Here is a 46,807-nt window from a genome sequence, read left to right as displayed (position 1 = left end):
CGAAATCGATCACGTAGCCGGTCTTCGCCAGCCGCCCCTCGACGTACACGCCGACCTGGTAGTTATGGCCATGCAGCGGTTCGCGAAACCCCGGGTAGGCGATAAAATGCGCGGCCGAAAATTTCAGGTTCTCTTTCGCCACATGAATTGAAAAAATCGCTTTCGATGCCATCGGCGGGTCCCCGTCACTCCACAATTCCGGCCAGCTCCAGGATTGCCGTCAAGCCCGGCGTGCGCCGCGACAAGGGCGAAAACCGCTCGCCGTAGCGCGCCGCGTCGATCGAGGTCGCCTCGATAAACCGGTCGCGCTCGCCGGCGGCGATCGGCCCGAGATGCTTTGCGAGCTCGCGCACCAGTTGCGCATCCGGATCGAATCGCGGCGCCAGGTCGCCTACGTCCAGCCCATGCAATCCGCCGAGCATACACTCCGCGTAGTATCCTATCTGTCCCGCGCGATCGAAACCGGGAAATTTGACTTGCACCGACTCCTCGAGCGACAGCAGCCGGTCCATCCCGAATTCCTGGCGTCGCGAGACAATCCTCGGGTCTCCGCTGCCTTCGAATCCCGAACCGATCGCAATTATCGCGACCCGGCCGTCGTCGATTTCGATCGGATGGAAAATATAGCCCCGCGACGTGTAGTCGAGTATCGAGCGCAGCGCCATCCGGTATGTGAGCGGGTCGAAATTCGTCCCGCTCGCGATCTTCATCAGGTACTCGCCGAGCGGTTTGCCCACCCGCTCCGCAAACCCGATCAACCGCTCGAACGCATAGGCATCGTAGTCCTCGCGCCGCGCGATCGTCGGCGCGGATTCACGATCGAAGGTCAGCAGCAGCCCGCCGATTCCGCCGCCGTGGAGGTCCGCCGCGGTCGATGCGCCAAGTGGCAGGCGGCGATCGACGGGCTCGATATCCATCGCCAGGTAGCTGCCATGGCTGGAAGGCTTGGCCAGTCCACGCCGCGCATTTCTGATCGAAACCGGAGCCGCGTCACGCGCCACCAGCCGGCTCGCGCCGCCGCGCCGCTCGGCCAGCAACCCATAGCCGCTAAGCAACGACCCGTATCCGACCACCAGTATTTCGCGATTGTGCAAAATCGTCCGATCCGCCTTGTGTCGTCCCGAGCGGAGTCTGCGCAGCCGGGGGAGCCCGGATCCGGGTTCCTTCGCTGCGCTCAGGATGACACAAAAAGCAGCCGCATTTCTTCCCCCTTACCCCCTTCTAACAGGGACGAAGTCCCGCATCTTTGTTTAACATTGGGTGCAGGGGTCACCCCTGCCGCCCGGCCGCCCATGTCATTCAGAGCGGAGTCTGCGGAGCGAAGAATCCCGGATCCTTCCTTTTCTGTCATTCCGAGCGAAGTCTGCGCAGCGAAGAATCCCGGATCCGGGTTCCTTCGCTGCGCTCAGGATGACTCAAAAAAGTGAGTCGACGGGTTTTTGTGATGCGCCGCAGCACCCTCACCTACCGCCCGCCAGGCGGTCGGCTGCCGCGTGCCCGTGGCACCTCCCGTAAAATAACGGGCGAGGTAAATTCCCCGCCGCTGCTCCCCACAGCCTGTTCTAACAGGGACGAAGTCCCGCATCTTTGTTTAACATTGGGTGCAGGACTCAGCCCTGCCATCGCGTAGTCGCGAAAAGATGCGCTGCGCAGATTTTCGCGTCTTCTCACTGCGGTGCAGGGCTCAGCCCTGCCCAAGGAGGTGCGGAACCCAAGGTGGGTTCCGCGTTCAATTAAGTGATTTGCCCTTCCCCTATATCCACAAGATCGCGCCGCTGGCAGGCCGCCCCGTGCTCTCCCTGACCGCCCGCACGTAGAACCTGATCTGCGCGCGATACTCGTCGAGCCGCGTCGCTACATCTACGTCAGTCTTGAAATCGACCACCGTCCAGACCGCGCCGCCGATTCCATTCTCGGCGAACGCGAGATCCGCGACCCCTTCGACTGCGGTGCCGTCTTCGAGCCGGATCATCAGCGGACATTCACGCATTACCGTATCCGCGGCTTTCGCGCGACGCATCAGTGGAGACTTGAGCGCGGCCTTTACGCAATTCACCGCGGCGGCGACCTCATCTGGCGGCGCGCCGATCATCTTGGCCGCGCTCGCCGCGATCTTGCCGATCTCGCGGGCGTCCGCGTCGAGCGGCGCACGCAGCATCGTAAGATGCACGAGGGTGCCGAATCGCTTGCCATGCGGCCGGCCGGGATCGCGACGCGTCTCTTCGATCGCGATCGCTTCCGCGTGCTGCGGTCCGGCGGCCGGCGATGCGAGCGCCAGCTCGGTCGCCGTTGCGACGTTCATCCTAGGCGCCATTCCCGCCGCGAGCATCGCCGCCCGGTTCGCGCTCCAATCCTCGCGCAGCTTGATCCCGCGATCTGATACGAGTTTATTTTCGTCGGCTTGCAGCAGCTTGTCCTGCCGAAGCCCCATCTTTTCTTCGACGTTCAGGATCAGCAGCCGCGGATCCCACCAGACTATCTGAATCCGATGTGCTCCCTGCTGAACCCGATGTAATCCCGGCGCCACCGATTTCATTTTGGCCGGCGCTTTGGCCGGGCGGGTCAGGATACTGTCGTCGCCGAATTCGGGGCATCCCGGCGGATGCGACGACGCGGGCACGCGCCGATCTGTCTGGGCCGGATAGACGACGGGATTCAGCCGCGAGAGCCAGCCGTCGGACTCTTCGTCGCCGACCGCCGGCACCACGATTAGATCGCGCGCGCGGGTGGCAGCCACGTAGAGCAGGCGGATTGCTTCCTCTTCGTCGCGGTCATGCTCTTTGGCCGCATGCTCCTGCAGTTCGCGCGGTGCGCAGCCCGCAAGCTCCATCGCGGCCAGCTTTGCCGCGGGCTCGATATATCGCGACGCGTCGGCGCGAGTTTCGTTGCAGGTGATATCGGCCAGGATGACGACCGGAAATTCGAGGCCCTTGGCGCGATGCACCGTCATGATCCGGACGCCCTCGGTGCCTTCCTCGACGATCGGCGTCTCGCTCGCCTCGTCGCGTTCGGCGCGCGCTTCGAGTTCATCGACGAAAGCCCGAAACGAGGTCATCCCGCCGCGAGCTTCGTAACGCCGCGCCTGGTCCATGATTCGCATGATATTCGCCAGCGCCTGCTCGCCGGTCGGCCAAATCGCGATTCCCGCATGCGCGCGAGTCATCGCCAGCAGCGTTGCGATCGTCTCGGCAATCGGCCTTCGATTACGCCCGCGATGCAATCCCATGAGCACATCGAGCGCGCCCTTCACTTCCCTGAGACTGTCGGGGATATCGTCGGGCAGCTTGCGAAACGGATGCAGGCTGCCTTGCGTCATGCGGAATTCGAGCAGCGCCGCATCCGTCAGCGCGAACACCGGGCCGCGCAGGGCCGCGAACACCGTCAACTCGTCGTCGGGCCGCTCGATTGCGCCGAGGATATTGCGGATCGCGATCACTTCTTCGCGCTCGTTGAAGGAGCCGCCCTTGACCAGGACGTGCGGGAGATGGCGCGCTTCGAGCGCGCGCAAGTACGGCCTGGTTACATCGCGCCCGAACGAATTCATGCGGCGAAACAGGATGCAGATATGGCGCGGACGAATCGGCACGCGCACTTCGGGCGCCTCGCGCTCGGTCACCGTCCATCCGCTTTCGTAAACCAGCCATCGCGCGTACGCGGCAATCGCCTCGGGAATCGACTCCTCGATTTTCCAATCGACCACCCGGCCGTAGTCGCCGTACGGTTCCGGCACCGGCAACACGACGATCGAAGGCTGAGTCTCCGGCTCGGCGCGATACGGCATCAACGGCGCATACGCCGGCTGCGTGCCCGATTCCTTGCTCATCAGCGGCGCGAACGCGGCATTGACCATGGTTTGAATCGACGGAGTCCCGCGAAAGCTCACCGTCAGATATTCGAGCTGCGCGCCGTGCATCAGCAGCAGTTGTTTGACGCCCTGGTAGAGCGAAACGTCGGCGCGGCGGAAACGGTAAATCGATTGTTTTGGATCGCCGACGATAAATAGCTTCCCGAGTATCGGCTTGACCTTGAGCCAGTTGGTCTCGGCAGGGTCGGCCGATGAGAGCAGCAGCAGGATTTCCGCCTGCAGCGGATCGGTATCCTGGAATTCATCGATGAAAATATGGGTGAAGCGATTTTGCAGCTCGGCGCGCACCGCCGGGTCGTCGCGGACCAGGTTGCGCGCGACCAGCAGCAGATCGAGGAAGTCCAGCCGCCCCGCGCGGCGCTTCAGGTCTTCGTAAATAGCGACGATCGGCCACAGCTCGTCGCGCAGGATAGGCGCGAGATTCGCGCCCGCATCGTCGCGAAACTTCTTGAGCCGCTCGCGCAGCTCGGCGCGCCGCCGGAAAACTTCGTCGCGCTTCGCCTCGCCAAAGTCACCGCCGTATCCCTTCCAGTCCCAGCGCCGCCCGCTGGATAGCGCGACCAACACCGACTCAAGCGCGTCGTAGTCGCGTCCGCGCACCGCCTCCAGCCGCGTCGCCTCGGCAACAGGCCGCGCGATCGCGTCGAGGCCCCTGGCCAGCCAGTCGTCGGGCTCGCCGAGTTCGGAAAGTTTGCCCAGCGCTTCGACCTCCGCGATGATCGCGTCGATCTCGGCGTCACGCTTCAGCGCCGAATGCTGCCAGGGGGAATCGAAGTCGCGCCAGTTCAGCAGCTCGAGCGCCGCGCGGCGCGCGATCGCGCGCGGCCCCGTGCGCTCCGACAGATCGCGCCGCCGCAGCAGGCGGCGCATCCCCTCGCCCGGATTGTCCAGCACCCGCTCGAACCATTGTTCGAACGCGGCGTCGAACATCTCGCCGGCAACGTCCTCGGGCGCGACTTCGAACATCGGATCGACTCGCGCTTCCACCGGCCGCTCCCGCAGCAGGTCGGCGCAAAACGAATGAATCGTTCCGATGCGTGCTTCTTCCAGTTGCTTGAGCGCCTCGTCGAAGCGCGCGCGCGCATCGCTCAAAAGTTCGGTGTTATGCCGCGCGCGTTCGATTTCGCCGCGCAGCCGCAGCTTCAGCTCGCCGGCGGCCTTCTCGGTGAACGTCACCGCGACGATCCGCGCCAGCTCGCCGCGCCCCGACCCGATCACCGACACGATTCGATTCACCAGCGCCGTGGTCTTGCCGGTGCCGGCGGCGGCCTCGATCAGGAGCGTGACGCCGAGGTCGTCGCGAATCCGATCGCGCACCGCCTGGTCGGCTATGATGATATCGGCCATGGGGTCAGCGCATCTCGCGCAGCCGGTGAAGCGGTTTAAGCCGCGCTTTCGGTTTGAGTCGTGAGCGCCGCTCCTCGTACGGGCCGCAGACGCGCTTGTAGTCGCACCATTCGCATTCGCGATCGTCCGGTGCGGCCGGCAGAAACCCCTCCTCCAGCGATTTTTTGATGATCGAGACGAATTCGCGCGCCGAGCGCCGCGCCTCGTCGTTGATTTCAACCACTCGCTCCTCGTAGCCGCCGGTCGCGGTACAGTAGTAAAGCCGCCCGGCGTAGATCGGCGCGCCCAGCATGCGTTCGGCCGCGAGCGCGTACAAAACCGGCTGCAGCGTCTTGCCGCCGCCGATTACGAAGTCCTTGGCGGCACGCACTTTCCCGGTCTTGTGATCGGTCACGCGAATTCGCCCGTCCGGGTGGCGCTCGAGCAGGTCGATCGACCCGCGCAGGCTCAGCCCGCCCTCGATTGCGACCGGCTCCGCCGAGCTATGCGGGTCCGCCTGCGCGCGATCGCTCAACCCGAAGCCGAGTTCGAACCATTCGGGCCGCCAGTGTTCCGGATCCTCGGCCGCGCGCCGCATCCATTCGCGCAAGTCGGCGCGGACTCCGTCGATTCCGTCGCGCCACACGCGCTCGATCGCCGGCGCAAGCTCGTCATGCCATCGCGCGGCGACCTCGTCGAGCCGCTCGTCGAGCAGCGCGGACGCGTCCTCGAGGTCTTCCGAGGTGACCGGCAGCACGTCGAGCTCTCTGAGCGCCGACAGGATTTCGTATTGGACCTCCGCAAACAAACTGCCGCGGGTGAGCGGATCGAGCGTCTCGATCGCCTCGGGTTCCTCGCGCGGCTCCAGCCGATGGACCGCTTGGAGAAAAAAACGATACGGGCATGCCGCGAAATTCTGCAGCGCGGTCGGCGAGTATGAACGCGCGGACAACTGATGCTTGCCGAGCGCCGCCAGCGCCGCCGCGTCCGGATCGACCAGCCCGTCCGCCGGCGTCCATCGCTTGAGCCAGCGCCGCGCCCGCGCGCGCAGCGCCCGCCCGAGATGCGGGTTGGCGCCGAGCAGGTAGTTCGCCGCACCGATCGTCGTATCCGGATCGGCGTCCACCAGTTTGTCCAGCACCGCCAGATCGAATTCCGCGTCATCGATCGCGTCGGCGGGATTTGCCGGCGCCGGCCATGAGAGCTGCGTCGGCAGCCACGCGGTGCGATTCGCCAGCTCATCGAAGCCGGGCAGGCGGCCCTCCGCAGCGCGCAGAATTTCAAGCGCATAAAACGACGGCACTCGCGGACGGCCCTGGTCAAGATCGACCCGCGGATAGGAAAACATCGCGCGCTCGCGCGCCGCGCCCGCCGCAATTCTCAATGCGAGCCGCTCCGCGTCGCGCCGCTGCTCATTGCGCGCGAGATGCGGACTCAGCCGCGCGCGCGCTGAATCGGAAAGGATCGGATCCTCGGTCAGCTTGCGCGGGAACATGCGCTCGGCAAGACCCGGAACGATGACGACGTCGAACTCCATGCCGCGCGCGCGACTCGGCGGCGCGACGAACACCGCGCCATAGCGGCGAACGCGCCGCGGAGCTTCCAGCCGTCCGAGCCGATCGTTCAGCACCAAACGCACCTCGTCTAGTCCGACCGGACCGACCGGCGCCATCGGTTCAAGCTCCGCCAGCGCGGCGAGAACCGGCTCGCGATCGCGAATCGCCAGGTCAACCAGCTCGCGAAGAAATTTGAGCCAGTCGCCCCAGGTCGCATCGCGCGGCGCCGCGTCGAGCATCGAAAGGATCGGCATCGCGACCTCGCCGAGATGCGCGAGGTCGAGAATTCGCCGCTCGAGGCCCGCCGCGCGCGCGTCGTCGTCGGCAATCTCCGCGCGCCGCGCCCTGAGCTCGTTACCCAAACCCGCCAGCCGCTTCTTCCATCTCTGCGCGCTGCCGATCACCGCCGCATCGACCAGCAGCCGTTCCCATCGCCACGGCGCCCGCGCCGTTCCATCGATGACCGGAACGGGATCGGCGGCGTCGATATTGTCAACTAAAGTGGTGGCGGCTTCGACTTCAAGATCCGACTCCAACGAGGCCGGCGCGAGTTCCGCGTCCGCGCCGATCGCCGGCTCATCGTCACGCGGGCTGCCGGGGTCGGGCACCTGGGCCAGCGAGAGATATTCCGCGAAACGGCGCGCCGAAAGATTTTCCGCGGCGCACGCGAGCAGCGCGAGCAGGGCGCGTCCTCCCGGCTCAGGCCGCCGCGTACCTCGCGCGAAGTAAGCCGGGATGCCCGCGCGGGCGAGCGCTTCCTGCAAGTACGGCGCATAGCGGACCGGGTCATGCAGCAGTACGGCGACTTGATCGAACGGCACGCCGCGGCGCGCCTCGGCGGCGATTCGCCGCGCGATCTCGACACACTCGTGCATCTCGCCCGGGGCCGAAACCACCGTCACGGTTTCGTCCACGGCGCGCTCGGGCGGTGCGGTGTCGGCGAACAAATGCGCCTGCAGACGCTCGAGCGAGGGCGCGACGCTTTCATTCGCGGGCGGCGGCAATACAGTTGCGCGCACGCCGAGCGCATCTTCAAGGAGCATTTGAACTGGCGCGTCGCCGGCGGGAATCGTGGCGAGAATTGACGGCGAACGTGCTGCAAGAGCCGCAATAAAGTCGCGGTCGAGCGCGCCGTCCACAGATGGATCGAGCAGCACAACCGGCAGTCCAACGAAGCGCGGCGGCGGACTGGCGAGCACGGCGCGAGTCGCGACTTTCAGCATCCCGGCGCGATCGATCAGTTTGGCATCGGCCAACTCCGCGTCGAATTGCGCCAACGTCGCGGCGATCGCCTCACCCGCGCCGCCGAGCGCACGCAACTCGTCAACGGCGATATCGTTCCATCGAAGCTCGATCAGCGTCCGCGCGAGCGCGCGTGAAAAACCGGGACGATTCAACACCGGTTCGAAATGCGCGAGCGCTCCCGACGGCAGCAGGCGGAAGACCGCGCGCGCTGCGACCGCCTCGGCCGCGAGTCCGTCCGCGGGTGCGAGATCGGCATGCGCCAGCTCCTCGGCGGCGAGCAGCCCGACCAGCCGGTTGAGCGTCAAGCGATGCACCCCGAGCATCGCGCCGCGCGAAACCGCGAACGCGCGCACCAGGTCGTCGGCGGCCTCCTTGACCGACGCGATCACGAGAACTTCGCGGGCAGATGGCTGCGACTCCAGCCACGCGCGGGCGGCGGCGATGCGGCCGGCGGCGCGCTCCGAGATTATGATTTCACGAAAAGCTGGCATCGACGCGGCGCGACTCGATGCCGCGCCACAACACTATCGTCTTCCCCGCGGATCGGATCCCGCAAGAGGGCACGCGGCGTTGTTTCCACAACGCGAGCAGGGGGTGACCCCTGCACCCAGTGAAAAGAGAAGACGCGAGAACTAAGCGGGCGAGGAAACAGAGTTTCGAGCAGGTTACGCAAAGCTCTCCCGTCAGGGGAATTATTGATCCAGGTACACCGGATCGCCGACGCGAACCCGGCCCGGCGCGCCGATCGACGCGAATACGCCGACGTTGGCCTGATGATGGAACGCGGCGGTGCGCAGGATCGTATAGTCGCGCGGGAGGTCTTGCTGCGGATGCGTCGTCATGACGCAGCGCAGCGCGGGCCGCATCGCGACAATCTTCAGGCTGTCGCCGACTTCGAGCGTACCGCCCAGCCACTCGTCCTCGATGAAAGCGTCGTCGCGCTCGCCGGTGTCGACGAAAATATTCGGACGGAAGCGGCGCGGATCGAAAACCGAGCCGGGCGCGGCGAGTTTTGCCATATGCCGCAGCGTGCCACTGGCGATCACGTGCATTACCGCGGAGTCGAAAAAACTGTCCTTCTCGAGTGGCATGCAATCGGGCAGCATCGCGGCGGTAAGGCCGGGAATGACCTTGTCGACCGGCACGTCGGCGAAAACGGTCGCGGGGTCGATTCCGGCGAGCTCGCCATGCGCGGTCGCGGCGCGCTCGAGGCTAACTTTGCGGCCGAGCGCCGCGGAAATCAGTTCGGACGCGTCTGCGTCCTCGGCGTGAATCATCCGCCCGCCGGGCAACTCGATTGTCACGGGCGGGACGCCTCCGGAGGCGGGCGCGCCCTCGCAGGACGCCCGAAATTCGAAGAGCCGCGCGAACTTCTTCGCGCTGGCGATGTGCCGCGTCGCCAGCTCTCTGAGCGCGTACGCGCGATCGCCGACCGCGCCACGCTCGGTGAAATGAAGCTCGTCGAGTTGCTCACCGAGCATCGACTTAACCGGGTAGCGCGCGAGCGCGCTGACCTTGCCAATCATTCGCCGCGTCATCTCGAACCTTCTGCTTGCTCCGATTTTATCACATCTTTACGCCGCCGCTCGACGCGGCCGAGGGTTGAGCGGTCGGGCTCAAGGCCGGCGTGTTGGCCGGCATTGGCGAATCCGTCGGTTTGGATTCTGACGCGGTGGGAATCGCCGGCGGCGCGGTCGACGTCGGCAGCGGCGCGGTCGATGTCGGCAGCGGGGTCGGCACGGACACCATCGGAATCGCTCCCGAGGAAGCGGGCGCGGGCGAAGGACTCGCGTTTTCCGACGGAACTGGAGCGGCCGCCATCAGAGCCGTGCCTGCGCCGTAATCGTACACGAGCACGCCGCCGAGATGCGCTTGATAACCCAATACAACGATCGCCACGAAGGCGACGATAAGATAGATCGCGCGCGATCCCGCCATGAAGCCGAATCCCTGAATCAGGATTCGCCACAGCGCGAGGATGCCGAAGGTAATCCCGAGGTACTCGCCCAGCTCACCGTGCCTATTCAAGATATCCTTGGCCGGCTGGCCCAGGGCGTTCCAGATGCGGTTGGCCTCCATACCGCCGGTGAAGTACGAAGCGCCGGCCGCGAGCGCGCCCAGGATGATCAGCAACAGGGCGGTGTACTGAAGCCAGATGCGAGTGGGAGCGGCGCTCGCGACGAGATCGATCAGCACGGCGACGATCAGCAGCGCGACCGTGAAATGATCGACGACCTGATGCAGTTGCCAGGGTTGGAGAAATTTCACCACAGAGTCCATCGGTGCTCCTTGAATTGGACGGGATCCGAGTACGCGCGTGCAACTAACACGGGAAGCTGCGTGGCGCGATGCGCGGTCTGTGCAGTTTATCGCAAAGCTTCGGGCCGCGCGCAAATCTGGGGTGTCCGCGCGCGGAAATCGACGGGGCGAAGAATTCGCGAAGTCAGCGCGACGGCGTGCGGTCGGGCTGCGGTATCGCGATCTCGAGGTCGCGTATCTCGACGTCGCTCCAGGTGCGTTGCGTGAGCAAATAACGGATCGCGCCGGTGATCGTCAGTGTGCCGAAATCCGGCGTCCACCACTCCTCGAATCCAAAATCCGGTGCGTCAGGGTTGCCGGCGAGCGCGCCGCTTTGCGTCTTGCCGATCGTCACGACGATGCTCGCATCCGCGGGCGAATCCGACAGCGCAAAATCGCGCAGATACCATCGCACCTGCGGCGTTTGGTCGTCGTCGGGGATCATCGCGCTCGCGCGGGGCGGTGAAACCGCATTGCTCGCCCGCCGACATTCCCTGACCGTCTGAATCGAGGTCGCCGGTTCGGACCAGAACAACAGCGCGTGCCGACGCCACGGCGCCTCGCTGGTGTCGGGGGCAGGATAAGCAAAATTGGCGGTGAGCTGAACGTAGAGCGTGAGCGCGACGCCCGCCGCAATCGCATAACGAATCGAGTACCATCGCTCCGACTGATGCATCCAATCCAATCCGTAGGCAGCGAGGATGGTCAACGGCAGAAGAATCGCGAGCACCGCGTCAGAGCGATTTGCGCCCACCGCCGCAAGCATCACCAGGCTGACGATCGCCCACATCACCGACCACACCGCAAAGCGGTCGGCGATACGCCGTGAGACGATCGCGAAGGCTCCAACAATCGCGAGAATCGTGAGAAAGAATTCGTAAGCCACCAAAATCGGGACCAATCTGCGAGCTGCGCGGCCGAAGGCAATCGAGGGCGGGACAAATGCGGCGCGCAGATCGTATTCAACCACTGTTGCGAGAGACCGGGTGAAAAAAGCGGTCGCGAGCATCCACCACAGGCCGGCGGCGACGATCGCGCAGACGATCACGAGCACGCGACGCCGATCCCACCATACGCGCAAGCGCAAGCGCCGATGATCGAGTCGCACGGCGTCGCCCGCGCCGACGAGAATCAGCGATACGATCATCGCCGCCGCGGTCAGGTAGCCAATCGGATCCGCGGAGAGCCACAGCGCGATCGCGACGCCCAATCCCGCCGCGCGGATCACGCCCGGCCGCCGGCGCATGCTCTGGGCGAATGCGATCGCGATCATCATGAACGCAATCGACGCGATGGCCGTCGAACCGCCGCGCGAAAAATAAGTCACGCTCGGCGAAATCGCGATCAAAGCGGCGAAGGCAAGCGCTCCCGCGCGCCCGATGAACGGGCGCATCGCAAATCCGCTGGCGACGATCAGCAGACCGGATAGCATCACGACAATTCGCGAGGTGGCGTCCGTCGCGCCGGCGGCCGCGAAGATCCAACCCTGGAGTATCGCGACCCACGAGGCGTGAAGACCGGCGCCCGACGCGAGCGTGGCGCTCCCGTGGGTCGCGATCGCGAGCGCCGCAAGCGCATCGCGCGCCTGCACGGCATCGAGCGGACGGGCGCCCAGAGCGATCGCGCGCGTGACGAGCGCATAGACGGCGACCAGGTACCATCCCAGGTGCTCGGCCGTGACGACGTAAACCGCTCGCGTCAACCGTTCGTGGCTCAGGTTGACGGCGGTCTCGGTCGTCAGCGGCACGAGCCGAGGCTCATGCTCGGCAAGCTCGATGGATTCATCGCCGAGGCGCCACTCGTCGTCTGGAATTCTATCCGTACCGGCCATTATTATTTTCCGCTCTTGCGATTTCGCTATTGCCTGGATTGCGCAATGTCAACGCCGGCGCGCCGAAAATTAATGCGTCCGAAATGCGGTTTGCGCTTGAGCGCAACGGCGGCGCGGCTATGCTGGGAGTTTCGGGTCACGCGAAAATGTTCAAGCTCGAAATAAATCCGCGACGGCTGGTTAACGGCTCGCTCTCCTTCCTTGCGCTTGCCGCAATTATCGCGCTGTTCTTCGCCTATCGCAGCCACGCCCAACATCTCATTGCGCACAACGTCCCCACCTCGATCGGGCATCTTCCATATTACGCGTTCTGCTCGTTTTACCGGATGCTCGCGGCGTACATAATCGCGCTGATTTTTTCGATCATCTATGGCATGGCGGCGGCGCGCGGAGGGCTGTACGAGCGCATCCTGATTCCCGCCATCGACATCGCGCAGTCGGTGCCGGTGGTCGGTTTTTTCCCCGCCGCGGTCTTTTTCTTCGTCGCGCTCACGCACGGCAGCCGGCTCGGCGTGGAGATGGCGGCGGTCTTTCTGATCTTCACCAGCCAGGCGTGGAACATGGCGCTGGGCGTTTACGAAGCGGTCAAAACGATTCCCGACGATTCGCGGGACGCACTCGAGTCGTTCGGCGCGCGCGGATGGCTCAAGTTCAAGCGTCTGCTGATGCCGGCGAGCGTGCCGAAGCTGGTGTACAACTCGATCCTGTCGTGGGTGGCGGGATGGTACTTCCTGATCGCGTGCGAAATCATCACGGCCGGTCCCGCCACCTACCGGCTGCCCGGGTTGGGCAGTTTTCTGTGGGAGGCCTCCGAGAAAGGACGCAACTTCGATCTCGCCGCGGGACTTCTCACCTTGCTCGCGATCATCGTGTTGATGGACATGATCGTCTGGCAGCCGCTCTCGACGTGGGCGGAGAAGTTTCGCTACGAATTTGCGGCGTCGTCGGGCACCGCGCAATCGCTGGGGATGTTCGACGCGCTGTCGGGCGTCGGCCCGGCAGTGACGCGCGTGCTGCGCTCGATCCTGGTGCCTCCGACGAGACTGATCGCGACCGCATTGAACGCGATCCCGCGCGGGCCGCAGCTATCGCCGGAACAAAGCAGGCGCGTTGGCCAAATCGTGCGAACGATTGTGATCGGCGCAATCGTGATCTTCACCGCATGGGCGTTGGCGCGGGGCTTTATCGCGTTGATCAGAACGCTCTCGCATCCGTGGCCGCCGGACGCAAAACAGATCCCGGAGGCGATCGTCGCCTCGACGATTCGCATGACGATCGCCTACGCGATCTCGCTGACGTGGACCGTGCCGTGCGCGCTGGCCGCCAGCGAGAGTCCGCGCTTCAACCGGGTGCTGTCGCCGATCGCGGAAATTGTCGGCTCGATGCCCGCGACGGCGCTGTTCCCAATCATCGTTGCCGCCTTCATCGAGTTTACCGGCGGGATGAATGTCGCGTCGATCGTGCTGATCCTGACGGGGATGCAATGGTACCTGCTCTTCAACCTGCTGGCGGGCGTAAACCAGGTGCCCGAGGACTTGAAGGAAGCCGCGCGCGCGTTCGGGCTCTCGCGCGTCGCGCGATGGCGCAAGCTGATTTTACCGGCAGTGACGCCGTCGCTGATCACCGGCAGCATCACCGCGTGGGGTGGGGGATGGAACGCGCTAATCCTGTCCGAATACTTCGTGTACAATAACCAGACCCATCAAGTACTGGGAATCGGCGCGCTGCTGGACGCTGCCACCTATAAGACCGGCAACGGTGTGATGATCCTGCTGAGCCTGCTATCGATGATACTGGTGGTGCTACTGTTGAACCGGCTGATGTGGCGGCCCTTGTACAACCTGGCCACGGAGCGATACAGGCTGGACTACTGACGCGTGCATGACTATGTGCGATTCGGACTCATCTGACCCATGGCCCTCCTCGAGCTCAAACACATCTCGAAGAATTTTGCGCACGCCAAGGGCACCTTGCAGGTGCTCGACGACATCAGCTTCAACGTGGATGAGGGCGAGTTCGTCGCGATCGTCGGCCCGTCGGGATGCGGCAAGTCAACGCTGCTGCGCATCATCAGCGGTATCGTGCCGATGACATCGGGACAGGTGCTGTACCGCGGGCGCCAGGTCGATGGGATCAATCTCGAATGCGCACTGGTGTTCCAATCGTTTGCACTGCTGCCGTGGCTGTCGGTCAAAGCCAACGTGGAACTCGGGCTGGAAGCGCAGGGATTGCCGCTGGCCGAGCGCGAGAAGCGCGCCGGAATCTATATCGACAAGGTGGGACTCGACGGCTTCGAGGAGGCCTACCCGCGCGAGCTTTCGGGCGGAATGAAGCAGCGCGTCGGTTTCGCGCGCGCGCTGGCGGTCGAGCCCAAGGTGCTGCTGATGGACGAGCCGTTTTCGGCGCTGGATGCGCTGACGGCGATCACGCTGCGCGAGGAAATGCTCGAAATCTGGCAGGCGCCCGACATGCCGGTAAAAAATATCGTGCTCGTCACCCACATTATCGAGGAGGCAATCGAGCTGGCCGATCGCGTCATCGTGATGGCGTCGGGGCCCGGACGGATCGTCAAGGATCTCAAAGTCGAATTGCCCAGACCGCGCGACCGCCGCGCTGAAGCATTCAACGCGCTGACCGACAAGGTCTTCTCGCTGATCGAGGAGCGCGGCTGATGACTGCTGCGTCAATATATCCGCTTCCCGATTGCGCGCTGACGCTGGTCTTCGGCTTGCTCGAATTGCTCGAGGATCGCGGCGGGCGCGAGGACGGTTACAAAATAGCGCGCGACCTGCATTTCAATTTCGGCGATTTGCTCAAGGTGATGAAGGCCGCGGAAATCCTCGGCTTCGTTTCAACTCCGGCCGGTGACGCGGTGCTCGAACCGCTTGGTAAGCAATTTCTCGACGCGAAGATCAACGAACGCAAGCTGCTGGTGCGCGAGCAATTGAAGAAACACAGCCTCTTCAGCTACTTCATCCGCCTCCTGCACGGCACCGAGGACAAGTCTCTTACCAAGGAAACCGTGCTCGGCCACCTCGCGATGCTGCTGCCGAGCGAAAAGCCCGAGCGCCAGTTTTCCACGATGGTGAACTGGGGGCGTTTCGCCGAGCTGTTCGGCTATAACAAGGACGAGGACCGCTTTTATCTCGACAACGAATAGGCGCGCGCGCCAGGGGAGAAATCGCGATGGCTACCGATGCTGAAAAAGTCGTGACCGAATTCTGCAACGCGTGGCCGCGCAAGAATATCGACGAACTGCTCGGCTTCTTCACCGACGACGCCGTCTATCACAACATCCCGTTCGAACCGGCCCGCGGCAAAGACGCCATCCGCGCCGCCATCAACACCTTTCTGCCGATGGCCAAGTCGCTTCATTTCAAAGTGCTGAACAGCGCCAGCGCCGGCAACGTCGTCTTCAACGAGCGCGTCGACGTCTTCGACCTGGGCGGCGGCAAGACGATTTCGCTGCCGGTCGCAGGCGTGTTCGAGGTCAGCGGCACCAAGATCAGCGCATGGCGCGACTACTTCGACATGGCGATGTACACCAAGCAGATGTAGCGCACGCTCGGCTGACATCGCCGCCGCGATGCGCGACAATAGGCGCGATGTCCAAACCGAAGGACCACAATCCCTCGCGGGGCGACCGCATTCGCCTGACTGCGCGGTGCAAGGCTGCGGATTGGGCCGGTGAGCACGGTCCGGCGGACCTCTGCGCAGTGCTGGCGCGGCTCGATTTGCCGAGCCACCCTGATTTGCTCTTCGGAATCTCCACGGGCGACGACGCCGGAGTGCTGCGTCTTTCCGGCGATCTCGCGATCGTGAATAGCGTCGATTTTTTCACACCGGTGGTTGACGATCCTTTCACCTATGGACAAATCTCCGCCGCCGGCGCGCTCTCGGACGTCTATGCGACAGGCGGATTACCGCGCACCGCGCTGAGCATCGTATGCTGGCCGCAGACCGGATTGCCCGGCGCCCTGCTCGCCGAAATTATCCGCGGCGCAGCCGAGAAGGCGCGCGAGGCCGGCGTCGTAATCGTTGGCGGTCACACCGTGGTCGGCGAAGAAGTGAAATTCGGGATGGCTATCACGGGAGTGATCGATCCGCACCGAATCGTGCGCAATGTCGGCGCGCAAGCCGGCGACGCGCTCGTGCTCACCAAGGCGCTCGGCACGGGAATCCTGATGACCGCCTTCAAGCGCGACAAGCTGGCCGAGGAACCATACCAGGCCGCGGTCCGCTCGATGACGCAGCTCAACGCCGCGGCCGCATCCGCGATGCTTAAGTACGACGTTCATGCCGCCACCGGCATCGCGGGATTCGGTCTCGCCGGTCATGCGCTGAAGATGGCCGAGGGCAGCGCCGCTACGATCGTTTTCGAGGAATCCGACTTGCCGCTCCTACCCGGAGTGCTCGATCAATGCCGCGCCGGAATGATTCCCGGCGGCGGCGAACGCAATCGCGAGTACTACGCGCCAGGCGTCCGCATCTCCGACGAAGTTTCCGACGAGATCGTGGCGGTTGCCTTCGATCCGCAGACCTCCGGCGGATTGCTGATCGCGATCCCCGACAAGCAGTCCCTTGCCCTGCTCGCGGAGCTTCAAAATTGCGGGCATCGCGACGCCGCGATTATCGGCCGCGTCACGCCTCGCCGCGAACACCCGATCGAATTAGTCTGACCAAGGGCCGACCAGCTTCATCAGCTGGATCGCCTCGGTCGCACGGCACCGCGACGGCTCGCACGCGTCGTGCGCCCGGTCATCGGCGGTCGAACCGTCCCCCCCTTTCCCCGGAAATCTCCCGGCGCGCCCCCCTATCCCTTGTTGACGTTTGAGGCCTGCAATCCTTTGGGCCCTTGCGCGACCTCGAACTCAACGCGCTCCCCCTGCTCAAGCGAGCGGAAACCTGCTCCATCGATGGCGCTGTAATGAACGAACACTTCCTGCCCGTCCTCCATCGTGATGAAGCCGTAGCCCTTCTTCGGGCTGAACCACTTAACCGTCCCGTTAGCCATTTTCCCCCATACCTCCTGAAGGGAACCGGCCGGAGCACCCCCCTCAGGGCCTCCTCCCGCCGGCGACGCGCTTCCCCAAGCAACGCGCGTAACGGCGCGCATATAGCACAAGATGAGGCGCATACCAAATAGGTAAAATACTCGAAACCGAGCCGTAATATGTTTGGGATCGAGAACCGGGCGGTGCGAGAGCTAATATTGCCAGCGGCGAATTGGGCGGGCATGCATGTGGCAGTGATCGGGAATCTGGCGCATCACGGCGTCGATGCCGAATTTATCGGCGCCGTACTTCGCGCGCGCGACCAGTGACAGCGCCTCGATCATGAATTCGCGCTCCTGGTCGGTGGGCACGGCGCGATGCTCTCCGAGGACGGCCATCGGAGTGTCGCACGAATCGCAGTCCAAGATCGTAAACTTGAAGGGGTAAACGAAGTCGGCGTAGCGCTGCGTATAATTACGCAGTTCGCACAGTTCGCATTTCGGCATCGACTAAGCCGTCGTCGATTCGCGCGCAGTCCGCAACCGACGCGTCGCGAGCCATGGCGGCCCGCGACGCGTCGAAGCGCAAATTCCTACTTCGTCGTTGCGGAAGCTGCCGCCGCGGGCGCAGGCGCCGCCGGTACCTCTCTGCCGCTCTTGGTGTGCGCCAACGACTTGGTAGCCGCCTTGGCCGCGAGCTTTGCCTTCTTCTTGCAGCGATAGACGCTCGTGGTCGAGATGTTGAGGTCGGCGGCGATATCCTTGTTATGCTTGCCGCTGTTGACCTCGTTCATCACAGCGTCGCAATCGACCTTGTTGGCGAATGCGGGCCGCGCATTCGTCGCAAACGCGACGGTCGTCGCGAGCATCGCCGAGGCCACCACCAGCGCAAATTTCTTCACCAGCATTTTCTCCCCCGCACAGGTTAGGGTTCTTTCAAACGAAGGACAGTATTTCAAAATGCACGCGTCATCAACCTAGCGTTTAGGCGTGGCCAATCCCGGAAAGGACGGTTGGCGTTTTTCCTGGATGGCGGCGACGCCCTCGGTCAAATCGGCGCCGAAAAATCCCATCATCTCGAGCGCCAGCGATGCGTCGAACGCCGGGCCGGCCACGCGCAGCCAATTGTTGAGCGAACGTTTGGTGAATCTCACCGCCTGTTGCGGGCCGCGCGCGAGCTTGCGCGCGACTTCCATCGCCCTGTCCATCAGCTTGTCGGCCGGAACGCACAGGCTCACCAGCCCGATGCGTTCGGCCTCCTTGCCGTCGATGAACTCCGCCGTCATCAGGTAGTACTTCGCCTTGGCCATGCCGCACAGCAGCGGCCAGATGATCACCGCATGATCTCCGGCCGCGACGCCAAGGCGCAGATGTCCGTCGGTGATGCGCATCGCCTCCGACGCGATGCTGATATCCGCCATGAACGCGACCGCCAATCCCGCGCCGACGGCGACGCCGTTGATCGCGGAGATGATTGGCTTGTCGAGGTTGATCATGTTGTAGACGATGTCGCCGGCTTCCTTCCACGCCTTGCCGACGTTGGCCGCGCTCGCCGACATCTGCGTAATCATGTCGAGGTCGCCGCCCGCCGAAAACGCGCGCCCGGCGCCGGTAATCACCACGACGTTGGTTTCGTCGTCGTCGGCAACGTCGAGCCACACGCGGCTCAACTCGAAGTGGAGGCGGCTGTTGGTGGCGTTGAGCACCTCGGGACGATTGATCGTGATGAGCAGGATGCCATCGTCGCGGCGCTCGAACAGGAGATGCTGGTACTCGCTGTATTTCATCTTTTCAATTGCACCGTCATGCGCATGGACGGATGCCTGATCAGCCTTTGTAAATGTCGATGACCTTGCCGAGCAGCGCGATCGCTTCGGGCTTCGGACGCTGAAAGCTGTTGCGGCCGATGATCGAGCCGTAACCGCCGCCGGCGTGAATCCCGCGGACGGTGTTCAGCAACGAGTCGTCGGTTTCCTTGGCGCCACCCGAGAAAATCACGATGCGCCGGCCGTCGAAGGCCGACTGTATGACATGCTTGATGCGCGCCGAGAACGGTTCGAGTGGAACCTCGCTGGCCTCGTACGCTTTTTTGGCCTCGGCCTGTTCGATAAAAGCGGTGGGCGGCTTGACCTTGATCATTTGCGCACCGAGTTGCGCCGCGATTTGCGCCGCATACGCAACAACGTCGAGCGCGGTCTCGCCCTGCTTGCTGACGCCGGAGCCGCGCGGGTACGACCATAGGACCAGCGGCAGTCCATTGGCCCTGGCCTCCTCGCCGATTTCGCGCGCCTCCTGGTACATCGACTTCTCCTGCGTCGAGCCCGGGTAGATCGTCAGTCCGATCGCCGCGCATCCCAGGCGCAGAGCGTCCTTGACGCTGGCGGTCACGGCCAGCGCGGGATCTTTTTCCTCGTTGAGAACGTCGTGATTGTTGGCCTTCAGGATGAGCGGAATCTCGCCGGCGTACTCGCACGCGCCCGCCGCGAGAAATCCGAGCGGCGCCGCGTATGCGTTGCATCCCGCGTCGATGGCGAGCTGAAAGTGATAGCGCGGGTCATAGGCGGGCGGATTGACCGCGAAGCTGCGCGCCGGGCCATGCTCGAAGCCCTGGTCCACCGGCAGGATTACGAATTTGCCGGTGCCCGCGAGCTTGCCATGGTTAAGCATCCGCGCCAGGTTGCTGCGCACACCGGCGTTTTCGGAATCGTAATAGCCAAGAATCTCTCGAACTCGCTTAGTCATATACCTCTGTCTCCGTCTGGAGTGTCATTGCAGTTTGCATTCCTATATCACAACATCGCGGCGGCGTAGTGGGCCGCGCCGAGCAGGCCGGCGGCTGGATTCAGCGAGACGCGGACTTCGATCCGTTTCAGGATCTCGTTCAGCCTTCCCTTCGACAAGAATCCCCGCGCGAACGTACCGTCGGTGAGCATCGGCAAAATTTTCGGCGCGATCCCTCCGCCCAGAAAGACACCGCCCAGTGCCAGGACTTTGAGCGCCAGGTTGGCGGCTTCGGAACCGTAAATATCGCAAAACATGGTGAGCGCGTGAACGCAAACCGGGTCGCGTCCCGCAAGCGCCGCCTCGCTCACCGCCGCCGAAGGATCGCCCGCGGCGATTTGCCCGCTCAGCCACGCGGCCTCTTCGGCCCGGCTCTCGCGCCTCAGGAAACGATAGATATTCCAGAGTCCCGGACCCGAAAGGACGCGCTCGTAGCTGGCGTGTCCGAATTCGCCCGCGACGAACCGCAGCAGCTCGATCTGTTCGTCGCCGTGCGGCGCGAAATCGCTGTGGCCGCCTTCGGATGCGACCGCATAGTATTTGCCGCCCTCCCAGACCAGCGCAGATTCGCCCAGACCGGTGCCCGCGGCGAGCACCGCGATGTTGCCGTATTCGGGAGGATTTTCCGCGCGATGCAGAACCGCAAACTCGGCAGGCTTCAGATGAACCATGCCGTAGGCCATCGCCGCCAGATCGTTAATCAAGCGGACCGGGACGCCGTTTAGCGCGCGCGACAGTGAGGCGCTGGAGAGTTGCCATGCAACGTTGGTGGCGTGGGTGCGGCCGTCGATTATCGGACCCGGCACGCCGATGCAGACGGCATTCACCGCCGCGTCTGCGCCGAGGAAATCCGCGCACGCCGCCTCGAGGCTGTCGAACTGCGAGGTCGGGTAGCGGTGCTCGCGCACCATTTCCAGGGTCCCTGCGGATTGGTTGAAGAGCCCGAGATGGGTTTTGGTTCCACCGACATCGCCGGCCAGGATGAGGCGCTCCATAGGAACCCCGATCCGGTTCTAGCCTTCGACTTTGAACGACTCGGCGAGCGCTACTTCCTCGGCGCTGCCGATATAAATCGGATGCCGCTCGTGGATCGCGGTGGCAGCTATGTCGAGAATCCGCCCTTTGCCAGTCGAACCGCGGCCGCCGGCCTGTTCCGCAAGCATCGAGAGCGGCGCGAGCTCGTACATCAGGCGCAGTTTTCCCTTGGGCTTGCCGCCTTCAGCAACCTCGGCGGGATACATAAATATTCCGCCTTCGAGCAGGCATCGATGGAAATCGGCGGCGAATGCGCCGCAATATCGAAGTGAGTAGCTAGTGCGTTTGTCTTTGCGGCTGGTGATATGCGCGACGAACTTGCGCGCTCCGTCGTGCCACTTACCCACGTTGCCCTGATTGACCGCATAGGTAGTCCCGTGCGGCGGCATCTTCACGTTCTCTTTCCATAGAATGAACTCGCCGAGAGTTCGATCGAGCGTGAAGATATCGACGCCGGCGCCGGCGCTATACACGAGCTGCGCGGCCGGCCCGTACAGGATATATCCCGCGATGAGTTGCTGACTTCCGGGGACGAGGATGTCGTCGATTCCGGCGCCGTGCCGGGGCGCGCGTTTCTTGACGGCGAAGATGGTGCCGAGCGAACCGTTTACGTCGGTGTTAGATGACCCATCGATAGGATCGTAGAGCACGCAGTAGTTATTCTCGCGGCAATTGGATGAGTAATGATGCGGCTCGTCCATTTCCTCGGATATGAGACTACATACCGGGTCTCCACGCTCGAATGCCTCGAGGAAAACCTTGTTGCCCCACTCGTCGAGCTTCTTGACCTTTTCGCCGTGCACGTTGGTTTCGCCGGTGTAGCCAAGCCCGTCGAGGCCCGCGAGCGATAGCTGCCGCGTGATGCGCGTGGCGATCAGCTCGATACGCTCCATTATGAGAGCCAGGTCCGCGACCGGCAGCGCAGTCGCGCTTTTGGTCTTGATATGACGCTTGAGAGTAATGCCGGCGCTCATCTGCAATCCCTTCTCGACAAATTGCACACGTTGATCGGGTTCTCCTGCTATAGCGTTCGCCAGGTGCGCCCATCAGCCGCGATCATCAGGGCGGCCTCAAGCGGTCCCCACGAGCCCGCAGCGTAGATCGGGGGATCCATGGGCGACTGATCCCAGGCATCCAGGATCGGCTGCACGAACGCCCACGCTTCGTTAACCGTATCCCGCCGCATGAACAGCGTCTGGTTGCCAACGATCACGTCGTTGAGCAGGGTCTCGTACGCTTCCGGCGTGGAAATCGCGTAGTGAAAATCCACTTTGACCTGCTCCAGGCGGATCTGCGAGCCGGGCACCTTCGACATGATATGGAGCGCGAGGCCTTCGTCGGGCTGAATCCTGATGGTCAGCATATTGGGCGCCAGTGGAGCGCGCGGATTTGAGTTATACAGGATTCGGGGCACGCTCTTGAAGTAGATCGCGATTTCGCTCGAGCGCTTGGGCATCCGTTTGCCGGTGCGCAGGTAAAACGGTACGCCGGCCCATCGCCAGTTATCGATCCAGCATCGCAGCGCGACAAAGGTCTCGACTTGCGAATCCGGCGCGACATGCTCCTCGGCGCGGTAGGCCTTGACCGGCGCACCGCTGATGAGGCCCTCGCCGTACTGGCCGCGCACGATCCATTTTTCGATGTCCTCGTCGCCGAGCGGCCGCAGCGCGCGCAGTACGTCGAGCTTTGCGTCGCGCATCGACTCGGCGCCGGTGGTGTTGGGCGGCTCGGTGGCGATCATGCAGAGCGTTTGCAGCAGATGGCTCTGCACCATGTCACGCAGCGCCCCGGCGCGATCGTAGTAGGCGGCGCGCGTGCCGACGCCCTCGGCCTCGGCGACGGTAATCTGGACATGGTCAACGAATCGCGCCGTCCATATGGGTTCCAAGATCGCGTTGGCAAAGCGCAACACCATCAGGTTCTCGACGGTTTCCTTGCCCAGATAGTGGTCGATTCTGAAAGTTTGGCTTTCGTCGAAATGGCGCGCGAGCTGGGCGTTGATCTCCTCCGCGCTGGCGAGATCGGAGCCGATCGGTTTTTCGACCACCACGCGCGTGAACGGATGTCCTTTCTCAAGCGGATGAATCAAGCCGGCGGCCGTCAATCCCGCCGAACAGGTGTCGATGAACGCCGGCGGAATCGCGAAGTAGAAGACCCGATTGCCTTGGGTACCGAACTCGGCGTCGAGCGCCTCGCATCGCTTGTGCAGGTTTTGATAATCGGCGGCCTCGGTGAACGAGCCACGATTGAAATGCAGCAAGGGGGCGAACTTCGCCCAGTGTTCGTCATCGATCGGGCGGCGCGAGAATTGTTCGATGCCGCTGCGCGCGAACGCGCGATACTTCTCGTCGTCGAGATCCTCCATCGAGAAACCGAGGATCGCGAACTTGTCGGGCAATTCTCCGTCGAGCGAGAGATTGTACAGCGCGGGAATCAGCTTGCGATGGCTCAAGTCGCCGGCGCCGCCGAAGATCACCACGACGCATGGATCGTAGTGATGGCGTTCCTTGACGGGGTGATTGAGATCGACGGTTCTATTTGCAGGCGCGGCCATAAACAGCTTAACCCTCTCGCTCTCTATTCCTTGACGACTGGGTGTCCGCCAAATTCCTCGCGCAGCGCGGCGAGCAATCTCTCGCCGAAGGTGCCTTCGCCCTTGTCAACGCGCGAGCGGAAGCGGGTGAACAGCGCCATCGTGATTATCGGCATCGAGATGTTTTTGTCGATTGCGTCCTGCACCGCCCAGCGGCCCTCGCCCGAATCCTCGACGTAGCCCCTGATTTGCTCGAGCCGCGGATCCTTTTCCAGCGCGTTGGCCGTAAGCTCCAGGAGCCATGATCGCACCACGCTGCCCTGTCGCCACAGGCTTGCGATCTTCGGCAAGTCGAGCTTGTACTCCGACTTGTGCATCGCCTCGAAACCCTCCGCGTACGCCTCCATCAGCCCGTACTCGATGCCGTTGTGGACCATCTTCACGTAATGGCCTGCGCCGTGGCCGCCAACGTGGCTGTAGCCGCCGGGAGGAGCCAGCGTTTTGAAAATCGGTTCGTAGCGCCTGAAGATGTCCACCTCGCCGCCGATCATCAGGCAGTAGCCAAGCTTGAGTCCCCAGATGCCGCCGCTGGTGCCGGCATCCACGAGATGCAGTTTCATGCCGGCGAGGGTGGCAGCGCGGCGGAGGTCGTCGTGAAAGTTGGTGTTGCCGCCGTCGATGATCGCGTCGCCGGGTTCGAGCAATTCGGCCAGTTGGTTAATCGTGCTGTCGGTGGGATCGCCCGCCGGCACCATCACCCACACGCCCCGCGGCGGCGCGAGCCTGGCGACCAGATCTTTGAGCGAATTGACGCCGTCGGCGCCGAACGTTGAAACTTCTTTGAGTTTCGCATCGTCGAGATCGAAGGCGACAATCTGGTGATTGTCGCGCCGCAACCGCTCGACCATGTTCATGCCCATTTTGCCGAGACCAACGAATCCGATTTCCATCGTGCTTCCTCTTGGCAGATGACGATGCGATCCGGATTTGCGGTCACGCGGCGGGAACCGGGAAAGGATTTCTCCGCGGATGCCTCGGCATTTGACTATCCGGCGCTCTGCCTAAGCTATTCCAACCCCGGCGATTGTTCAAAGACCGCGCCTCGAAGTGCGCGCCTAGCGGGATTTGATGTCGTCTTCGAGCATCAGGTTGCGCAAGTCCTGACGCTGGAAGATCGCCGCCACCGAGCGCGTCAGCGCGACCGACAATACCTGCCCCGGCTCGTCGTAGATGCCGGCTTCGTCCTCGGAACCGAGACCGAACGAGCCCACCGGCGGATCGTAGTAGGTTTCGTCAGCGCTCCCGGTCCAGAACGGGACGCTGAACGGCGGCTTGTAGATCGCAACGTCGAGAGCCAAATCGGCTGTGGTCCGCCAGACCGGGCCGTACTGGCCGTTGGCGCCGCGGTTCTTTTTTACCCAGCAGCGCCGAAGCTTGCTCTCGAGCACATATCCGGTGGTGTAATTGACGCCGGGCTTGTAGGCGACATCAGGCAACGCCGACGCGCTCAAACCCGCCTCATCGGCCGAGCGCCCAAGCGCTTGCTGCAGAATCGGGCCAAGCGGCGGGCTGTACAGGCGTTGCGTAATGTTGCCGGATTGATCGGTGACGACTCCTATCGCCGGATTGCCATTGAGCGGCGCGCTGTCGCCGGTCACATCGCGCGCGTCGGCCGGCATCAGGACCAGTATGGTCTTTCTGGGATAACTGTTTTGGTATCCCTTGACCTGGTACGGGTAGTACTCGAGCGTCTGGACCGAGGTCGTAACGGGTGCGGGCGCACCGCCGCCGACGGTCGCGCATCCCGAAAGGATCGAGGTGAAGCTCGAAACGATCGTGACGAGGAGCGCGATTCGGATTGCGAAGGTCGGCTGGCTCCCCACGATCAGGCTTCGCCTCTTATCGATTCGCCGCCTGCGCCCGCTCGCGGAAGAGAAACAGCGTGCCACCCACCTCGAGCCGATCGCCGCTCTTGAGCGCGTAGCGGCCCGCTACCGGATGCCGATTCACGAATATCTGGCCGCCGGTCGGACTGATGATAAAATTCTTGCCCTCGCGCCGGATGATCGCATGATTGCCGAGCACGGTCTGATCGCCGAACAGTCCGATGTCGCTTTCCTCGGCGCGGCCGATAATCGTCACGCCCTTGAGCAGGGGATATTCGCGGCCCTCGCGCGCGTTGCGGCTATTGCTGCGCACAACCATCAGCCAGCCGCGCTTTAGCAGCTCGGTCACCAGTCCGATGAAAAATCCGATCAGCGCGCCGAGGATGATGATCGCGATCGCTCGTCCCAACGCCTGCGGAAACGTGCTCGTCAGGCTCTGGTAAAAAAATCCGCCGAGCGCTCCGCCGAGCACACCGCCTATCGCGCCATTGCGGCGCCGCGCCGCGGATCCCGACGCCGATCCAACGCCGAGTCCGACCGCGATTCCGAGCACGCCCCATCCCAGGATTCGGCCGTTGAGACCACCCAGGATGTCGAACGCAATTTCGCCGACGATCAATCCCAGCGCTCCGCCCGCCGCGCCGATAGCTCCGCCGACCACGAATCTGCGCGCCGCCTGGCGCACCTGGCCCACGCTGAGCGTTTCGATCGAGGCGAGAAACGCGCTGATTAGTGCGCCGATCAGCGCACCGAACAGGATATCGCGGCCATAAACCCAGCGGATGCCGAGAATTGGCTCCGACAGCCCCCACGCCGCGAAGCCGCCAAGCGCGCCGGCGGCCGCGTAGAAGAGCAGTTTTTCGCGGGAAACATTACTCGCCATGATGCACTCCACAGCATTGCGCGTGATTGGGTCAGGTTCAAGCGCAAATCCGCCAATGCACTGTTTATCGTGATGCGCGACCAGAATTCATTCGGCGATCGCCGTCTCATCCGGCAAGTTGAGCGGCAACCCGCAGGTGCCGCATTGCGTCGAGAAGATTCCCCACGGCGCGCCGACTCCCGCGAAGTAAACCTCGCCGCACCGCGGGCACCTGAAAGAATGCAGTGTAGTAATGTTGAGCGCGGCCGCGATCAGCGCCAGACCCGTGCCCGAGAGGACCCATCGGACGACGGTGCGAACGATGTCGTCGTAGCCGATGAAGTACGCGATCGTCGCGCCGCCGACCACCCCCGCAAAGAACACGCTGACGAAGTAGAACTGGCGTTGCGCGAGCCCGATGCATGCCAGTGCTGCGCGATCCTCGTCGGTTAGAATCGGCGATCGCGGCGGCGGGATTCCCGCATCTTCGAGCAGGTCCATTTTTCAGTTCACCTCCCGACCGGATTGCGGCCGCCCGCCACTCCCCGCTACCGAGTTATGACAGAGCGAAGCCCGCATCCCGCAGCAGCGCCAGATTATCTTAATCACCGAGTGCAGGGGTCAACCAAGGCCGTGGCGACGGCAGCGCAGTATTAAGCCGTGGGCAGAGCCCGCGCCCGCCAACGGCGGGCGGCCTTAATACCGAGTGCAGGGGTCACCCCTGCTCAGTTCGCCTGGGCGGTCCAGGTGCCACGCTCTCCCGACGGCGTGGATTCGAAAGTGCCGCTGATCTGATCGACCCGGCGCTGGCCTTCGAAGTAATACGTCTCGGTGCCGTATGGGACCTGGAACTGCAGATGATTGCCGCGTACGAATCCTTCGATCGGCGTCATTCCATAGCCTGACTGATGAATTACCAGCTCGCCGTGCAGGAAGCCGTTGGGCTGCGGACGCAGTCTAAGCTCCATCTCGGGATTGCCGCCGCTGCGAAGACCGCTGATGGTGCCGGTGGCGACCGTCGGCCCGAGCATGCTGCCCGAGTTCATCGAGCTGCTGCCCATCGAGCTGCCGATCGCGCCGCTGCCGCCCGGATAGGTCGCGTATGGTCCGCCGGCGTCGGCGAGCACTTCGAATCTCTTCGCGTCGAAAAATTGGCCGTTCAAATAAAAATTAACCGTGTAGGTGCCCGGCAGAAACGCGCCGCCGTGCGAGTTGCCGACGCGTCCGCTGAACGTCACCGTCTTCATACTGGGCGAGACGGGCTGATAATCGTTGACCGCACCCAGCGTGCGGCCGTCCGGGCCGATATACGCCGCATCGACGCGGTACTGGCCGGGCTCGAGCTTGTAGAGCCGGTTCTCGAAGCTGACCTCCCAGCCGACGAACAACACCTTCGATACCTCGAAGGAGCTGGTCGCTCCCGAGAGCGCGGTTCCGGTCTTGGTGGTGTTGAGAAAGCTGATGCCGCGAAGCTGCAAGGGCTTGGCGCGGCGCTCATCGATCATCGCGAGCTTGCGCGCTTCTTCGTCGCGCTTGCGCTGCTCTTCCTTCGCCGCCGCCGCAGCCGCCGCCTCGCTGGCGGCCGCCGCGTTCCTTGCGCTCACGTCCCGGTTAACGAGGAAGCCTTCCTGCGCGACCAGCTTGTCGTCCGAGTAGAGCGCCACTTTGTAGGTGCCGGGCGGCTTCTCGGTCATCGTCGGCATCAACGCCACGCCGCTGAAGTCGGCGGTTGTCTGCGCAGGCCCGACAAAAATATTCGTGTCGCTGGAGGCAATCTGAAGTCCGCTGGGATCGTAAAAGCGCGCCTCGACTTTTTCGTCGCGCCCTTCCAGCCCTGCGAGCAGGTTCTTGAAGGTCGCGGTCCACTTCAGATAGCGCGCGTTGGTCAGCTCGCTGTCGTTGAAACTCGCCTGCGGCGAGCCCAGCGCGGTGCCCTCGCGCGTCGAGAGCGCCAGCGTCATCTGCGAGAATTCCAGTGGATGCTCGCGGGCCTTGGCCAGCAACTCCTCATGCTTCCACGGCAGTCCGTCGAAAAGAGGCTTGAGTCCGAGCCGCAGCTGCAGTTCCGGGCTGGAATATATGTACGTCCCGCCGAACGCCGCTCCCGCCAGCACCATCAGGAAAATCGCAAGACTGATCGAACGGCTCAGCCGGCTGCGCGGCTGGCGATAAACGATCGGCGCCTCGTCGTATTCGAATTGCTCGACCTGCGACAGCCCGCCGGTTCCGCCCGTCGAGCTCACAATCCCGCCGTCGTGCGCAAGCCCGCGCCCGTAGAGCATCATGTCGCGAAATTCCTGCACGCGTCCGGGCCGCCCGTCCACTTCGTATGCAAGCGCCGCGTCAATAGCGCCTGCCAGGTTGCTCGACACGGCCGGGCGCAGCTCGCGAACCGGCGGGAAACTGAAGGGCGGAAACTTCTCGGGATCGCGGCCGGTCAGCACGTAATGCAAGGTCGCGCCCAGCGAGTAGATGTCGCTGCGCGGATCGACCAGCCCCTGGTACTGCTCCGGCGGTGCGAAGCCGAGCGTGCCGATCATGGTGCCCTTGCGCGCCGCCTTGAACAGCCGCGCGATTCCAAAGTCCACCAGCACGACCCGCCCGTTCGGATTGAGCATCACGTTGGACGGCTTCATGTCGCGGTAGATTATCGGCGGCTCCAGCCCGTGCAGGTACACGAGCACGTCGCACAACTGGCGCGCGATATCGATCACCAGCCCCTCGGGCAGCGGCTCGCCGCGCGCGGCGAGTTCCTCCTCGAGGTTGCGTCCCTCGACGTACTCCATCACCAGGTAATGGCGGTTGGCGAGTTCGAAGCGGTCGGTGATCGCGGGAATCGCCTGATGCTTCAGTTGCGCGAGCGTGTCGGCCTCGCGCGCGAAATATTCGTTGGCCTCGATCCGCTGCGCCTGATCGATAAAGTGATCGACCATCTCCTTGATCGCGCACGGGCGATTGGCCAGGCGCTGGTCGCGCGCCAGATAGACCATCCCCATCCCGCCGCCGCCGAGCAGCCGCTCGATCGCGTAGCGGCCCTGCAGCACAGTGCCGGGCTCGAGCGGTCCGGTCAGCGGTTGCGATGGATCTTTTGGCGAGGTGGACATCGTTAATTGCCGGCGCGTCGTTCGCGCCTAGCTTGCATAGACTACGATCACGGTAATGTTATCGGTACCGCCGCCCGCGTTCGCCGCGACGATCAATTCGCGCGCCGCGTCGAAGGGATCGGGATTGCGCCCCAGAATGTCGTGGATCTGGCGGTCATCGACGTGCGCCGTCAACCCGTCGCTGCAGAGCATCAGCTTGTCCCCGCGTTTGAGCCTCAGCGAGACCGCCTCCGCCCCCGCCGGTCCGCTCTGGCGCGCACCGAGCGAGCGCGTGATCACATTCTTGTGCTCGTGCGTGTGCGCTTCCTCGGCGGTTATCTGCCCGATTTCGATCAGCCGCTGCACCAGTGAATGGTCCTTGGTGACCTGGCGAAGCGTCGCGCCTTCCATCAGATATCCGCGGCTGTCTCCGACCCAGGCCACGGCCGCATCGGGAGGCTCGACCAGCGCGCATACGCCCGTGGAACCCATTCCGCGAGACTCCGGATGGCTCGCCACATATTCGATAATCCTGGAATTTGCTTCTTCGAGCGCGGCCGTCAGCAGTTCCGCGCCGTTTGTAACTTCTCCACGTGCGCTCTCGAGCCGTGATTCAATGTAACTCCGGATCGTTTGTACGGCAATTGCAGCGGCGATTTCGCCCGCCTCGGCGCCGCCCATCCCGTCGGCAACGACGTACAGATGGCTCTGCGCCGGATCGACGAGCGACTCGCGCGTGTAATCGACCGCGAGCACCGCGTCTTCGTTATGCTCGCGCACGCGGCCTACGTCGGTCATCGCGGCCGCGCGCAGCCGAAAAGTGCCGCCGAGCGCAATCAGCTCCGTCTTGAACGCATCGATGGTCGGCCAGCGGTCGGCGGGACTGAAAGCGATCGCACGGCGGATCGCATTCTCCAGCCGCGGTGTAACGACATGCGGCGGATAGAACTGCACCGGACCCGCCTCCTCGCGCCAGCTCTCGCTCGGAATCCTTGCGCCCGTGAGCCACGTGTAGAGGATCGCGCCGGCGGAAAAAATATCCGCGCGCTTGTCCACTTTTTTGCCGCGATAAATCTCCGGCGCCGTATAGCCGTCGTTGAAAATCGGCTCGCCCTGAAGCTCATTGTCGTTGCTGACGTAGTCCAGGCCCGTGAGCTTGAGCCGGCCGTCGGGGGCAACGCAAACCGATTCCGGGCAGATGTCGTTCAGCCGCAGCGCCCGGCGATGCACAAACGAAATCGCCTGGCAGATCTGGACGGCTGCCGCGATCGCTTCCGTCTCGGTCATTTTCGCGCCGCCGCGATGAAGCCCCTTGAGTTCCTCGTCGGGGTAAACCAGGTACACGCGCCCGTGTTCAGCAAATCCTTCGGTCGCGCGCTGAAAGGCGGGATGGTTGATCGTCTGTGACAGGGCCAGCACGCGTCCGAAGACTTCACCGAGATCCTCGCCGCACGGCGCCGCCGCATCCTCGCGCGCCCCGTCGTCGGTCTCGGGATTGGCCTGGGCTTCGGTTGCGATTGCCGCGATCGCTGCTTCGGTCGCTTCGTCCGTGGATGAATTCTCCGCGGCCTCGGCGATCACGGTGGAAGCGGCGTCGGCGTCGATCTCGACCACCGACTGGACGCCTTCTCCCGATGCGTTCGCGCTCGCCGGCTCTTCCACCTGCGCACTCGGAGCTTGCATCTGCGGCGGTGACGCGGTCCCGTTGGTCTGCGCAACCGCCGGCCTGAGTTCCGCGGTTTTGGCGCTCGGGCCGTTGGGATCCGGGGGCGGCGGAGCGGGCGGTTCCGGCGCCGCCGGATGCGGCGCTTCATCGACAACTTCTGCCGACGGTTGCGGGCCGAGGCGCTCGCGCAATGCAATCGATTCCGCGTTGCCGGCTCGGATGCGTTTTGCGCGATAACGATTTTCGATCGACGTCTGACCGGTTAGCTCGACAATCTCGATCCCTCCCTTCAAAGATGTTCCCGCCGTCAGCGGCGTCGGGCGCGCCGGTGACTGCGATGCGGATGCGGCCGCCTTGGACAGCCCCTGGCCGCATCGATCGCAGAACTTGGCGTCGTCCGCTGCCTCTTGGCCGCATTCGGGACAGGTGATCATGCGCAACTAACCTCTCCGAAACTGCAGTATAGCACCGCCAAGCACCACCTGGTCGCGATCTTTTAACTTGTAGAGCTGGTCGCGCCCCAACTTGCCACGCCCCGCGATGTAGGTGCCGTTAAGGCTGCCGAGATCGCGGATGAAGTAGTCCGCCCCGCGCAGGACTATCTCAGCATGACGCCGCGAGACGCGATCCCCTCCGTGCGCGAGCTTCTTCAGATCGATGTCGAGCTGGTCGGCGGCGTCCTGCGATCGCCCGATCAAAGTGCGCATCCCAAAAATGCCGAACTCGATTTCATCGCCGCGCGAGACCAGCCGCGCCGGCGCGGCGGATACGTCGGCGCCGTTGGCATTACGCTCGCCGAACAATCCGCCGGAACCCGGGCCGGTCGAAATTGGCGGCGAATAATTGCGCGACGAAGAGGCGCGCGACCCGGTCCGTGCTTTCGTGTCAGCCGGCTGCGGTTCGCTCGTCGCTTCTCTTCGCGGCGCGTACGACGACGCGGCCGCAGACGGTGTCAGCTCTTTGGTCTTGGCCGTCGATGACGGGCTCGGCGCGTCGCTCGACGCGATCGCGGACCGGCGCGCCTTGAGCCCCCGCTCGATCAGGCTGCGCGCCTTGCCGGTGAGTTCGATCGCTCTTTTGATCTGTGGCGCGACAATCTTTGCCGCGGTGCTGCCCGCGGTGGCGCCGCGCTTGATATTTTCTCCAACCGGTTCGTTCAGCACGATCGTCGGCATCGTGGAAGGGGGCGCAGCCGGCCTTGATACCGCCGACTTCCATGGGGTCGAGCGCGACGGCGCGGGCGATGCCGGCGCGCTGTTCAGCACCACCGTTGACTGCGTCGAACTCGGACTCGGCGCGCCCGCGCCGGTGACGACCGCCAGTCCGCCGCTCGCATCCAAGCGCCCCGACCTGCTCTCGGGTGGCGGCTCGGGCAGCGCGCGGCGCATCTCCTTTGCCGACGCGGGCCGCTTGTTCAGGTCCTGCTCGAGCGCCCGCATCACGGCGTCCGCCGTCTTGACCGAAACTTCGGGCGCCAGCGCGCGCAACGGCGGAAAGCTGAACGGCGGCTCGAGCTGCGGATCGCGGCCGGTCAGCAGATGATGCATCGTGGCGGCCAGCGAGTAGAGATCCGAGCGCGACTCGACCTTGCCCATGTACTGTTCGGGCGGCGCGTAGCCGACCGAGCCGATTTGCGTGCCGCGTCCACCGGGTGGCAGGAAGCGCGCGATTCCGAAATCGATCAGCATCGCGCGTCCGTCCTTGTCGATCATGATATTGCCGGGCTTCAGATCGCGATAAATTATCGGCGGCTTCTGCCCGTGCAGAAATTCGAGCACGTCGAGCATCTGGCGCGCCCATCTCAGCACCTTGTCCTCGGCGACTTTGCCCTTGGGGCCCAGCTTGTCGAGCACGTGCTGCAAATCGCCGCCCGCGACAAATTCCATCACCAGGTAATGGCGCGAGTTCTCGGCGAAATGATCGATCAGCGTCGGGATGCCCGGATGCGACAGCCGCGCGAGCACGTTGGCCTCGCGGGTGAAGTCCTCGATCGCTTTTTTCTCCTGGATTCCGTCGCCGACGACCATCTCCTTGACCGCGACCGGCCGGTTCGCCAGGCGCGTGTCGTTGGACAGGTACACGCGTCCCATCCCGCCGACGCCGAGCACTTTTTTGACGCGATAGCGGCCGTCGAGAAGATGACCCTCGGTGAGTGCCTCGCCCGCATTCATGGCGATTGTCTATGACCCTCCTCAACTTCCGCGCATGGGGCGTACGTCCGGGCGCGACTGGAGGGGATGGCGGTCAAGATATTGGTTCTACCACCAGCTTGAGGAACGTTTTCCCGATGATCACCTCGTCGCCCGACTTGAGCTCGGCCGGACTGCCCGGCGAGAGGCGCGGCTGGCGATTGACGTAGGTGCCGTTGAGACTGCCGATGTCCTCGATCGTGATCTTGCCGCCGTCGATCCGAATCAACGCATGCTTGCGCGAGATCTTGGCTTCGGGATCGTCGGCGTCGAGATCCACTTCCGGAAACGAACCCGTCTCGGGATCCCATCTGCCGACCAGGTTGTTGCCGTCTTCGAGCGGAAATTCCTGGCCCTTGCGTCCGCCGCGAACCACCGACAGCTTGGCCTTGAACGGCGCGCCTGCGGCAGCCGCCGCTGGAGCCGGCGGCGCGCTCTCGGGCGCGGCCTCCGGCTTGATCTCACCGGTGGGCGCTTCCGACTTGGGCGCTTCTGCCGTCGCAGCCTCGGCCGCCGGCGCCGCATCGGCGCCGCCACTTTCAGCGGGGGTTGCTGCGGGAGCTGCTTCAGGAGCCGCTGCGGCAGGAGCTGCAGCCGGAGCCGCAGCGGCGGTGCCGGCCGCGCCGGCGGCGAGCTTCGCGCCGCATCCGTCGCAGTAATCGAGTCCGTCCATGTTTTCGTAGCCGCATTCGCCGCATTTGATCATGGTCTAAGCCCTCGCAGGTGAGTTCGAAGTATCGGTCCCGTGCCGTTCACCAAATTTCACTTTTCGATACACTAATCGGACTTCTGGAAATCCTTCAACGCTTCCGGATCGAGCATCTGGGTTTTGCGCACCACCGCCTGCGCTTGCAGCAGCGTGGTCTTGGCCGCCTTGGTCTGCAGCGTCTGGGTTTTCTTGATCTGATCGAGCAGGCCGGCGAGCGCCTGCGTCGCCTTGACGTTGCCAATCCGCTGCGTCCCTTGCATCGCGTTGCCGAGCAGGCGAGTCGCGCGATCGACGTTGCCCGCCTTGAGCTCCTCCTCGGCCTTGGCCTGCAGCTTGGCAATCGAGACCTGGTCCACCAGGTTCATCACGCGGCCGTTGCGCTTGCTGGTCAGCGTGCGATCGAGCGTGTAATCGACGGCGAGATCGCAGGCGACGGTGGATTCGGCGGCGCCGGGCACTTCGTAATGGAACGTGCTCTGCAAAATTCTGACCGGCCCCGGCTTGCGCGGCGGCAGCACCAGCGTCAGCAGCACGGAACCGGGCACGCCCGCCTGCAGGTCGCCGATCTCGTAGCTGATTTTGCGATCCTCGCCGACCAGCGGCGTGCCGAGCACGTAAATCTCCGGCGAGGCGCGAAATGCCTCGCGCACCTGCACGCCCTGCGACAGCGTCACCTCGATTCGCCCGTTGCGCAGGCTCACCGAGCGCAGTCCCTGCAGCTCGTCTTCGAAAATATTGGGAATCTCGGCGGGGTCGCCGATGAAATGATATTTGCCGTTGGAGTCCTGCGACACGCGCTGCAAGAGCTTCTCGTTGAACTCGACGCCCACGCCCATCGTCGAGAACGAAATCTGGTCGCGGTTTTTCTCGACCAGATCGATGCACGCGGTCTCTTCGTAGGTCTGGCCGTCGGTGAGCACCAGCACGCGATTGAGGCGATCGGGGCTGAGATTTTTCTTGACCTCGTCGATCGCCGCGCGCATCCCGAGCGCCATCTGCGTGCCGCCGCCGATTTCTAACAGATCGATATCGTCGATCGCGCGTTTAATAGCGCTCTTATCCCGCGCCGCCTCGGGCGTGATTATCACCTTGGCCTTGTCGGCGAACGCGACTATCGAGACCTTGTCCTGGTCGCTCAAGTTGTCGGCCAGGAACTTGACCGCCTCGACGACGAATTCCAGCCGCCGCTCGTCGTACATCGAGCCCGAGCGATCGATCACCACGCCAAGGTTGAGCGGTACCCGACCGCCGCCGCCCGCGCCCCGGGCCACCGCCTCGAGCAGCACGTAGAGAACGAAGTTTTCCGCGCTGGACAGCACATGTTCGCTGCTCGCCAGCGCCTCGAAGCTAAGCGGATCGGCCATTCGTCAATCTCCCGAAACTAATTGTAGATTCAAGCTGCGAGCCTTGGCAACCGACCTAATAGAATACGAACCGGCTGGCGATAAACCAACCCCCTCGCGCGCGAGGCCGCAATTGTTAGGACGTTGCCCGATTAATCCCGATACAACGGCATGGGGTGCGCAATCGAGAGGACGTATATTATATGCGGAACCCACCGTGGGTTCCGCACCTCCTTGGGCAGGGGTGACCCCTGCACCCAGTAGTGAGAAGACGCGAAAATCTGCGCAACGCATCTTTTCGCGACTACACTATGGGCAGACCCTGAGCACTCTTTTTTTGTGTCATCCTGAGCCCTTCGAGTACTCAGGGTAAACTCCGCTACCACTAGCCGGAGCCCTGAGTGCTGCCGAAGGGGAAGGAACCCGGATCCGGGATTCTTCGCTACAGCAGCTTTCGCTCTAGAAAAACACGGCGCGCCGGCGCGGGGGGCCGCGCGCGACAACGGAGCGCGGCCTTAACATTGAGTACAGGGGTCACCCCTGTCGCGCCCGCCAACGGAGCGCGGCCTTAACATTGAGCGCAGGGCTCAGCCCTGCGGTGCAGGGGTCCCCCTGCCGCGCGACACCGGCTGACGACCGGCTTCAATCCTAAAACTGAAATACCGAGACGAAGGCGTCGCGGTTCGACCCGAGAGAACCTGTGTTCCGACATGCTGGGCACTGTAACTTGAGTGCATTGCTGGTAGTCGGGAAATCGGTCGAGCTGGAATATCCTGCCACCGCCACCAGCCCCGTCGGTCCCATCGCAAGTCCGGTTGCGGCGTCGTAATTGTTGCCGCCCAGAAAAGTCGAATAGACGAGTTGGCTCGCTCCGGACGCCGCGGGATTTAGAACCGTCAGGAAGCCATCGCTGCCTTCGCCCTGCAGGGCTCCGGGACACGACAGGCAGGTTGGCTGAGCGGCGTCCGGGGTGACCGGGAAGTCCGCTGATAGCGTGTGACCTGCGGCGTAGATTTCGCCATTCGAATCGACCCCCAGCCCGGTGACGGCTTCGTAGCCGATGCTCGAAGTGCCGCCGAGATAGGTTCCGTACACTAATTGATTCGCGGGCGCCGCATTTGGATTCAACTCGGAGATGAATCCGGAGCCGGCCTCGCATGGCACGCCCGGACACTGCGGGATGAATGCATTCGGCGAAACTGGAAAGTCGTAACCAAAGGTTTGTCCGCCTATGTAAATATCGCCGCTGGAATCGACCGCCACCGCATAAGGAGATGCGGTCGGGTCGCTGTCTCCGCCGGTGCCGTTGAGATAGGTCGAATACACAAGTGCTGCTTGCCCGGAGAGCGCAGGATTGATCACGCTTATGACGGGCGACTCGCAAAATGGCTGGCACTGCGTCTGGTACGCGTTCGAAGTGGTGGGAAAATCCAGAGAAGTCGCCTGTCCTGTCAGTATCGCATTGCCATTCGCGTCAGCCGCGATCGCGCTGAGAGCGTCGCCGGTTGGCGAGGCTCCGATCTTTCCCCCACTGCCGCTCAAGTAGGTGGAATAGACCAGCGACGCGGTCCCGCTGGCGCTCGGATCCATTTTCGAGAAGAATCCCGCGCCTCCTGAGAGGCAAGCCCCACACACGCTTTGCACGGCGCCAGGCGTAGTCGGCATATTTCCCTTGGTCGTGCCGGCAATGAGGGCGTTGTCTTCCGGATCTACGGCAACAGCCGCCGTGCTGCCGTCACCGATGAAACTCGAATAAAGCAGATTGCTGCCGGTCGAATCGAGCTTCGCGAAGAAGACGCAACCACCACTGGGGCATGAGTTCGAGTATGCATTGGGCGTGATCGGGAAATCCGATGTGTAGGAAACGCCGACCGTGTACGCCTCGCCCGTCGCGTCCACGGCGATCCCGGATGCTGCGACAGAAGTGCCCTCGCCGGAACTCGAGCCGTCGAGATAGGTCGCGTAGATCAGCTGATCGCCCGGCGCGGCAGCCGGGTTCAGCTTGGCGACGAATGCGCCAAAGCCAACATCAGGGAATCCGTCGACATCGAAGCCCGCGCATCCGGCACAGTTTTGCTGAAATGCGCCAGGCGTTACGGGGAAATCCGGCGACGCGGTGGAACCCGCGAGGTATACCGCGCCCGTGCTGTCCATCGCGACTCCAGCCGCGGAATCGCCGGAAAATCTCGGTCCCGCGCCGCCGATGAACGACGAGTACTCGAGCGCCTCCGCGCCCGTCGATGCGCCCGGATTGATCCGGGCTATGAAACCGTCGGAGCCGAGCGTCGCGCAGGCTTTGCACACTGTCTGCTGCGCATCGCCGGTAGTGGGAAAGCCGCTGGCGTAGCTAAGCCCCGCCGCATGGATCACACCGCCAGCGTCCACGGCGATACCGTTAACGGCATCCACCTCGACAAGATTCGAATAGCCGCGGGCGCCCAGGTACGTGGGGGAAGGCACCGTCGCTCCGCCCAGGTACGTCGAATAAAGCAGGCTCTTCTTCTTCGACGTGGGGTTCACGACCGCCACGAACGCAGGCCCGCGAAACTGTTCGCATCCCGTGCACGGCGTGTAGCTCGACTGCACCGCATTGCTGGTGACCGGAAAATCCGGCGATGTCGTCTGCCCGCCGATATACGCCTTGCCGGTTCCGTCCAGGTAAATTGCGTTGGCTATGTCGTTGCCTTCTCCGCCGATAAACAGCGAGTGTGCCAGCGAGGCGCTACCCGACTTGGACGCGTCGATAATCGCAAGCAGCGCGTCGTTGCCGCACACCGTGCCCTTCGCGCACTTCTTGACCTCGGATCGGTTGCCACGAAGGGATCTCGGACTCGACGAACCAACCGCCCACGCGCGATTCTCGCTGTCCACCGCGATCCCGCGAATGATATCGCTCGACTTGCTGCCGCCAAGATAGGTCGAATAGATCAGGCTCTTTCTTGTTTGTCCCTTCGCCGGGTCCAGCAACGCGACGAATCCCGCGGCGTCCGAGTTGCATTTTTTACAGGTGCGCTGAAAAGCGTTCCCGGTCGTCGGGAAATCCTGGCCGTCTGACTGCCCGCCGATCCACATTTCATTTTTCGACGTGAGCGCAACCGCGTAGCCCGTTGCCGAGGCAAGCGCGACCGCGTAGGTAGCCGCAGTGCCGGTCGTATTCAACACGATTGCGAATGCGTTAAAATTTATCATGCCGGTAACGTACGCGTTCCCCGATTCGTCGATCGCGATTGCGTTGCCACAGTCTTCGATACCCGGGCTCTGCAGCAGCGTCGAGTAGACCAGAGAACTCCCGTCTGCGCTCAGCTTCGTGACGAATGGAGCCCGCCCGCCACCACCACTTGGGACGAACGCGCCCGGTGTCGTCGGAAAGTTTTCCGAAGATGTAGCACCCGCCACGTAGGCGTTACCGAATTGATCGACAACGATGCCGTTGCCCTCATCGCCCACGCCCTCGTAGACTCCGCCACTGCCGCCGAGAAGCGTCGAGAAGACGATCTCTCCGGTCTTGCCATCCAGCTTCGTGATGAAAGCGGGGCCACCGCAGTTGTAATCCTTGGTGCAGGCCGAGACGAAAGCCTCGTTGGTGGCCGGGAAGTCCTGTGAGGTGGTGCCTCCGGTCAGATACTCGTTGCCGTCCTTGTCGAGCGCGATCGCGTTGACGCTGTCGCCCGTACCACCATAGGTAGTACTTGCATTCGCTTGCCCACTGCCCCCCAGGTAAGTCGAGTAGATGAGGCTCGGATCGATAACCATCCGCGCGCCGGGATCGCGCCGCGCAACCTCGAATCGAACCTCGAGTCGATGCACTCCCGTGCGCGCATCCGACGCAATCGCGACGAACTTTGCCGCGACTTGCCGGCGTCCGTCGACGCTCTCCTCGAACACCCGCGGCTTGGTGAAGCTTATCTTGCGGACGCCGATTGCGGTCTCGACGTTGCCGTCGGGAGTCAGATCGACGTCGCCGGGAGCGTCGAACGCCAGCCGAACCGCCGAAGGATTCGCGCCCGCCCGCACCGTGAACGTGCATTCCACCGCTTCAGGACCGGCACTGCGGTCGCGGCTGTAAGAAACGTCGATACCGGGCCACGCATCGTGCGCGACAACCTCATTGACGGTTGGGATATTCGTATGCCAGCGGCTCGGATCTCTGCCGATGAAATAGTTGATCCGCGCCGATGCCTTGCCGCGTCCCTCGACAGTCGCATTGGGATTCGCGCCCACCAGCCGCATAGTCAGAACGCCGCCCGATTGTTTCGGCGCCACGACGCGCGCCGTTCGCACACGCCGCATCGGCACGACTGCCGGCGACGACAGCGCGAGGATCGCTTCGTCGCTTGCAATAAACAGCACGCCATCGCGCGTCCGCGACAGGAACTTCACGCGCGCGACCGCTTGACCGACGTTAGGCTCGAAAATGACTGGCATCCGGTATCCCGAAGCTTGAGGATTCGGGTTCTGGTGTGCTGGCTGCGACTGCGATTGATGTTGAGATTGGTGAGCGATCGAAACTACGGCCCGGGCCGCAACGCAGATCACAATGGCTGCAATCGCAGCCAACAACAATCCGGCTTTAGATACACGCATGATTCCCCCCGACTCAATTTTTACTTTCGATGCTGTTGGTTAGCTAGCTTGCTGTCAACCGTGAGTTTCTTCGCTGCGCCATCGAGAGAACTTAATTGAATGCGGAACCCACCGTGGGTTCCGCACCTCCTTGGGCAGGGGTGACCCCTGCACGCAGTGAAAAGAAATGCTGCGGCCTGACGGCCTGTTAGGACTTTTTTTTGAGTCATCCTGAGCGAAGCGAAGGAACCCGCGCGCGTAAGCGCGTGTCCGCCGGCGCCGGACGCCGGAGTGTCCGTCGAGATTCTTCGCCGCAGCGGCTCAGAATGACACGAGGGGCCGCGCCCGCCATCGGCGGGCGGCCTTAACATTGAGTGCAGGGCTCACCCCCTGCCTGCCGCTGGAGAGTCTTCTCGAAAAAGCGTAAGAGAGTAGGCGCCATGTCTTTAAGAGCTAAATGCGCTATCGCCGGGCTCGGCCAGACCCGGATGGGTAAAACTTTCGAGCATTCCGGACCGATCGGCTTCGCTGCCGAGGCGGTCAATCTCGCCCTCGAAGACGCCGGCCTCCAGCGCGCCGACCTCGACGGCCTGCTGGTCAACCCCGGAATCACCTGGTTGAACAATCCGATGGCTTCGTCGTCGCTCCAGCATGCGATGGGCCTGCATGATTTGCGCCTGACCGCGACGATGAACCTCGGTGGCGCGACCGCGGCCGCGATGATCATGCATGCCGCGCAGGCTATCGACGCCGGAATGGCCGAAGTCGTCGCGTGCGTATTCGCCGATGCTCCGCTGCGTCCGCCCTCGCCCGGCAAGGGCAGCGGCAGTGGTGGCGGCTCGGCCGCTTTTTACGGCTTCGCCCAGGGTCTCGACGCGCACTACGGGCTGTTCGGCGTCAACGCCCACTACGCCTTCGTCGCCCAGCGCCACATGCATTGCTACGGAACCACCAACGAGCATCTCGGCGCGGTGGCGGTATCCCAGCGCAAGTGGGCCAACCTGAATCCCGCCGCTCAGTTTTACGACACGCCGATGTCGATGGCCGAGTATCATGCCTCGCGATGGGTGGTTGAGCCGTTCCATCTGTACGATTGCTGCCTGGTTTCCAACGGCGGTCTGGCGGTTATCGTCACCTCGGCCGAGCGCGCGAAGAATTTGAAGCGCCCGCCCGTTTATATATTAGGGATGGGGCAGGGTCATCCCGGGCGCGATCCGCTCGAAACGCTGGTTTCCGGCGCGCCGATCGCCAAGGAAACCGCGTTCAAGATGGCGGGAATCAAGGCCGACGACGTCAACTTCTGCGAGCTCTACGACTGCTATACTTTCACCGTGCTGGTCACGCTCGAGGATTACGGCTTTTGCAAAAAAGGCGAGAGCGGCCCGCTGGTTGCCAGCGGCGTGATCGGTCCCGGCGGATCGCTTCCCGTCAATACCGGCGGCGGTCAGCTCAGCTCCTTTTATATGTGGGGGATGACTCCGGTGGCAGAGGCAATCGTGCAGATGCGTGGTGATGGGGGGCGGCGGCAGGTGCCGAAACACGACATTGGACTCGTTTCCGGCAACGGCGGTATCCTTGCTACACATTCCACGCTCGTACTGGGATCGCAGCCATAACATTAGTCGCGAATCGCGCCGGCATTGCTTGTGGTGTGACGCAGCGCGTTTCAATCATTCCAAACGCTAATTCGTCTAAGTTATATATAAGCAAAATTGCAATGGCAGAATTCAGCAAACCGATCCCCGCAATCACGCCCGAGATGCGGGAGTTTTTCGACGGCGCGCGCACTGGGCGCCTGATGATCCAGAAATGCGACGGCTGCGGGAAGCTCCGGTTCCCAGCCGACGATCTCTGCTCCAGGTGCAACTCGACCGCCTCGCGATGGGTCCCGGTCAGCGGACGCGGTGAAATCTTCAGCTTCAATATCATGCATCAGGTCTATCACCCGGGCTTCGCCGGCCAGGTACCCTACGCGGTGGTCGTCGTCGAGCTGGAGGAGGGATGCAAAATCGTGTCGAACCTCGTCGACGTCAAGCCGCATGATATCAAGTGCGGGATGCCGGTCGAGGTGACGTTCGAAAAGCTCAACGATGAAGTGTCGATGCCTAAATTCCGGCTTCGCGCCGCGAAATAAACGGGCCCGGCTGAATTCATCAAGGAATCAACAAGTTGCCGCTCGATCAAAAATATTTCCAGCGTCTCATCGAGAGCTCGCCGGACATCATAATCGCCGTCGATAAACACGGCACCGTGAACTATTACAACGAGGGCGCGCGAACCAGCCTCGGCTACAGCTCGCAGGAGATTATCGGAGAGAACTGCACCCGCATCTATCCGTCGATCGAAGAAGCGCGCCGGGTGATGAAGGCGCTGCGCGAGTCGACCGACGCGGGCCGAATCGCCGGCTTCGAGACCGAGTTCCGCAACAAGGCCGGCGAACTGATCCCGGTCATGATCTCCGGCGCGCTCATCTACGACGCCGAGGGCCATGAAGTCGGAACGATCGGCTTCGCCCGCGACATTCGGCGCTTGCGCCATGCGCAGCAACTCGCGACCGCCGGCGAAATCGCGGTGAGCCTCGCCCACGAGATCAACAACCCGCTCGAATCGATCACCAACAATATCGAACTGCTCTCGCAATGCCTCGAGACGCGGCTCACCGAGTCCGAAAAAGTTGTCGAGAACGAGCGCCTCAACTCGATTCGAAACTCCATCGCACGCGTGCAGGCCATCGTGCATCGCCTCGACGAGATGACCCGCAAGGGCGAGTACGAGACGCGCGACTACCTGGCCGGCAAGCGGATGGCCGATCTTGCTCCTCGCGAAGATGGCAAGGGGCAGACGCACCCCGATGACGCGCCGCATCTCACTGAAGAATCTCCGCTGCGAGGGATGTCGGTGCTGGTGCTCGACGACGATAGCGCCGTGGTCAATTCGCTCGCCGACCTGCTGCGCGCCGAAAAATGCATCGTCCATTGCGCCACGCGTCCGTCGGCCGCCTTTGGAATCCTGCGCAACGTCAAGCTCGACGCGATTATCTCCGACGTGGTGATGCCCGAGATGGACGGCTACGATTTCTATCTGAAGGTCAAGGAAGAGATGCCGCAGTTGCCGGTAATCCTGATGACCGCGTACTACTACGACAAGGATCACATCCTGAAGCGCTCGCGGCTGCGCGGTCTGGAGGGGGCGCTGTTCAAGAAGCCGGTCAATCCCGGCAAGTTGCGCGCGATGCTCACGCAGTTGCGGCAGAAGGCGGCTCAGGAGAAAGCGCAAGCGAAAGCCGCGTCGAGCGCTGCCAAAGCCGCCGCCGCATCCGCGCCCGCGGCCACCCCCATCCCCAAGCCCATCCCCCAATCCTGAGCTTTAGCTCTCGTGAAGGCGCGGGGACCGGAGTCCATACGGCGTCATTGCGCCAGCGTGATCCCCCACGGACCGCTGCCGGCATTGGCGGGACTCTCGGTCGGAATCGACGTACCCGCGCATATCGAGGCTCCGCACGTGCCATTGATAATTACCTGCCCGACGGTGCCGTTGCCATTGTTGGCGGTGTAAACGAACAGGTTCTGCGGATCCACCACCAACCCCGTGGCCCCGGTGTAGCCCGTCACCAGCGCCGGCGGTTCGGTCAGGGTCGTCAGGCTGGCGAGGAACGACGACACCGAGTTACCTCCATTGTTGGCCGTATACAGGTACTGGAAGCTGCCGTTTGTCGCCATTCCGAGTCCAATCGGCACGTCGCCGGTGCTGCTGTTGGGGTAAACGCTAGCGGCTGCAAGGGCGCCCGTGGTGGTATTCATCGTAAACGACGAGACCTCGCCGAGCACCTGATCGGCGATGAACAGCGAATCGGCCCCCGAATCGATCGCGATCGCGGCCGGCTTATTCGCGCTCCCGTCCGCACTATGAACCGCCGTAAAGTTCTTCGTTAGCGCCCCGGTGCTGGTGTCATACGTCATCGGCCAGATAAGCCCGGTGGACGTATCCGACACGTATAGAACCGCCAGCGATGGATGCAGCGTGATGCCGTATGGAGCGCTGAATCCTCCGATCGAGCCACCCGACGTGATCTGTCCGGTGGTGTCGTCAACCGTGTACCAGGTAACCGTCCCCGCCGCGCCCGTCACCCACAACAACGTCCCATCGGAACTGATCGCAAGTTCGTCGGGTCCGGTTCCACTGCCGTTGCTCACGGCCGCCGGCGACAGCGGCGTCAGCGTGCCCTTGGTCGAATTGATGGAGTATTCGTAGATGTTGTCGTCTTTTTTGTTCGCGACGTACAGGAAGCTGCCGTTGGGCGACGCGACCACCCCTCGCGGCCCTTTTTTCGCGCCCGCACCTACCTGTCCGGTATGCTTGAGCGCGCCGGTCGTCGTGTTGCGGGTGAACGACGACACCTTGCCGTCGTTGTAGTTGGTCACGAACGCGAGCGTTCCCGTACCGGTCGTCGGAGTGGCAGTCGGAGAGCCGGAACCGTTGTTGCCCGACCCCAGCAGTCCAGAGGTATCGCACGACAATATATTCAGCATCGCCGCAATAATCACAACGGCGGGAATCAGCCGGACGATGTTCTTAAGCGCAGTTCGCGCCGCCAGCGCAGTTCGCGTGGATAGCAGGATGTCTTGCTCTGTCGGCATGCGAGCCCCTTCCCGGCGGTCCGGTCGAAAATACACCAATAACGTCCTGAATATCATAAATAGTACGCCGCATCGAACCGAAAGGTTTCGGGCAGGGGTCAGCCCCCCTCTGTCATGCCGAGCGAAGTCTGCGAAGCCGAAGGCGCCGGAATTTTAACTCGCCCGAGGCAGCGCACCGCCGTCGAGCAACTCGCCACGCCGCCAGTCCTGCGGCAGAGCGCATCTCCACTAACGTCAGGGTTTGACTTTTGGATAGCGGCACCCTACCAGTCGGCCAACGGGAGCCGGCCAGCCTTGTGACTTGGTGAATTTTTGACACTTCAGGCGTTTTCGGGGCTCAGCGCGGCGGTTCTGCCTTGACGCTCACCAGCCATTTTGTTAGCCCGTGCATCGATAAGCCTCAATAAGCCTCAATAAGCCTCAATCAGCGATCAGAAGGGGAACGCGCCATGACTCGACGGCTGAATAGGTTTGACCGACCTTCACTGGATCCCCGTTCATGGCGCTCAACCGTTGCGAACGTCAAACTTGCGACCGTGCGGGCTGGGAGATTCGCCGCGATCGTGCTGATAGCGACCGCGACTCTGCTGCTGGCAGATTTCGGAACTGCGCCTGCGCAACCAACTCCCGTGCCGCTGCTGGTCACGCCTTATTCGGTACTCTTTGTAGACTCGGTGGTTGGTCCGCTTACCGGCACCGGCACGACCACGTCGCCAGCCAGGATCGAAACGGCAGTAAATAACTCCGCGAGCACGGTCCACATGGGCACCGTTACGGTCAGCCCCGCGCAATTCGCGATAGTGGTCGATGGTTGCTCCGGCGCGGCGCTTGCCCCATCGGGCGGCAGCTGCACTGTCAGCGTCAATTTCACTGCTAACGCGGCAACGACCTACACCGGAACGATGAGCTTTCCCTCGGATTCTCCCGGCGGCACGCAATTCGTGTCGCTTAAAGGCACTGGCATAGCGGGATCGATCAACCAATCGCTTACCGTCAATTTTCCCAACACCGTGGTGGGCAACACCAGCGCGGCCAAGACTGTGACGATGAGCAATCCCAATCCCACTCCGGTTGAGCTCACCGTGACCAGCATCGCGTTGGTCGATAGCTGCGGCATACAGGTCAGCAGCGATGGCTGCAGCGGAGCGATCCTGGGGCCCAAGGGATCAACGGGACCGACTCCACCACCGGCTACGTGCACCGTTGAAGTGAGCTTTGCTCCGACTTCGCCCGGCCCGTGTTCGGAAACCCTGGTGGTCAACAGTGACGCCGGAAACAGCCCTTCGATGATCACGCTGAGGGGCACCGGCACGCTCGTAAAGCCGACTTTTTCTGCCACTCATCTGAGCTTCGGCGACGAGCCGGTGGACGTTCCCAGCGCCGCGCAAACCATCACCTTGACCAACCCCAACCTGGTTCCACTCAGTGTGACTAGCGTCGTGCCTTCCGGCGACTTTACTACGACCAGTGACAACTGCAGCGGAACCGAGGTCGCGGCGAGCGGCACCTGCAGCTTTGGTGTGATTTTCACTCCTTCTCAAACCGGGAGCAGAAGCGGGACAATCATCGTCACCGACGATGCGGTGACGCCCACGCAAACGATCACGTTGTCCGGAATCGGCATCATCGTGACTCCTACCGTGTCGCCGGCCTCCCTGTCGTTCGGGAGGGTCCAGGTCGATACCATTTCGCCGTCACAGACGGTTACGCTCTCCAATTCCAGTCTGGTGGCGCTCAGCATCACCTCGACCACGATAACCGGCCCGTTCGCCATTGTCGCGAATACTTGCGACAGCTCCGTGCCCGCGAGTTCGAGCTGCCAGGTCTCAGTAACATTCAATCCGACCACTGACACTAATCACAACGGAACCACCGAAACTGGAAAGCTGACTTTTGTCGATGATGGGCAGGCCACGACCCAAACGGTGAGCCTCACTGGTATCGCATTTGGTACGCCGGCATCGCCAACCCCGACGGCAACCGCAACTGAGACTGCCACGGCGACTGCGACGCCGACAGTTACTGCCACGGCGACTGCGACGCCGACCGTCACTGCCACAGCGACTGCGACGCCGACCGTCACTGCCACAGCGACCGCGACGCCGACGGTCACTGCCACGGCGACTGCAACTGAGACTGCCACGGCGACTGCGACCCCGACAGTTACTGCCACGGCGACTGCGACGCCGACAGTTACTGCCACGGCGACTGCGACGCCGACCGTCACTGCCACAGCGACTGCGACGCCGACGGTCACTGCCACAGCGACCGCGACGCCGACGGCGACGGTGACGGCGACCGCCACGCAGACGGCAACGGCAACGCCGACGGCGACTCCGACCTGCGTTCCGACGCCGTTGGGATCATCCGAGTCGGGGAGCATCCTGATGGCGGGCGGCGACTCGG

Annotated in this window: 36 protein-coding genes and 1 pseudogene; 9 read left to right on the top strand and 28 right to left on the bottom strand. The window is 63.2% G+C overall.

Annotation, left to right across the window (positions count from 1 at the left end):
• The 7 genes from ABSB13_RS06130 to ABSB13_RS06100 form a co-directional block, all read right to left on the bottom strand.
• A partial coding sequence (locus ABSB13_RS06130) for a 6-pyruvoyl trahydropterin synthase family protein (protein ID WP_428106485.1) occupies positions 1–172 on the bottom strand: 172 nt, incomplete at its 3' end.
• Positions 173–185: 13 nt separating this feature from the next.
• Positions 186–1,094, bottom strand: a complete 909-nt coding sequence (locus tag ABSB13_RS06125) for a hypothetical protein (protein ID WP_428106480.1) — start codon at positions 1,092–1,094, stop codon at positions 186–188.
• 659 nt (positions 1,095–1,753) lie between these two features.
• Positions 1,754–5,212, bottom strand: a complete 3,459-nt coding sequence (locus ABSB13_RS06120) for a UvrD-helicase domain-containing protein (protein WP_428106478.1) — start codon at positions 5,210–5,212, stop codon at positions 1,754–1,756.
• 4 nt (positions 5,213–5,216) lie between these two features.
• A complete protein-coding gene (locus tag ABSB13_RS06115; protein WP_428106475.1) occupies positions 5,217–8,483 on the bottom strand; it encodes a PD-(D/E)XK nuclease family protein in 3,267 nt (1,088 codons plus the stop codon).
• A 201-nt stretch (positions 8,484–8,684) separates the two neighbouring features.
• Entirely contained in the window at positions 8,685–9,530 is an 846-nt protein-coding gene (locus tag ABSB13_RS06110) for an MOSC domain-containing protein (protein ID WP_428106473.1), read from the bottom strand.
• Positions 9,531–9,558: 28 nt separating this feature from the next.
• Entirely contained in the window at positions 9,559–10,272 is a 714-nt protein-coding gene (locus ABSB13_RS06105; RefSeq protein ID WP_428106471.1) for a DUF2231 domain-containing protein, read from the bottom strand.
• Positions 10,273–10,435: 163 nt separating this feature from the next.
• Positions 10,436–12,121, bottom strand: a complete 1,686-nt coding sequence (locus ABSB13_RS06100) for a hypothetical protein (protein WP_428106468.1) — start codon at positions 12,119–12,121, stop codon at positions 10,436–10,438.
• A gap of 83 nt (positions 12,122–12,204) precedes the next feature.
• Here ABSB13_RS06100 and ABSB13_RS06095 point away from each other — a divergent pair, with 83 nt between their 5' ends.
• The 5 genes from ABSB13_RS06095 to selD are packed head-to-tail and all read left to right on the top strand — an operon-like array spanning position 12,205 to position 16,800.
• Complete coding sequence (locus tag ABSB13_RS06095) at positions 12,205–13,995, top strand: ABC transporter permease subunit (protein ID WP_428106467.1); 1,791 nt, start codon at positions 12,205–12,207, stop codon at positions 13,993–13,995.
• Positions 13,996–14,034: 39 nt separating this feature from the next.
• The gene (locus tag ABSB13_RS06090; protein ID WP_428106464.1) at positions 14,035–14,793 is read left to right on the top strand and encodes an ABC transporter ATP-binding protein; all 759 of its coding nucleotides are present in this window, start codon (positions 14,035–14,037) and stop codon (positions 14,791–14,793) included.
• Positions 14,793–15,281 (top strand): AAA-associated domain-containing protein, encoded by a 489-nt coding sequence (locus tag ABSB13_RS06085; RefSeq protein WP_428106461.1) that lies wholly within the window; start codon positions 14,793–14,795, stop codon positions 15,279–15,281. Before ABSB13_RS06090 ends, ABSB13_RS06085 begins: the two co-directional genes overlap by 1 nt.
• A gap of 26 nt (positions 15,282–15,307) precedes the next feature.
• Positions 15,308–15,679, top strand: coding sequence for a limonene-1,2-epoxide hydrolase family protein (locus ABSB13_RS06080; RefSeq protein ID WP_428106459.1), 372 nt, complete (start codon positions 15,308–15,310; stop codon positions 15,677–15,679).
• Positions 15,680–15,726: 47 nt separating this feature from the next.
• Positions 15,727–16,800 carry a selenide, water dikinase SelD gene (gene selD / locus ABSB13_RS06075; protein WP_428106457.1) on the top strand — a complete coding sequence of 358 codons (1,074 nt, stop codon included), beginning with the start codon at positions 15,727–15,729 and terminating at the stop codon, positions 16,798–16,800.
• A 134-nt stretch (positions 16,801–16,934) separates the two neighbouring features.
• Here selD and ABSB13_RS06070 read toward each other — a convergent pair whose 3' ends face one another.
• From ABSB13_RS06070 to ABSB13_RS05985, 18 genes are all read right to left on the bottom strand, one after another.
• Complete coding sequence (locus tag ABSB13_RS06070) at positions 16,935–17,135, bottom strand: cold-shock protein (RefSeq protein ID WP_304823854.1); 201 nt, start codon at positions 17,133–17,135, stop codon at positions 16,935–16,937.
• Between the two features lie 192 nt (positions 17,136–17,327).
• Positions 17,328–17,621: a hypothetical protein gene (locus tag ABSB13_RS06065; RefSeq protein WP_428106455.1), complete on the bottom strand. Its 294-nt coding sequence runs from the start codon at positions 17,619–17,621 to the stop codon at positions 17,328–17,330.
• A gap of 86 nt (positions 17,622–17,707) precedes the next feature.
• Positions 17,708–18,016: a LuxR C-terminal-related transcriptional regulator gene (locus tag ABSB13_RS06060; protein WP_428106454.1), complete on the bottom strand. Its 309-nt coding sequence runs from the start codon at positions 18,014–18,016 to the stop codon at positions 17,708–17,710.
• 75 nt (positions 18,017–18,091) lie between these two features.
• Positions 18,092–18,901 carry an enoyl-CoA hydratase/isomerase family protein gene (locus ABSB13_RS06055; protein ID WP_428106452.1) on the bottom strand — a complete coding sequence of 270 codons (810 nt, stop codon included), beginning with the start codon at positions 18,899–18,901 and terminating at the stop codon, positions 18,092–18,094.
• A 40-nt stretch (positions 18,902–18,941) separates the two neighbouring features.
• Positions 18,942–19,856 (bottom strand): class I fructose-bisphosphate aldolase, encoded by a 915-nt coding sequence (locus ABSB13_RS06050; protein WP_428106450.1) that lies wholly within the window; start codon positions 19,854–19,856, stop codon positions 18,942–18,944.
• A gap of 47 nt (positions 19,857–19,903) precedes the next feature.
• The gene (glk, locus tag ABSB13_RS06045) at positions 19,904–20,890 is read right to left on the bottom strand and encodes a glucokinase (protein WP_428106448.1); all 987 of its coding nucleotides are present in this window, start codon (positions 20,888–20,890) and stop codon (positions 19,904–19,906) included.
• A gap of 18 nt (positions 20,891–20,908) precedes the next feature.
• The gene (locus ABSB13_RS06040; protein WP_428106446.1) at positions 20,909–21,904 is read right to left on the bottom strand and encodes a class 1 fructose-bisphosphatase; all 996 of its coding nucleotides are present in this window, start codon (positions 21,902–21,904) and stop codon (positions 20,909–20,911) included.
• A 47-nt stretch (positions 21,905–21,951) separates the two neighbouring features.
• Positions 21,952–23,484 carry a glucose-6-phosphate dehydrogenase gene (zwf, locus tag ABSB13_RS06035; RefSeq protein ID WP_428106443.1) on the bottom strand — a complete coding sequence of 511 codons (1,533 nt, stop codon included), beginning with the start codon at positions 23,482–23,484 and terminating at the stop codon, positions 21,952–21,954.
• 23 nt (positions 23,485–23,507) lie between these two features.
• Positions 23,508–24,413, bottom strand: a complete 906-nt coding sequence (gene gnd, locus ABSB13_RS06030) for a phosphogluconate dehydrogenase (NAD(+)-dependent, decarboxylating) (RefSeq protein WP_428106441.1) — start codon at positions 24,411–24,413, stop codon at positions 23,508–23,510.
• 165 nt (positions 24,414–24,578) lie between these two features.
• On the bottom strand, positions 24,579–25,346 hold the full coding sequence (locus ABSB13_RS06025) for a hypothetical protein (RefSeq protein WP_428106439.1): 768 nt from the start codon (positions 25,344–25,346) through the stop codon (positions 24,579–24,581).
• A 16-nt stretch (positions 25,347–25,362) separates the two neighbouring features.
• Positions 25,363–26,232 carry an FHA domain-containing protein gene (locus tag ABSB13_RS06020; protein ID WP_428106438.1) on the bottom strand — a complete coding sequence of 290 codons (870 nt, stop codon included), beginning with the start codon at positions 26,230–26,232 and terminating at the stop codon, positions 25,363–25,365.
• A gap of 87 nt (positions 26,233–26,319) precedes the next feature.
• Positions 26,320–26,712, bottom strand: a complete 393-nt coding sequence (locus tag ABSB13_RS06015) for a hypothetical protein (protein WP_428106435.1) — start codon at positions 26,710–26,712, stop codon at positions 26,320–26,322.
• A gap of 224 nt (positions 26,713–26,936) precedes the next feature.
• A complete protein-coding gene (locus ABSB13_RS06010; RefSeq protein WP_428106433.1) occupies positions 26,937–29,315 on the bottom strand; it encodes a serine/threonine-protein kinase in 2,379 nt (792 codons plus the stop codon).
• A gap of 27 nt (positions 29,316–29,342) precedes the next feature.
• The gene (locus ABSB13_RS06005) at positions 29,343–31,394 is read right to left on the bottom strand and encodes a Stp1/IreP family PP2C-type Ser/Thr phosphatase (protein ID WP_428106483.1); all 2,052 of its coding nucleotides are present in this window, start codon (positions 31,392–31,394) and stop codon (positions 29,343–29,345) included.
• A gap of 6 nt (positions 31,395–31,400) precedes the next feature.
• Positions 31,401–33,131 carry a protein kinase domain-containing protein gene (locus ABSB13_RS06000; protein WP_428106430.1) on the bottom strand — a complete coding sequence of 577 codons (1,731 nt, stop codon included), beginning with the start codon at positions 33,129–33,131 and terminating at the stop codon, positions 31,401–31,403.
• Positions 33,132–33,204: 73 nt separating this feature from the next.
• Entirely contained in the window at positions 33,205–33,855 is a 651-nt protein-coding gene (locus ABSB13_RS05995) for an FHA domain-containing protein (protein ID WP_428106429.1), read from the bottom strand.
• A gap of 71 nt (positions 33,856–33,926) precedes the next feature.
• Entirely contained in the window at positions 33,927–35,222 is a 1,296-nt protein-coding gene (locus ABSB13_RS05990) for a vWA domain-containing protein (RefSeq protein ID WP_428106427.1), read from the bottom strand.
• A gap of 627 nt (positions 35,223–35,849) precedes the next feature.
• Positions 35,850–39,626, bottom strand: a complete 3,777-nt coding sequence (locus ABSB13_RS05985) for a DUF7948 domain-containing protein (protein ID WP_428106424.1) — start codon at positions 39,624–39,626, stop codon at positions 35,850–35,852.
• 578 nt (positions 39,627–40,204) lie between these two features.
• Between ABSB13_RS05985 and ABSB13_RS05980 the strand changes: the two genes are divergently transcribed.
• The 3 genes from ABSB13_RS05980 (at position 40,205) to ABSB13_RS05970 (ending at position 43,127) form a co-directional block, all read left to right on the top strand.
• Entirely contained in the window at positions 40,205–41,380 is a 1,176-nt protein-coding gene (locus tag ABSB13_RS05980) for a thiolase family protein (RefSeq protein WP_428106423.1), read from the top strand.
• A 101-nt stretch (positions 41,381–41,481) separates the two neighbouring features.
• Entirely contained in the window at positions 41,482–41,898 is a 417-nt protein-coding gene (locus tag ABSB13_RS05975; protein WP_428106420.1) for a Zn-ribbon domain-containing OB-fold protein, read from the top strand.
• Between the two features lie 35 nt (positions 41,899–41,933).
• Positions 41,934–43,127, top strand: a complete 1,194-nt coding sequence (locus tag ABSB13_RS05970) for an ATP-binding response regulator (protein ID WP_428106418.1) — start codon at positions 41,934–41,936, stop codon at positions 43,125–43,127.
• 44 nt (positions 43,128–43,171) lie between these two features.
• Here ABSB13_RS05970 and ABSB13_RS05965 read toward each other — a convergent pair whose 3' ends face one another.
• Together ABSB13_RS05965 and ABSB13_RS05960 are read right to left on the bottom strand one after the other, a co-directional pair.
• Positions 43,172–44,401 carry a lactonase family protein gene (locus tag ABSB13_RS05965; protein ID WP_428106416.1) on the bottom strand — a complete coding sequence of 410 codons (1,230 nt, stop codon included), beginning with the start codon at positions 44,399–44,401 and terminating at the stop codon, positions 43,172–43,174.
• Between the two features lie 649 nt (positions 44,402–45,050).
• On the bottom strand, positions 45,051–45,272 hold the full coding sequence (locus ABSB13_RS05960; RefSeq protein ID WP_428106490.1) for a hypothetical protein: 222 nt from the start codon (positions 45,270–45,272) through the stop codon (positions 45,051–45,053).
• 31 nt (positions 45,273–45,303) lie between these two features.
• On the opposite strand from ABSB13_RS05960, the pseudogene ABSB13_RS05955 reads away from it, so the two are divergent.
• Positions 45,304–46,215: pseudogene (locus tag ABSB13_RS05955) on the top strand (choice-of-anchor D domain-containing protein); the annotation flags it as partial.
• Positions 46,216–46,259: 44 nt separating this feature from the next.
• On the opposite strand, the gene ABSB13_RS05950 reads toward ABSB13_RS05955, so the two are convergent.
• The coding region (locus tag ABSB13_RS05950; protein ID WP_428106487.1) for a hypothetical protein at positions 46,260–46,807 on the bottom strand (548 nt) is incomplete at its 5' end.

Source organism: Binatus sp. (SeqCode) (assembly GCF_050013435.1).
Classification (GTDB): domain Bacteria; phylum Desulfobacterota; class Binatia; order Binatales; family Binataceae; genus Binatus.
The sequence above is the reverse complement of the archived record's forward strand: the minus strand, read 5'-3'. Positions and strand labels throughout refer to the sequence as shown.

Excerpts from the sequence above, each read along its gene's own strand:
- ABSB13_RS06120 (WP_428106478.1), bottom strand. The coding sequence starts at position 5,212 with ATGGCCGATATCATCATAGCCGACCAGGCGGTGCGCGATCGGATTCGC.
- ABSB13_RS06115 (WP_428106475.1), bottom strand. The coding sequence starts at position 8,483 with ATGCCAGCTTTTCGTGAAATCATAATCTCGGAGCGCGCCGCCGGCCGC.
- ABSB13_RS06110 (WP_428106473.1), bottom strand. The coding sequence starts at position 9,530 with ATGACGCGGCGAATGATTGGCAAGGTCAGCGCGCTCGCGCGCTACCCG.
- ABSB13_RS06105 (WP_428106471.1), bottom strand. The coding sequence starts at position 10,272 with ATGGACTCTGTGGTGAAATTTCTCCAACCCTGGCAACTGCATCAGGTC.
- ABSB13_RS06100 (WP_428106468.1), bottom strand. The coding sequence starts at position 12,121 with ATGGCCGGTACGGATAGAATTCCAGACGACGAGTGGCGCCTCGGCGAT.
- ABSB13_RS06095 (WP_428106467.1), top strand. The coding sequence starts at position 12,205 with ATGCGGTTTGCGCTTGAGCGCAACGGCGGCGCGGCTATGCTGGGAGTT.
- ABSB13_RS06090 (WP_428106464.1), top strand. The coding sequence starts at position 14,035 with ATGGCCCTCCTCGAGCTCAAACACATCTCGAAGAATTTTGCGCACGCC.
- ABSB13_RS06085 (WP_428106461.1), top strand. The coding sequence starts at position 14,793 with ATGACTGCTGCGTCAATATATCCGCTTCCCGATTGCGCGCTGACGCTG.
- ABSB13_RS06080 (WP_428106459.1), top strand. The coding sequence starts at position 15,308 with ATGGCTACCGATGCTGAAAAAGTCGTGACCGAATTCTGCAACGCGTGG.
- selD (WP_428106457.1), top strand. The coding sequence starts at position 15,727 with ATGTCCAAACCGAAGGACCACAATCCCTCGCGGGGCGACCGCATTCGC.
- ABSB13_RS06070 (WP_304823854.1), bottom strand. The coding sequence starts at position 17,135 with ATGGCTAACGGGACGGTTAAGTGGTTCAGCCCGAAGAAGGGCTACGGC.
- ABSB13_RS06065 (WP_428106455.1), bottom strand. The coding sequence starts at position 17,621 with ATGCCGAAATGCGAACTGTGCGAACTGCGTAATTATACGCAGCGCTAC.
- ABSB13_RS06055 (WP_428106452.1), bottom strand. The coding sequence starts at position 18,901 with ATGAAATACAGCGAGTACCAGCATCTCCTGTTCGAGCGCCGCGACGAT.
- ABSB13_RS06050 (WP_428106450.1), bottom strand. The coding sequence starts at position 19,856 with ATGACTAAGCGAGTTCGAGAGATTCTTGGCTATTACGATTCCGAAAAC.
- glk (WP_428106448.1), bottom strand. The coding sequence starts at position 20,890 with ATGGAGCGCCTCATCCTGGCCGGCGATGTCGGTGGAACCAAAACCCAT.
- ABSB13_RS06040 (WP_428106446.1), bottom strand. The coding sequence starts at position 21,904 with ATGAGCGCCGGCATTACTCTCAAGCGTCATATCAAGACCAAAAGCGCG.
- zwf (WP_428106443.1), bottom strand. The coding sequence starts at position 23,484 with ATGGCCGCGCCTGCAAATAGAACCGTCGATCTCAATCACCCCGTCAAG.
- gnd (WP_428106441.1), bottom strand. The coding sequence starts at position 24,413 with ATGGAAATCGGATTCGTTGGTCTCGGCAAAATGGGCATGAACATGGTC.
- ABSB13_RS06020 (WP_428106438.1), bottom strand. The coding sequence starts at position 26,232 with ATGGCGAGTAATGTTTCCCGCGAAAAACTGCTCTTCTACGCGGCCGCC.
- ABSB13_RS06015 (WP_428106435.1), bottom strand. The coding sequence starts at position 26,712 with ATGGACCTGCTCGAAGATGCGGGAATCCCGCCGCCGCGATCGCCGATT.
- ABSB13_RS06010 (WP_428106433.1), bottom strand. The coding sequence starts at position 29,315 with ATGTCCACCTCGCCAAAAGATCCATCGCAACCGCTGACCGGACCGCTC.
- ABSB13_RS06005 (WP_428106483.1), bottom strand. The coding sequence starts at position 31,394 with ATGATCACCTGTCCCGAATGCGGCCAAGAGGCAGCGGACGACGCCAAG.
- ABSB13_RS06000 (WP_428106430.1), bottom strand. The coding sequence starts at position 33,131 with ATGAATGCGGGCGAGGCACTCACCGAGGGTCATCTTCTCGACGGCCGC.
- ABSB13_RS05995 (WP_428106429.1), bottom strand. The coding sequence starts at position 33,855 with ATGATCAAATGCGGCGAATGCGGCTACGAAAACATGGACGGACTCGAT.
- ABSB13_RS05990 (WP_428106427.1), bottom strand. The coding sequence starts at position 35,222 with ATGGCCGATCCGCTTAGCTTCGAGGCGCTGGCGAGCAGCGAACATGTG.
- ABSB13_RS05985 (WP_428106424.1), bottom strand. The coding sequence starts at position 39,626 with ATGCCAGTCATTTTCGAGCCTAACGTCGGTCAAGCGGTCGCGCGCGTG.
- ABSB13_RS05980 (WP_428106423.1), top strand. The coding sequence starts at position 40,205 with ATGTCTTTAAGAGCTAAATGCGCTATCGCCGGGCTCGGCCAGACCCGG.
- ABSB13_RS05975 (WP_428106420.1), top strand. The coding sequence starts at position 41,482 with ATGGCAGAATTCAGCAAACCGATCCCCGCAATCACGCCCGAGATGCGG.
- ABSB13_RS05965 (WP_428106416.1), bottom strand. The coding sequence starts at position 44,401 with ATGCCGACAGAGCAAGACATCCTGCTATCCACGCGAACTGCGCTGGCG.